The sequence below is a fragment of the Janibacter melonis genome, assembly GCF_020567375.1.
Classification (GTDB): domain Bacteria; phylum Actinomycetota; class Actinomycetes; order Actinomycetales; family Dermatophilaceae; genus Marihabitans; species Marihabitans melonis.
Genome location: NZ_JAJBZM010000001.1, coordinates 671,141 through 727,924, shown reverse-complemented (window position 1 = coordinate 727,924; position 56,784 = coordinate 671,141). Strand labels below are relative to the sequence as shown.

General features: G+C 74.6%; 50 protein-coding genes and 2 riboswitches (1 of these 52 running past the window's edge). Of the genes, 26 read left to right on the top strand and 24 right to left on the bottom strand.

All coding sequences use genetic code 11. The features are described 5' to 3' along the window. Nucleotides 1–374 precede the first annotated feature (374 nt). The 3 genes from LIV55_RS03370 to LIV55_RS03360 form a co-directional block, all read right to left on the bottom strand. Nucleotides 375–1,451, bottom strand: coding sequence for a threonine aldolase family protein (locus LIV55_RS03370; RefSeq protein ID WP_229299177.1), 1,077 nt, complete (start codon nucleotides 1,449–1,451; stop codon nucleotides 375–377). After that, nucleotides 1,448–3,613, bottom strand: a complete 2,166-nt coding sequence (locus LIV55_RS03365) for a DUF6421 family protein (RefSeq protein WP_191563109.1) — start codon at nucleotides 3,611–3,613, stop codon at nucleotides 1,448–1,450. Before LIV55_RS03365 ends, LIV55_RS03370 begins: the two co-directional genes overlap by 4 nt. A 144-nt stretch (nucleotides 3,614–3,757) precedes the next feature. Next, nucleotides 3,758–4,651 carry an SDR family oxidoreductase gene (locus LIV55_RS03360; RefSeq protein WP_123092775.1) on the bottom strand — a complete coding sequence of 298 codons (894 nt, stop codon included), beginning with the start codon at nucleotides 4,649–4,651 and terminating at the stop codon, nucleotides 3,758–3,760. A 132-nt stretch (nucleotides 4,652–4,783) separates the two neighbouring features. Between LIV55_RS03360 and LIV55_RS03355 the strand changes: the two genes are divergently transcribed. The 6 genes from LIV55_RS03355 to LIV55_RS03330 all read left to right on the top strand — a co-directional run bounded on the left by LIV55_RS03355 (nucleotide 4,784) and on the right by LIV55_RS03330 (nucleotide 10,254). Continuing rightward, nucleotides 4,784–6,247, top strand: coding sequence for an NAD-dependent succinate-semialdehyde dehydrogenase (locus tag LIV55_RS03355; RefSeq protein WP_229299176.1), 1,464 nt, complete (start codon nucleotides 4,784–4,786; stop codon nucleotides 6,245–6,247). Nucleotides 6,248–6,307: 60 nt separating this feature from the next. After that, nucleotides 6,308–6,820, top strand: a complete 513-nt coding sequence (locus LIV55_RS03350; RefSeq protein WP_123092777.1) for a guanyl-specific ribonuclease — start codon at nucleotides 6,308–6,310, stop codon at nucleotides 6,818–6,820. Beyond that, nucleotides 6,817–7,158 carry a barstar family protein gene (locus tag LIV55_RS03345; RefSeq protein ID WP_123092778.1) on the top strand — a complete coding sequence of 114 codons (342 nt, stop codon included), beginning with the start codon at nucleotides 6,817–6,819 and terminating at the stop codon, nucleotides 7,156–7,158. Before LIV55_RS03350 ends, LIV55_RS03345 begins: the two co-directional genes overlap by 4 nt. 75 nt (nucleotides 7,159–7,233) lie before the next feature. Further along, nucleotides 7,234–7,731, top strand: a complete 498-nt coding sequence (locus tag LIV55_RS03340; protein WP_229299175.1) for an acyl-CoA thioesterase — start codon at nucleotides 7,234–7,236, stop codon at nucleotides 7,729–7,731. After that, entirely contained in the window at nucleotides 7,728–8,906 is a 1,179-nt protein-coding gene (gene dxr / locus LIV55_RS03335; protein WP_229299174.1) for a 1-deoxy-D-xylulose-5-phosphate reductoisomerase, read from the top strand. The genes LIV55_RS03340 and dxr overlap by 4 nt, the downstream gene beginning before the upstream one ends. Nucleotides 8,907–8,919: 13 nt before the next feature. Then, nucleotides 8,920–10,254, top strand: coding sequence for a M50 family metallopeptidase (locus tag LIV55_RS03330; RefSeq protein WP_229299173.1), 1,335 nt, complete (start codon nucleotides 8,920–8,922; stop codon nucleotides 10,252–10,254). Between the two features lie 104 nt (nucleotides 10,255–10,358). Here LIV55_RS03330 and LIV55_RS03325 read toward each other — a convergent pair whose 3' ends face one another. Continuing rightward, the gene (locus LIV55_RS03325) at nucleotides 10,359–11,324 is read right to left on the bottom strand and encodes a hypothetical protein (RefSeq protein ID WP_229299172.1); all 966 of its coding nucleotides are present in this window, start codon (nucleotides 11,322–11,324) and stop codon (nucleotides 10,359–10,361) included. Nucleotides 11,325–11,547: 223 nt separating this feature from the next. Here LIV55_RS03325 and ispG point away from each other — a divergent pair, with 223 nt between their 5' ends. Beyond that, nucleotides 11,548–12,711: a flavodoxin-dependent (E)-4-hydroxy-3-methylbut-2-enyl-diphosphate synthase gene (gene ispG / locus LIV55_RS03320; protein WP_123092781.1), complete on the top strand. Its 1,164-nt coding sequence runs from the start codon at nucleotides 11,548–11,550 to the stop codon at nucleotides 12,709–12,711. A gap of 14 nt (nucleotides 12,712–12,725) precedes the next feature. Continuing rightward, nucleotides 12,726–13,571 (top strand): GNAT family N-acetyltransferase, encoded by an 846-nt coding sequence (locus LIV55_RS03315; RefSeq protein ID WP_123092782.1) that lies wholly within the window; start codon nucleotides 12,726–12,728, stop codon nucleotides 13,569–13,571. Between the two features lie 18 nt (nucleotides 13,572–13,589). Here LIV55_RS03315 and LIV55_RS03310 read toward each other — a convergent pair whose 3' ends face one another. Beyond that, entirely contained in the window at nucleotides 13,590–14,558 is a 969-nt protein-coding gene (locus LIV55_RS03310) for a zinc-binding dehydrogenase (RefSeq protein ID WP_229299171.1), read from the bottom strand. Between the two features lie 120 nt (nucleotides 14,559–14,678). Here LIV55_RS03310 and poxB point away from each other — a divergent pair, with 120 nt between their 5' ends. Genes poxB through LIV55_RS03290 form a run of 4 tightly spaced genes read left to right on the top strand, consistent with a single transcriptional unit; the run spans nucleotide 14,679 to nucleotide 18,265 of the window. Beyond that, nucleotides 14,679–16,403 carry a ubiquinone-dependent pyruvate dehydrogenase gene (poxB, locus tag LIV55_RS03305; RefSeq protein ID WP_229299170.1) on the top strand — a complete coding sequence of 575 codons (1,725 nt, stop codon included), beginning with the start codon at nucleotides 14,679–14,681 and terminating at the stop codon, nucleotides 16,401–16,403. Nucleotides 16,404–16,411: 8 nt separating this feature from the next. Further along, complete coding sequence (locus LIV55_RS03300; RefSeq protein WP_123092784.1) at nucleotides 16,412–16,813, top strand: DoxX family protein; 402 nt, start codon at nucleotides 16,412–16,414, stop codon at nucleotides 16,811–16,813. Continuing rightward, a complete protein-coding gene (locus LIV55_RS03295; protein ID WP_123092785.1) occupies nucleotides 16,810–17,598 on the top strand; it encodes an SIR2 family NAD-dependent protein deacylase in 789 nt (262 codons plus the stop codon). Before LIV55_RS03300 ends, LIV55_RS03295 begins: the two co-directional genes overlap by 4 nt. Before the next feature lie 16 nt (nucleotides 17,599–17,614). Then, on the top strand, nucleotides 17,615–18,265 hold the full coding sequence (locus LIV55_RS03290; protein WP_229299169.1) for a peptidoglycan DD-metalloendopeptidase family protein: 651 nt from the start codon (nucleotides 17,615–17,617) through the stop codon (nucleotides 18,263–18,265). Here LIV55_RS03290 and LIV55_RS03285 read toward each other — a convergent pair. Together LIV55_RS03285 and LIV55_RS03280 are read right to left on the bottom strand one after the other, a co-directional pair. Further along, nucleotides 18,259–18,879, bottom strand: coding sequence for a pyridoxamine 5'-phosphate oxidase family protein (locus LIV55_RS03285; protein ID WP_123092786.1), 621 nt, complete (start codon nucleotides 18,877–18,879; stop codon nucleotides 18,259–18,261). The genes LIV55_RS03290 and LIV55_RS03285 overlap by 7 nt on opposite strands. 40 nt (nucleotides 18,880–18,919) lie before the next feature. Next, nucleotides 18,920–19,876: a WcbI family polysaccharide biosynthesis putative acetyltransferase gene (locus LIV55_RS03280; RefSeq protein WP_229299168.1), complete on the bottom strand. Its 957-nt coding sequence runs from the start codon at nucleotides 19,874–19,876 to the stop codon at nucleotides 18,920–18,922. 139 nt (nucleotides 19,877–20,015) lie between these two features. Between LIV55_RS03280 and LIV55_RS03275 the strand changes: the two genes are divergently transcribed. Genes LIV55_RS03275 through LIV55_RS03265 form a run of 3 tightly spaced genes read left to right on the top strand, consistent with a single transcriptional unit; the run spans nucleotide 20,016 to nucleotide 23,342 of the window. Beyond that, nucleotides 20,016–21,785, top strand: coding sequence for a proline--tRNA ligase (locus LIV55_RS03275; protein ID WP_229299167.1), 1,770 nt, complete (start codon nucleotides 20,016–20,018; stop codon nucleotides 21,783–21,785). Beyond that, complete coding sequence (locus tag LIV55_RS03270) at nucleotides 21,782–22,582, top strand: HAD family hydrolase (protein ID WP_229299166.1); 801 nt, start codon at nucleotides 21,782–21,784, stop codon at nucleotides 22,580–22,582. Before LIV55_RS03275 ends, LIV55_RS03270 begins: the two co-directional genes overlap by 4 nt. A 7-nt stretch (nucleotides 22,583–22,589) precedes the next feature. Continuing rightward, nucleotides 22,590–23,342 (top strand): cobalt-precorrin-6A reductase, encoded by a 753-nt coding sequence (locus LIV55_RS03265; protein ID WP_229299165.1) that lies wholly within the window; start codon nucleotides 22,590–22,592, stop codon nucleotides 23,340–23,342. On the opposite strand, the gene LIV55_RS03260 is transcribed toward LIV55_RS03265, so the two are convergent. The 7 genes from LIV55_RS03260 to LIV55_RS03230 are packed head-to-tail and all read right to left on the bottom strand — an operon-like array spanning nucleotide 23,326 to nucleotide 31,785. Beyond that, nucleotides 23,326–24,255, bottom strand: a complete 930-nt coding sequence (locus LIV55_RS03260) for a CobD/CbiB family cobalamin biosynthesis protein (protein WP_229299164.1) — start codon at nucleotides 24,253–24,255, stop codon at nucleotides 23,326–23,328. The genes LIV55_RS03265 and LIV55_RS03260 overlap by 17 nt on opposite strands. Continuing rightward, nucleotides 24,252–24,803 carry a bifunctional adenosylcobinamide kinase/adenosylcobinamide-phosphate guanylyltransferase gene (locus LIV55_RS03255; protein ID WP_229299163.1) on the bottom strand — a complete coding sequence of 184 codons (552 nt, stop codon included), beginning with the start codon at nucleotides 24,801–24,803 and terminating at the stop codon, nucleotides 24,252–24,254. Before LIV55_RS03255 ends, LIV55_RS03260 begins: the two co-directional genes overlap by 4 nt. After that, complete coding sequence (locus LIV55_RS03250; RefSeq protein ID WP_229299162.1) at nucleotides 24,800–25,588, bottom strand: adenosylcobinamide-GDP ribazoletransferase; 789 nt, start codon at nucleotides 25,586–25,588, stop codon at nucleotides 24,800–24,802. The genes LIV55_RS03255 and LIV55_RS03250 overlap by 4 nt, the downstream gene beginning before the upstream one ends. Continuing rightward, entirely contained in the window at nucleotides 25,585–26,352 is a 768-nt protein-coding gene (gene cobA / locus LIV55_RS03245; RefSeq protein ID WP_308012866.1) for a uroporphyrinogen-III C-methyltransferase, read from the bottom strand. Before cobA ends, LIV55_RS03250 begins: the two co-directional genes overlap by 4 nt. Next, nucleotides 26,349–29,003: a cobyrinic acid a,c-diamide synthase CobB gene (locus tag LIV55_RS03240; RefSeq protein WP_229299161.1), complete on the bottom strand. Its 2,655-nt coding sequence runs from the start codon at nucleotides 29,001–29,003 to the stop codon at nucleotides 26,349–26,351. Before LIV55_RS03240 ends, cobA begins: the two co-directional genes overlap by 4 nt. A gap of 11 nt (nucleotides 29,004–29,014) precedes the next feature. Then, the gene (cobO, locus tag LIV55_RS03235; RefSeq protein WP_068274825.1) at nucleotides 29,015–29,629 is read right to left on the bottom strand and encodes a cob(I)yrinic acid a,c-diamide adenosyltransferase; all 615 of its coding nucleotides are present in this window, start codon (nucleotides 29,627–29,629) and stop codon (nucleotides 29,015–29,017) included. Next, complete coding sequence (locus tag LIV55_RS03230; protein WP_229299160.1) at nucleotides 29,629–31,785, bottom strand: VWA domain-containing protein; 2,157 nt, start codon at nucleotides 31,783–31,785, stop codon at nucleotides 29,629–29,631. The genes cobO and LIV55_RS03230 overlap by 1 nt, the downstream gene beginning before the upstream one ends. Nucleotides 31,786–31,813: 28 nt before the next feature. Then, nucleotides 31,814–31,944, bottom strand: a riboswitch (cobalamin riboswitch). A gap of 18 nt (nucleotides 31,945–31,962) precedes the next feature. On the opposite strand from LIV55_RS03230, the gene cbiE reads away from it, so the two are divergent. From cbiE to LIV55_RS03215, 3 genes are all read left to right on the top strand, one after another. Beyond that, nucleotides 31,963–33,183 (top strand): precorrin-6y C5,15-methyltransferase (decarboxylating) subunit CbiE, encoded by a 1,221-nt coding sequence (cbiE, locus tag LIV55_RS03225; protein ID WP_229299159.1) that lies wholly within the window; start codon nucleotides 31,963–31,965, stop codon nucleotides 33,181–33,183. Continuing rightward, the gene (locus tag LIV55_RS03220) at nucleotides 33,180–33,965 is read left to right on the top strand and encodes a cobalt-precorrin-4/precorrin-4 C(11)-methyltransferase (RefSeq protein ID WP_229299158.1); all 786 of its coding nucleotides are present in this window, start codon (nucleotides 33,180–33,182) and stop codon (nucleotides 33,963–33,965) included. The genes cbiE and LIV55_RS03220 overlap by 4 nt, the downstream gene beginning before the upstream one ends. A gap of 225 nt (nucleotides 33,966–34,190) precedes the next feature. After that, nucleotides 34,191–34,748 carry a thioesterase family protein gene (locus LIV55_RS03215; RefSeq protein ID WP_123092796.1) on the top strand — a complete coding sequence of 186 codons (558 nt, stop codon included), beginning with the start codon at nucleotides 34,191–34,193 and terminating at the stop codon, nucleotides 34,746–34,748. 4 nt (nucleotides 34,749–34,752) lie between these two features. On the opposite strand, the gene LIV55_RS03210 is transcribed toward LIV55_RS03215, so the two are convergent. From LIV55_RS03210 to LIV55_RS03200, 3 genes are read right to left on the bottom strand one after another with little or no spacing between them, the layout of a single operon-like run. Next, nucleotides 34,753–36,309, bottom strand: a complete 1,557-nt coding sequence (locus tag LIV55_RS03210; protein ID WP_229299157.1) for a precorrin-2 C(20)-methyltransferase — start codon at nucleotides 36,307–36,309, stop codon at nucleotides 34,753–34,755. Then, nucleotides 36,306–36,974 (bottom strand): precorrin-8X methylmutase, encoded by a 669-nt coding sequence (locus LIV55_RS03205; RefSeq protein WP_229299156.1) that lies wholly within the window; start codon nucleotides 36,972–36,974, stop codon nucleotides 36,306–36,308. Before LIV55_RS03205 ends, LIV55_RS03210 begins: the two co-directional genes overlap by 4 nt. Next, the gene (locus LIV55_RS03200) at nucleotides 36,971–38,098 is read right to left on the bottom strand and encodes a ferredoxin-like domain-containing protein (RefSeq protein WP_229299155.1); all 1,128 of its coding nucleotides are present in this window, start codon (nucleotides 38,096–38,098) and stop codon (nucleotides 36,971–36,973) included. Before LIV55_RS03200 ends, LIV55_RS03205 begins: the two co-directional genes overlap by 4 nt. A 127-nt stretch (nucleotides 38,099–38,225) precedes the next feature. Next, a riboswitch (cobalamin riboswitch) is annotated at nucleotides 38,226–38,290 on the top strand. Between the two features lie 83 nt (nucleotides 38,291–38,373). On the opposite strand from LIV55_RS03200, the gene cobN reads away from it, so the two are divergent. Together cobN and bluB are read left to right on the top strand one after the other, a co-directional pair. After that, complete coding sequence (cobN, locus tag LIV55_RS03195; protein WP_229299154.1) at nucleotides 38,374–42,084, top strand: cobaltochelatase subunit CobN; 3,711 nt, start codon at nucleotides 38,374–38,376, stop codon at nucleotides 42,082–42,084. Beyond that, nucleotides 42,081–43,862, top strand: coding sequence for a 5,6-dimethylbenzimidazole synthase (gene bluB, locus LIV55_RS03190; RefSeq protein WP_229299153.1), 1,782 nt, complete (start codon nucleotides 42,081–42,083; stop codon nucleotides 43,860–43,862). Before cobN ends, bluB begins: the two co-directional genes overlap by 4 nt. A 55-nt stretch (nucleotides 43,863–43,917) precedes the next feature. On the opposite strand, the gene cobF is transcribed toward bluB, so the two are convergent. Together cobF and LIV55_RS03180 are read right to left on the bottom strand one after the other, a co-directional pair. Further along, the gene (gene cobF / locus LIV55_RS03185) at nucleotides 43,918–44,715 is read right to left on the bottom strand and encodes a precorrin-6A synthase (deacetylating) (protein ID WP_229299152.1); all 798 of its coding nucleotides are present in this window, start codon (nucleotides 44,713–44,715) and stop codon (nucleotides 43,918–43,920) included. Beyond that, nucleotides 44,712–46,196: a cobyric acid synthase gene (locus tag LIV55_RS03180; RefSeq protein ID WP_229299151.1), complete on the bottom strand. Its 1,485-nt coding sequence runs from the start codon at nucleotides 46,194–46,196 to the stop codon at nucleotides 44,712–44,714. The genes cobF and LIV55_RS03180 overlap by 4 nt, the downstream gene beginning before the upstream one ends. 38 nt (nucleotides 46,197–46,234) lie before the next feature. Here LIV55_RS03180 and LIV55_RS03175 point away from each other — a divergent pair, with 38 nt between their 5' ends. After that, nucleotides 46,235–46,834, top strand: a complete 600-nt coding sequence (locus LIV55_RS03175; protein WP_191565095.1) for a histidine phosphatase family protein — start codon at nucleotides 46,235–46,237, stop codon at nucleotides 46,832–46,834. Nucleotides 46,835–47,009: 175 nt separating this feature from the next. On the opposite strand, the gene LIV55_RS03170 is transcribed toward LIV55_RS03175, so the two are convergent. After that, nucleotides 47,010–47,906 carry an aminoglycoside phosphotransferase family protein gene (locus LIV55_RS03170; RefSeq protein WP_229299150.1) on the bottom strand — a complete coding sequence of 299 codons (897 nt, stop codon included), beginning with the start codon at nucleotides 47,904–47,906 and terminating at the stop codon, nucleotides 47,010–47,012. A gap of 5 nt (nucleotides 47,907–47,911) precedes the next feature. After that, nucleotides 47,912–48,769, bottom strand: coding sequence for a hypothetical protein (locus LIV55_RS03165; protein ID WP_229299149.1), 858 nt, complete (start codon nucleotides 48,767–48,769; stop codon nucleotides 47,912–47,914). 132 nt (nucleotides 48,770–48,901) lie between these two features. On the opposite strand from LIV55_RS03165, the gene rimP reads away from it, so the two are divergent. The 4 genes from rimP to infB all read left to right on the top strand — a co-directional run bounded on the left by rimP (nucleotide 48,902) and on the right by infB (nucleotide 53,911). Then, a complete protein-coding gene (gene rimP, locus LIV55_RS03160) occupies nucleotides 48,902–49,456 on the top strand; it encodes a ribosome maturation factor RimP (RefSeq protein WP_123092805.1) in 555 nt (184 codons plus the stop codon). Between the two features lie 7 nt (nucleotides 49,457–49,463). Then, nucleotides 49,464–50,522, top strand: coding sequence for a transcription termination factor NusA (gene nusA, locus LIV55_RS03155; RefSeq protein ID WP_123092806.1), 1,059 nt, complete (start codon nucleotides 49,464–49,466; stop codon nucleotides 50,520–50,522). Continuing rightward, on the top strand, nucleotides 50,515–50,859 hold the full coding sequence (locus LIV55_RS03150) for a YlxR family protein (protein WP_083968753.1): 345 nt from the start codon (nucleotides 50,515–50,517) through the stop codon (nucleotides 50,857–50,859). The genes nusA and LIV55_RS03150 overlap by 8 nt, the downstream gene beginning before the upstream one ends. Before the next feature lie 133 nt (nucleotides 50,860–50,992). Next, entirely contained in the window at nucleotides 50,993–53,911 is a 2,919-nt protein-coding gene (gene infB / locus LIV55_RS03145; protein WP_229299148.1) for a translation initiation factor IF-2, read from the top strand. Nucleotides 53,912–53,986: 75 nt separating this feature from the next. Here the strand turns inward: infB and LIV55_RS03140 are convergent, their stop codons facing one another. From LIV55_RS03140 to LIV55_RS03130, 3 genes are all read right to left on the bottom strand, one after another. Next, the gene (locus LIV55_RS03140) at nucleotides 53,987–55,234 is read right to left on the bottom strand and encodes a Dyp-type peroxidase (protein ID WP_229299147.1); all 1,248 of its coding nucleotides are present in this window, start codon (nucleotides 55,232–55,234) and stop codon (nucleotides 53,987–53,989) included. Further along, nucleotides 55,231–55,824 carry a copper chaperone PCu(A)C gene (locus tag LIV55_RS03135; RefSeq protein ID WP_229299146.1) on the bottom strand — a complete coding sequence of 198 codons (594 nt, stop codon included), beginning with the start codon at nucleotides 55,822–55,824 and terminating at the stop codon, nucleotides 55,231–55,233. The genes LIV55_RS03140 and LIV55_RS03135 overlap by 4 nt, the downstream gene beginning before the upstream one ends. A gap of 97 nt (nucleotides 55,825–55,921) precedes the next feature. After that, nucleotides 55,922–56,488: a hypothetical protein gene (locus tag LIV55_RS03130; RefSeq protein ID WP_123092809.1), complete on the bottom strand. Its 567-nt coding sequence runs from the start codon at nucleotides 56,486–56,488 to the stop codon at nucleotides 55,922–55,924. Between the two features lie 103 nt (nucleotides 56,489–56,591). Between LIV55_RS03130 and LIV55_RS03125 the strand changes: the two genes are divergently transcribed. Continuing rightward, nucleotides 56,592–56,784, top strand: the start of a protein-coding gene (locus LIV55_RS03125; protein WP_229299145.1) for a DUF4190 domain-containing protein. It continues 377 nt past the right edge of the window; the window shows 193 of its 570 coding nt (coding positions 1–193); its start codon is at nucleotides 56,592–56,594; the stop codon falls past the right edge of the window.

Here is a 56,784-nt window from a genome sequence, read left to right as displayed (position 1 = left end):
GGCTTCGCCGCGAACCCGCGGGGGGGGGGGGTCACGGCCCCCCAGCCGCCGTGGTTTGGCAATGCGCCCGGATCCTGGGGGATCGACGGGCGCATCGCCATACCTCGGCGGGTCAGGGGCGGGCGAGCCTCGAGCAGTGAAGGGGGTCCGGTGGTCTCGAGGCTCGCTGGCGCTCGCACCTCGACCAGCGAAATGCGCTGGCGCTCGCACCTCGACCAGCGAAAGGCGCTGGCGCTCGCACCTCGACCAGCGAAAGGCACTGGCGCTCGCACCTCGACCAGCCAGGGGTCGTGGTATCGGCCCCCCTTCGCCGAGGTATGGCGATGCGCGCGGATCCTGGGGGATCGACGGGCGCATTGCCATACCTCGCGGGGTCAGGGGCGGGCGAGCTCCTCGCGGAGGGCGGCGACGAAAGCGTCGACGTCGGCCTCGGTCGTGTCCCAGCTGCACATCCAGCGGTACTGGTCGCGCGACTCGTCCCAGGGGTAGAAGCGGAAGCGGGCTGCGAGGCGGTCCGCCACCGCGGGGTCGAGCATCGGGAAGACGGCGTTGGCCTCGGCGGGGGTCGCCAGGCGCACCCCGTCGATGTCGCGCACGGCCTCCTGGAGACGGGCGGCCATGGCGTTCGCGTGACCGGCGCCGCGCAGCCACAGGTCGCCCTCGTACAGCGCGAGCAGCTGCGCGGAGACGAAGCGCATCTTGCTCGCGAGCTGCATCGACTGCTTGCGCAGGTACGGCATGCCACGGACCTTGTCGGGCGAGAGGACGACGACGGCCTCGGCGGCGAGCGCCCCGGCCTTCGTCCCGCCCAGGCTCAGCAGGTCGACACCGGTGTCGGCGACGAGCTCGCGCAGCGAGACGCCGAGGGCCGCGGCGGCGTTGGAGATCCGCGAGCCGTCGAGGTGCAGGACCAGACCGCGCTCGTGCGCGTGGTCGGCGAGGGCGCGGATCTCGTCGGGGGTGTAGACCGTGCCGATCTCGGTGGAGTTCGTGATCGAGACGACCCGCACCTGCGGCCAGTGCTCGTCACCGACGCGCGCGGGCACGGTGTCGACCAGCTCGGGTGTCAGCTTGCCGTCGCCGGTGGGCACGGCGTGCAGCTTGATCCCGCCCATCCGCTCGGGGGCGGCGCACTCGTCGACGTGGATGTGCGCGTTGCTCGTGCAGATCACCGACTCCCAGCGGTCGGTCGCCGCCTGGAGCGAGACGACGTTGGCGCCGGTGCCGTTGAAGACCGGGAAGGTCTCGACCTGCTCGCCGAGGTGCCCGCGCATGACCTCGCGCAGCCGCTCGGTGTAGACGTCCTCGCCGTAGGCCACCTGGTGGCCGCCGTTGACGGTCGCGAGGGCCTGGAGCACCTCGGGGTGGATGCCGGCGTAGTTGTCGCTGGCGAAGCCGCGGACCGTGTCGTCGTGCAGGGCGCTGAGCTGCGAAGGGGTCGTCGTCGTCACGCGGCAATCCTCGCACCGGTCGCGGACGTGCCGGTCACGCCCCTGCTCGCCTCGATGACGGGCGCGAGCTTCTTGCGCAGCGCCTCGTAGAAGACGTTGAGCGGGAACTCGTCGGGCTGCACGAGGTCGGTCAGGCCCTTCGGCGGGCCGTCGAGCGGCAGCGCGGACGGGTCGCTCATCCCCTTCGCCCAGGTCGACCCCGGGTGCGGCGCGACGTAGCCGGCGACGAGCTCGTAGGCCGCGCGCCAGTGGCCGACCCGGCTGCGGTCGATGCCGGAGCGGTAGAGCTCCTCGACGGCGTCGGACAGCGCGACGACCGCCTCGGGCACCGCGGCCCAGTCGAAGGACAGCGTGTTGTCGGTCCAGCGCAGGACGCCGCGCTTGTGCAGCCAGGCGAAGAGCAGCTGGCCGCCGAGGCCGTCGTAGTTGCGCACCCGGTCACCGGTGATCGGGAAGCGGAAGAGGCGGTCGAAGAGGATCGCCAGCTGCACCGGGCGGGCGTACGGGTGGCCCTGCTCGTCCATCTGCACCGCGACGCGGAAGGTGTTGAGGTCGCAGCGCAGCTCCTCGAGCGCGTACATCCAGAAGGGCATCCGCTGCTTGATCATGAAGGGGTCGAAGGGGAGGTCGCCGTGGCTGTGCGTGCGATCGTGCACGAGGTCCCACATGGCGAAGGTCGACTGCGCGAGCGACTGGCTCGCGACGAGCTGCTCGCCCTCCGGCGGCAGCTGCAGCCCGAGGGTCTGCGCGGCGGCGGACGTCACGGCGCGGAAGCGTGCGGCCTCGCGGTCGCAGAAGATCGCGCCCCACGTGAAGGTCGGCACCTCGCGCACGGCGACGGTCTCGGGGAAGAGGACCGCGGAGTTCGTGTCGTAGCCGGGGGTGAAGTCGGTGAAGGTCACCGGCAGGAAGGCGGGGTTGGGCTGCTGCGCCTCGACGTCGGCGAGCCACTGCGGCCATACGACGTCGAGCAGCACGGCCTCGAAGACCCGGTCGAGGTTCCCGTTCTGCGTGTACATCGGGAAGAGCACGAGGTGCTCGGTGCCGTCGACCCGGTGCTGCTCGGGGTGGAAGAGCACGAGGCTGTCGAGGAAGTCGGGGACGACGAAGCCCTCCTCGACCCAGCGGGCGAGGTCGGTGTCGAGCGCGGCGAGGTACTCGGCGTCGTGCGGGAAGCGCGGCGCGAGCGCGGCGACGTCGGCCCGGATCGAGGCGACGAGCTCGCCCGCGCGAGCCAGGTCGGTCTCGTCGTGGGTCTCGCGGTCGATGCTGCCGTCCTTGCCCTGCAGCAGGCGCAGCTCCTCGACCGCCGCCTTCAGGCTCGCCCACTCGGCGGTGTCGACGGTGCGCTCGGCCGCGGCGTCCTGCGGCGCGTCCTCGCCGAGGTGGGCCGAGCGGGGGACTGCCGCCCAGGTGACGAGGTTGGTCCACAGCCGGCGGTGGTCGAGGTCGGCGATCGAGTCGTCGCCGACGAGGTCGGAGTCGGCGAGCACGACGACGCGGCCGGCCCCGTGCTCGACGGTGACGGCCAGCGGGGCCTGCGCGGGGTGGGCGCTGGCGCTCGAGCTGGCGATGACGTGGGCGGACGGGGCGGCCGAGACGTCGACCGCGCCGGAGCGGTAGAAGCACACCTCGCCGACACCGGCGAGCACACCCTGCCCGCCGTTGTGCCCGACCGCCAGCTCGGGCAGGACCCACGTCGCGTTGCCGAGGTGGCGCCGGCCCGAGGTCGCGCTCTCGTGGACGAGGGTCGAGGTGATCGCGAGCCCGAAGGGGGAGAGCAGCTCGTCGAGGTTGTTGCCGTGGGCGCGGTGGTCGCATTCCGCGAGGACGACGAGGCCGCCGCCGGTGCGCACGTGCTCGGTGATCGCGGCGATCTCGGCGGGGGAGTAGACCGGGGGCAGGTCGCCCGCGACCCGCTCGGAGGCGGCGTCGGCCGGGTGGGCGACGACGAGGACGTCGACGCCCTCGAGCGCCGCGCCGACGAGCTCGCCGGTGCGGTGCTCGCGCACGCTCAGGCCGCGCTCGGCGAGGGCGTCGACGGCCAGCGCCAGCGAGGCGTCAGCGGGGTTGGCCGGGTTCATCCGGGCGGCCCGGTCGCGGTCGGTGGACCAGGCGCTCGAGTGGGCCTGGTCGAACAGGACGGTGGCGAAGTCGCGCACGGGACACCCCTGACATGGGTCGTGGACGCCGAGCAGCCCCGGCGACGAGAAGATATGACCGTCAAAGGGTCTCAAAGACGGAGATCTTCTCGCAAGCCGGGGCTGCGGCGGGACATCAGGTGTCGCGCGACGGCGGGACGCGGGTCACGGCGAGGGCTGTCCGCCGTTGACGTTGAGGGTCTCGCCGACGACGAAGCTCGACTCGGCCGAGGCGAGGAAGACGTACGCCGGGGCAAGCTCGACCGGCTGACCAGCGCGCCCGAGCGGGGTGTCCTGGCCGAACTCGGGCAGAGCCTCCTTTGGCTGGCCGTCGACGACCTGCAGCGGCGTCCAGACCGGGCCCGGGGCGACCGCGTTGACGCGGATCCCCTTCGGGGCCAGCTGCTGCGACAACCCCTTCGCGAAGGTGTTCATGCCCGCCTTGGTCATCGCGTAGTCCACGAGGTGCGCGCTCGGCTGGTAGGCCTGGATCGAGCTCGACATGATGATCGAGCTGCCCGGCTGCAGGTGGGGGACCGCGGCCCGGCAGATCCACACCATCGCGTAGAGGTTGGTCTTCAGCGTGCCGTCGAGCTGCTCGTCGGTGAGCTCGGTGATGTCCTCGCAGGCGACCTGCTTGCCGGCGTTGACGACGAGGACGTCGAGCCCGCCGAGGCCCTCGACGGCCTTCGCGACGAGGTCGTCGCAGTACGCGCGGTCCCGGACGTCGCCGGGGATTCGCACGAGGGTGCCGCCCTCCTCCTCGACGACGCGGGCGACGCGGTCGGCGTCCTCCTCCTCGTCGGGCAGGTAGGCCAGGGCGACGTCGGCGCCCTCGCGGGCGAAGGCGACGGCGACCGCCGCGCCGATGCCGGAGTCGGCTCCGGTGACGAGGGCCTTGCGGCCCTGCAGACGACCGGTGCCGCGATAGCTGCTCAGGCCGATGTCGGCGCCGGGCTCGAGACCGACGTCGGAGCCAGGGAAGTCCTGGTCCTGCTCCGGCGGCGAGATCGTCGGGTGGCGCTCGACGGGGTTGTCCAGGTCCAGCTGGTCGGACATGACGTCTCTCCTGGGATGTCGGGGGTGGGGACGTCTCCACGGTCGCACCCGCTGGAGCGCCTCGACGGGGGAGCCGCCCCCTCCCTTCGGGTGCACGCCGCAGACCCCCGCGGCGGTTGTAGCGTGACGCTCATGGCCGACGTGACCCAGCAGTCCGCTCTCGAGCTCGCCCCCACCCAGCTCTTCATCGGGGGTGAGTGGCGCGACGCGACCGGCGGCGCGACCTTCGCCGTCGACGACCCGGCGACGGGTCAGACCCTCACCCAGGTGGCCGACGGCACCGCCGCCGACGGGGCCGCCGCGCTCGACGCCGCCGTCGCCGCGCAGGCCGAGTGGGCGGCGACCGAGCCGCGCACCCGCTCCGAGATCCTGCGCAGCGCCTTCGAGCTCGTGCGCGAGCGCTCGGAGAGCTTCGCGATGCTCATGACGCTCGAGATGGGCAAGCCGCTCGCCGAGGCCCGCGGCGAGGTCACCTACGGCAACGAGTTCTTCCGCTGGTTCGCCGAGGAGGCCGTGCGCATCCACGGCCGCTACGCCGTGGCGCCCAGCGGCGGCACCCGGCTGCTCACGACGAAGCAGCCCGTCGGCCCGACCTTCATGATCACGCCCTGGAACTTCCCCCTCGCCATGGGCACGCGCAAGATCGGCCCCGCCATCGCCGCCGGCTGCACGATGGTCGTCAAGCCGGCGCACGAGACCCCGCTGACGATGCTCGCGCTCGCGAAGACCCTCGAGGAGGTCGGCCTGCCCGCCGGCGTGCTCAACGTCGTGACGACGAGCAGCTCGGGCGAGGTGAGCGAGCCGATCATCCGCGACCCGCGCCTGCGCAAGCTGACCTTCACCGGCTCGACCGGGGTCGGGCAGAAGCTCGTCGAGCAGTCCTCCGAGCAGCTGCTGCGCCTGTCGATGGAGCTCGGCGGCAACGCCCCCTTCGTCGTCTTCGAGGACGCGGACGTCGACGCCGCCGTCGAGGGCGCGATGCAGGCCAAGATGCGCAACATCGGTGAGGCGTGCACCGCCGCCAACCGCTTCCTCGTCCACGAGGACGTCGCGCAGGAGTTCTCGACGAAGTTCGCCGAGCGGATGGGCGGGCTCACCGTCGGCCAGGGCACGAAGGACGGCGTCCAGGTCGGCCCGCTCATCACGAGCAAGGCCCGTGACGGCGTCGCCGCGCTCGTCGACGAGGCCGTCGAGGGCGGCGCCACCGTGCTCACCGGCGGCGAGGTGCCGCAGGGCGAGGGCTGGTTCTACCCGCCGACCGTGCTCACCGACGTCGCCGCGGGCTCGCGCGTCATGCGCGAGGAGATCTTCGGCCCGGTCGCGCCGATCACGACCTTCCGCAGCGAGGACGAGGCCGTGCGCATCGCCAACGGCACCGAGTACGGGCTCGTCGGCTACGTCTACACCCGGGACGCCTCGCGGATGATCCGCGTCGCAGAGGCCCTCGACTTCGGCATGGTCGGGGTCAACCAGGGCGTCGTCTCCAACCCCTCCGCCCCCTTCGGCGGGGTCAAGCACTCGGGCTACGGGCGCGAAGGGGGATTCGAGGGCATCGAGGAGTACCTCGAGACGAAGTACATCGGCATCGCCCTGTAGGCCCGCCGCGGGTGCCACGGGGCTGCACAATCTCCCCATGGCACCCTCGACGGCACGCGCGTGAGCACGACCTGGCGGCAGCGGCTGCAGGTGGTCGCCGGGGTGCTCCTGCTCCTCCTCGCCGCCTGGCTGACGATCGGCGGCGGCGACGACGGGGAGCCGGCCGGCGCCCCGTCGTCCTCGTCGACGTCGTCCACCTCCGCGCAGCCGTCGCCGCCCGCCTCGCGGTCGTCGACCCCTTCGCGCTCGTCCTCCGCGCGGCCCGCCGCGGCGGCGACGCCGGACTCGGGGCTGTCGACGGTCCCCGCCTCCTCGCTGCCGCCCGAGGGGCGCCGCACTCTCGCGCTGGTCGCGGCCGGCGGGCCCTTCCCGTACGACCGCGACGGGGTGACCTTCGGCAACCGCGAGCGGATCCTGCCGATCCGCGAGCGCGGGTACTACGCCGAGTACACCGTGCCGACGCCCGGCGAGGACGACCGCGGGGCGCGCCGCCTCGTCGTCGGCGACGAGGGCGACACGTACTACACGGCCGACCACTACGCGAGCTTCCGACAGGTCGAGGTGGGGTCGTGATCCGGCTGCGGCCCGAGGCCGTCGACGCCCTGCTCGTCGAGGCGATGCACCACCACGTGCACGTCCACGTCGTCGACGGCGGGTCCGACCGCGAGACCGCGTACGACGCCTTCGCCGCGTCCTTCGACCTGCCCGAGCACTTCGGGCGCAACCTCGACGCGCTCTACGACAGCCTCATGGAGGTCGCGACGCGGCACCACGGCGCGTGGACCCTGCTGTGGCGGCCGACTGCCGCGTCCGGCGTGCTCGAGGACCAGGCGCTGCTCGGCGTCCTCGGCGACCTCGAGCACGACGCGGAACAGCTGACGGTGGCCGTCGAGATCGCCCGCGCGGGCTGACCTGCGCGGTGGGTCGGAGCGCAGGCTGGCGGGCTGCCCGACGGGCGGGCCGGCGCGGTGGGGGATCATGGGGACGTGACGACCCCCACCTCCACCCAGGTCACCCTCAGCCACGTGATGAACGCGACGGAGGCCAACCTCCTCGGCACGATCCACGGCGGCAACATCATGAAGATGGTCGACGACTGCGCCGGCGTCGTCGCCAACCGCTTCGCGCAGGGGCCAGCGGTGACCGCCGGGATGGACGAGATGACCTTCCTCACCCCGGTGCGGGTCGGGGACGTCCTGCACGTGAGCGCCCAGATCAACTGGGCCGGACGCAGCTCGATGGAGGTCGGCGTGCGCGCCGAGGCCGACCGCTGGGACAGCGTCGCGCCGCGCGTGCACGTCGCCTCGGCCTACCTCGTCATGGTCGCCGTCGACGCCGACGGGCAGACCCGTCCGGTGCCCGAGCTGAGCGTCGAGACCGAGGAGGAGCACCGCCGCTTCCGCGAGGCGGAGATCAGACGACGCCACCGGCTGGCCCGGCGTGACGAGATACGCACCTCGCGTGGCGAAGGGGGTGCGGCATGACCCGCACCCGCGTCACCCTCCTGGGGTCGACGGGCTCCATCGGCACCCAGGGGCTCGACGTCATCTCCGCGAACGCCGAGCGCTTCGAGGTCGGGGCGCTGGCGGGCGGGTCCAACGTCGGTCTGCTCGCCGAGCAGGCCGTCGCGCACCGCGCGCCGCTCGTCGCGGCAGCGACGGGGTCGACGGAGGACCTGCGGGACGCCGTGCGGTCCGCCGCGGACGCCGCGGGCGTCACCGGGTACGACCCGGAGGTGCTCGTCGGCGAGGACGCCGCGACCGAGGTCGCCGGGCGCGAGGCCGACGTCGTGCTCAACGGCATCACCGGCGCGATCGGGCTGCGGCCGACGCTCGCCGCCCTGCGGGCGGGCACGACGCTCGCGCTGGCGAACAAGGAGTCGCTCATCATCGGCGGCCCGCTCGTGCGCGACCTCGCCGGGCCCGACCAGGTCGTCCCTGTCGACTCCGAGCACTCGGCCATCGCGCAGTGCCTGCGCGGCGGGCGGTCGTCGGAGGTGCGGCGCCTCGTCGTCACCGCGAGCGGCGGTCCCTTCCGCGGTCGCACCCGCGAGCAGCTCGCCGAGGTGACGCCGCAGGAGGCACTGGCCCACCCCAACTTCGCCATGGGCCGCGTCATCACGACGAACTCGGCGACCCTGGTCAACAAGGGGCTCGAGGTCATCGAGGCCCACCTGCTCTTCGACATCCCCTTCGAGCGGATCGCCACCGTCGTGCACCCGCAGCAGCAGATCCACTCGATGGTCGAGTTCCACGACGGGTCGACGATCGCGCAGATGGGCCCGCCGCGGATGCTCGTGCCGATCGCGCTCGGTCTGTCGTGGCCGGAGCGCCTGCCCGACGTCGACGAGCCGTGCGACTGGACCCAGGTGCAGAGCTGGGACTTCGCGCCGATCGACGACGTCGCCTTCCCCGCGGTGGAGCTCGCCCGCCAGGTCGGGACCGCCGGCGGCACCTACCCGGCCGTCTACAACGCAGCCAACGAGGTGGCGGTCGACGCCTTCCACGACGGGGCGCTGCCCTTCGTCGGGATCGTCGACACCGTCGCCGAGGTCGTCGGGCGTCACGACGGGGACGACTTCGACGCCCACAGCCTCGACGGGGTGCTCGCCGCGGACCGCTGGGCGCGCGGGGTCGCTGCGGCTGTCGTGAGGGGATGAGACGATTACGACCATGCTCTTCCTCGCAGGGGTCGTGCTCGTCTTCGTGGGCATCGCGCTGTCGATCGCGCTGCACGAGATCGGGCACCTCGTGCCCGCCAAGCGCTTCGGCGTCCGTGTCCCGCAGTACATGGTCGGCTTCGGCCCGACGGTCTTCTCGCGACGGCGCGGAGAGACCGAGTACGGCGTCAAGGCGATCCCGCTGGGCGGCTACATCCGGATGATCGGCATGTTCCCGCCGCGCGCGGGTGACGAGCCGGGCACGATCCGCACGTCGAGCACGGGCCGCTTCAGCCAGCTCGCCGACGAGGCGCGCGCGCAGTCCTTCGAGGAGGTGCGACCCGGCGACGAGGACCGGCTCTTCTACAAGCTGTCCGTGCCGAAGAAGATCACCGTCATGCTCGGCGGGCCGATGATGAACCTCCTCATCGCCTTCGTCATCTTCGGCGGCATCTTCACCCTCTACGGCACGGTGCAGACCTCGCCGAGGCTCTCCTCCGTCAGCGAGTGCGTCGACCTCACCAAGGCCGGGCAGAGCACCGCGCAGGAGTGCACGCCCGACATGCCCACGGCCCCGGCCAACGAGGCGGGCCTGCGCCCCGGCGACACGATCACGGCGATCAACGGCCAGGCCGTGACGACGTGGGACGAGGTGCGCGCGCAGATCCGCGCCAACGGCGACCGCGAGATGCGCATCGCCGTCGACCGCGGGGGGCGCGACGAGACCGTCACCGCGACCCCGATCGTCCTCGACCAGCCGAAGATCGGCGACGACGGCCGGGTCGTCGAGGACGCGAAGGGGGAGCCCGTCCTCGAGCAGGCCGGCTTCCTCGGCGCGAGCGGCACCCCCGTGCGCGTCAAGCAGCCCGTGACCGAGGTGCCCGCGCTCTTCGGCGACATGCTCGTGACGACCTTCTCCGCCGTCGCGAAGATCCCGCAGAAGCTCGTCGGGGTCTACCAGGCGGCCTTCGGCAGCGAGGAGCGCGACCCCGAGAGCCCGATGTCGGTCGTCGGCGTCGGCCGGGTCGCCGGCGAGGTGGCGAGCTCGGACGAGTTCGGCACCCCGGTCGAGAAGCTCATGATGATCATCAGCCTCATCGGCTCGCTCAACCTCATGCTCTTCGCCTTCAACCTCATCCCGCTCCTCCCGCTCGACGGCGGCCACGTCGCCGGCGCGCTGTGGGAGGGCGTGAAGAAGGGCTGGGCCCGCGTCCGCGGCCTGCCCGACCCCGGCCCGGTCGACGTCGCGAAGGCCCTGCCCCTGGCCTATGGCGTCGCCCTGACCTTCATCGCCATGACGGTCCTGCTCGTCTACGCCGACATCGTGAAGCCGATCAAGCTTCTCTGACCCCTCCACTTGTGCGAGCTACGGCGCAGTAGTGGTCGTGATCACAACCACTACTGCGTCGTAGCGGGGTCGTCAGGTCGCCCGGGACGGTGAGGCGACGGGCGTCAGGAGAGCTTCGGGATCGCGACGACGTCAGGCCGGGAGCGTCCCTGTGCGGCGACGTAGGTGTCCTCGAGCCGTCGCAGGGTCCCGCTCGGGTCCTGACGCAGACCGGTCGGCGTCACCCCGGCGACGACCACGCCGACACGCGTGAGGTCACCGTCGCGCTCCACGGTCTCGACCCAGTCCTGCCCTTGCGAGTGATGCAGGTGCGAGTGGACCATCACCGCCAGTCCGACGTCGTCGAACCACACGTCGGGCGTGAGCAGGGCACGATGGTCCGCGGTGGTGAGCGCCGGGTTGGCCATCGGCAGCGGCAGGATCTCGGAGGTCGCGACGAGGTCCAGAAGCTCAGCCTCGGGGAGCGACCAGGCGCCCGACGCCGCGTGCTGCAGGGGCACCAAGAGCTGTTTCGCATCTCGCGTGCGTAGTCGGCATAGCCACTCGTGGAGCTCGGCGACGTCGGTCGTGCCCTTCTGGACCGCCTCGATGAGGAGGGCCGAGCGGTCGTCGGCGAAGGGGCGGAGGGAGGCGGTGTCGATGACAGCCCGGGCTGCGGAGGCGTACCTCAGAGGTCCTCGCTCGACGACTGCGTGGTCGGCCACTGTCGTCCGTCGCACCGTGGCGAACCCGTGCTCGCGGGACCGGCACGGTTCTGGGGTCAGCATGAGCACGCGTGCCGGCTCGGTGACGGACAGCCCGTGAAGCCGAGCCGCCGACGGGCCGGTGAGGTAGGCGCGGGGACCTGCCCAGAGCAGGGCCGCGATGCATCTCTGACGCTCCGTCGCAGGTGCGCGGTCGACGAGGAAGACGTTCGGCAGGATCGCCGTCCAGTGTCGGCCGGATCGCCAGCGCGTGCGTGCTCGCGGCACCTGGTGGAGCGTGAGCTGTGCCCGGGTGACCAGGCCGTCCTGCCGCGCCAGGATCTTGTGGACCTCGTCGGGCAGGTCCTCCACGGGGTCGTAGGTCATGACAGCACCGTGGTGCTGCCGAGAGAGCTCCGCGACGACATCAGTGCAGCTGTGGACGAGGGCGGGCCCACCTCGCGGTCTGTGGATCCCTCTCTCGCGGCCGGGGTCGGGGCCGCCCAGGAGGCCCGACGGTGCCCCCTTCGCCGCCTGCTACGGCGCCGTAGCTCGCACCGGGGTGGGGGAGTGCCCAGACCACTCACAGCCGAAGGGGGATAATGAGGGCATGACTGTCTCCCTCGGCATGCCGAAGGCCCCCGCGCCCGTGATCGCCCCCCGTCGCCCCACCCGGCAGATCAAGGTCGGGTCGGTCGGGGTCGGCAGCGAGTCGCCGATCTCGGTGCAGTCGATGACGACGACGCTCACCTCCGACGTCAACTCCACCCTCCAGCAGATCGCCGAGCTCACCGCGGCCGGTTGCGACATCGTGCGCGTCGCGTGCCCGAGCCAGGACGACGCCGACGCGCTCGCCGAGATCGCCCAGCACAGCCAGATCCCGGTCATCGCCGACATCCACTTCCAGCCGAAGTACGTCTTCCAGGCGATCGAGGCGGGGTGCGCGGCGGTGCGGGTCAACCCCGGCAACATCCGCCAGTTCGACGACCAGGTCGGCGAGATCGCCAAGGCCGCGAAGGACCACGGCACCTCGATCCGGATCGGCGTCAACGCCGGCAGCCTCGACAAGCGCCTGCTCGAGCGCTACGGCAAGGCCACCCCCGAGGCGCTCGTCGAGTCCGCCGTGTGGGAGGCGGGCCTGTTCGAGGAGCACGACTTCCACGACTTCAAGATCTCGGTCAAGCACAACGACCCCGTGACGATGGTGCGCGCCTACGAGCTGCTCGCCGAGCGCGGCGATTGGCCGTTGCACCTCGGTGTCACCGAGGCCGGTCCCGCCTTCCAGGGCACGATCAAGTCGGCCACCGCCTTCGGCGCGCTGCTCTCGCGCGGCATCGGTGACACGATCCGCGTCTCCCTCTCGGCCCCGCCGGTCGAGGAGGTCAAGGTCGGCATCCAGATCCTCCAGTCCCTCGGCCTGCGCCCGCGCAAGCTCGAGATCGTCTCCTGCCCCAGCTGCGGCCGTGCCCAGGTCGACGTCTACAAGCTCGCCGACGAGGTGACCGCCGGGCTCGAGGGGATGACCGTCCCCCTGCGCGTCGCCGTCATGGGCTGCGTCGTCAACGGCCCGGGCGAGGCCCGCGAGGCCGACCTCGGCGTCGCGTCCGGCAACGGGAAGGGCCAGATCTTCGTCAAGGGCGAGGTCATCAAGACCGTCCCCGAGAGCAAGATCGTCGAGACCCTCATCGAGGAGGCCATGCGCATCGCCGAGGAGATCGGCGAGCCCGTCGACGAGGAGGACGGCGCGGGCAGCCCCACCGTCACCGTCGGCTGACCTACGCTGAGCGCGTGCTGCGCACCCGCTCGCCCGTGAGGCTCCTGACGACAGATGATCGTGAGGCCGCCCTCGAGCTGTGCGCCCAGGACCCCGCGGCCAACGTCTACGTCGCCAGCCGGATCCTCGACGGCGCGCTCGGGCTCGGCAGCACGGCCGTCTCGGGGTACTTCGAGGACGAGGCCCTCACCTCGATGGTGTGGACCATCGCCAACGTCGTGCCCGTGTCCACCCACGCCGACAGCCGCGCCGCCTTCGCCGACCGCGTGCGCAAGGTGCGCCGACGCTGCGCGTCCTTCCTCGGCCCCCACGACGAGGTCATGGCCATGTGGGACGAGGTCGGCGAGAGCTTCGGGCGGCCCCGCTCGGTGCGCGGGCAGCAGCCGCTCATGGGCATGCGCGACACCCCCTCGAGCCGGGGCGTCGAGCTCGACCCCCGCGTGCGCCCCGGCCTCGTCGAGGAGACCGACCTCGTCCTCCCGGCGGCCGAGCACATGTTCACGGAGGAGATCGGCTACCCGCCCTACCAGGGCTCCTCGACGTACTACGCGGACACGCTGCGCACGCTGCTGCGCAAGAACCGCACCTACGTCGTCGTCGAGGACGGCGCGGTGATCTTCAAGGCCGACGTCGGGTCGGTGGCGCTCGGCTGCGCGCAGATCCAGGGCGTCTGGCTCGCCCCGCACCTGCGCGGCCAGGGCCTCGCGGCCCCGATGATGGCCAGCGTCGTCGAGATGACGCTGGCCCACCACGCCCCGTGGGTGACGCTCTACGTCAACGACTACAACGCGCCGGCGATCGCCACCTACGAGCGCATCGGCATGGAGCGGATCGGGGCCTTCGCGACGATCCTCTTCTGAGGGACCAGCCGACGGCCCTCAGAAGGTGAGCACGAGCTTGCCGACCATGTCGCCGCGCTCCATCTCGGCGAAGGCGTCGCGCGCCCGCTCCACCGGCACGACGTCGTGGATGACCGGCCGTGCCCCGCTCACGGCGAGCAGGGCGGTGAGGTCGCGCAGCTCCTGCAGGGTGCCCATCGTCGAGCCGACGACCCGCAGCTGGAGGAAGAAGATCCGGGTGAGCTCCGCGTCGTCGAGCTGCGGCCCGCTCGTCGTCCCGGAGACGACGAGCGTCCCGCCGGGGCGAAGGGAGCGGATCGAGTGGCTCCACGTCGCGCGGCCCACCGTCTCCATGACCGCGTCGACCTTCTCCGGCAGACGCTCGCCGCTCTCGAAGACCGCGTCGGCGCCGAGCTCGAGGGCGCGGGCCCGCTTCGCCTCGTCGCGCGAGGTGGCGAGCACCCGCAGCCCCGCCGCGTGGCCGAGGACGACGAGCGCCGTGGCGACACCGCCCCCGACGCCCTGGACGAGCACGCTCTGGCCCGGGCGCAGCTCGCCGCGGGTGAAGAGCATCCGGTAGGCCGTGAGCCACGCGGTCGGCAGGCAGGCCGCCTCCTCGAAGGTGAGGTCGGCCGGCTTGGGCAGGAGGTTGCGCCGGGGCACGACGACGGTGTCGGCGAAGGTGCCCTGGTGGCGCTCGCTGAGCAACGAGCGGCGCGGGTCCATCGTCTCGTCCCCGGTCCACGACGGGTCGGAGATCACCGCGTGGACGACCACCTCGCGGCCGTCCTCGTCGACGCCCGAGGCGTCGCACCCGAGGACCATCGGCAGCCTGTCCTGCCCGAGACCGACCCCGCGCAGCGACCACAGGTCGTGGTGGTTGAGCGCCGCCGCCCGGACGCTGACCCGGGCCCAGCCGTCGGGCACCTCGGGCTCGGGGCGCTCGCCGACGACGAGGCCAGCCAGGGGGTCGTCGGGGGTGATGCTCTCGGCGTACACGGCGCGCACGGGGTCTCCTCGTCCTCGGTGGTGTCGCGCTCACCCTACGAGGGGCCCCGCCCGCCGGGTCGGGTCGGGCAGGGGTCTAGCGTGGCGAGGACAGCACGTCCGACCGAAGGGAGAGCCCGCATGGCCACCATCGCGGACACCATCATCGCCACCCTGAGGGCCAACGGGGTGACCCGTGCGTACGGGGTCCCCGGCGACTCGCTCAACGGCTTCACCGAGGCGATGCGCCGGGACGGCAGCATCGCCTGGCAGCTCGTGCGGCACGAGGAGTCGGCGGCCTTCGCCGCCGCGGCCGACGCCGAGCTCACCGGTGAGCTCTCCGTCTGCTTCGGCAGCTGCGGCCCCGGCAACCTCCACCTCATCAACGGACTCTTCGACGCCCAGCGCTCGCGGGTGCCCGTGCTGGCCATCGCGGCGCAGATCCCGAGCTCGGAGATCGGCAGCGGTTACTTCCAGGAGACGCACCCGCAGAACCTCTTCCAGGAGTGCAGCGTCTACTGCGAGATGGTCTCCGACGCCTCGCAGATGCCGCGGATGCTCGAGACCGCGATGCGCGCGGCGATCCAGCAGCGCGGGGTCGCCGTGCTCGTCATCCCCGGCGACGTCGCCCAGCTCGAGGCCCAGGACACCCGGGTCACCGTCGTCGAGCGCGCCCGCGCCCGCGTCGTCCCCGACGCCGAGCAGCTGCAGCGGGCGGCCGACCTGCTGAGCCGCTCCCGCCGCACGACCCTGCTCGTGGGCGTCGGTGCGGAGGGAGCGAAGGCCGAGGTCCTCCAGCTCGCCGACACCCTCGGCGCCCCGGTCGTGCACTCCCTGCGCGGGAAGCAGCACGTCGAGGGGGACAACCCCTTCGACGTCGGTCTCACCGGTCTGCTCGGCTTCGCCTCCGGCTACCGCGCGATGGAGCGGGCCGACACGATCCTCATGCTCGGCACCGACTTCCCCTACCGCCAGTTCTTCCCCGAGCACGCGAAGGTCATCCAGGTCGACGTCCGCGGCGAGCAGCTCGGCAAGCGCGTGCCCCTCGAGGTCGGGCTCGTCGGCGACGTCCGCGACACCGTGCGCGAGCTGCTCCCGCTCCTCACGCGGGCGAAGGACCGCGACCACCTCGAGGACTCGGTGAAGCACTACCGCCGCACCCGCGAGCGGCTCGACGACCTCGCCGTGCCCTCGAAGCGGCGCCAGGCGATCCACCCGCAGTACCTCGCCCGGCTCGTCGACGAGATCGCCGCCGACGACGCCGTCTTCATCCCCGACGTCGGCTCGCCGGTCGTCTACGCCGCCCGCTACCTCAGCTGCCGCGGCGACCGACGCGTCATCGGCTCCTTCGTCCACGGGTCGATGGCCAACGCCGTGCCGCACGCGATCGGCGCGCAGAGCGCCTACCCGGACCGCCAGGTCGTCACCCTCAGCGGGGACGGCGGGCTGGCCATGCTCATGGGCGAGCTGCTCACCGTGCGCCAGCACGACCTGCCGATCAAGGTCGTCGTCCTCAACAACAGCTCGCTGAACTTCGTCGAGCTCGAGATGAAGGCCGCCGGGCTGCCCGACTTCGGCACCGGTCTGGACAACCCCGACTTCTCGAAGGTCGCCGAGGCGGTCGGCATCCGCGGCTGGCGGGTCGAGCGCTCCGAGGACCTCGAGGGCGCGCTGCGCGAGGCCTTCGCCCACGACGGACCCGCCCTCGTCGACGTCGTCACCGAGCGCCAGGAGCTGACGATCCCCCCGGCCATCTCCGCCGAGCAGGTCAAGGGCTTCACCCTCTACGCCCTGCGCACCGTGATGTCCGGCCGCGGCGACGAGCTGCTCGACCTCTCGCGCGCCAACCTGCGCCAGATCCTCTAGGAGAGCCCGTGCCCCGTCGCGACCTGTCGACCACCGGCCTGGCCGGTCTGCTCATCACCTCCGGAGTCGTGCACCTCGTGCGCCCCCAGGTCTTCGAGTCGATCGTCCCGGCCCCGCTGCGGGGCCACCGGCGCGAGCTCGTCTACGTCTCCGGCGTCCTCGAGATCCTCTGCGGCGCAGGCCTGCTCGTGCCGCGCACCCGTCGGGTCGCCGGTCTGGCCAGCGCCGCGCTGCTCGTCGCGGTCCTGCCCGCCAACGTCCAGATGAGCCTCGACCACGGCCGGCGCGCCCGTCGCCGCCGCACGACCGGCTCCCGGGCCGCCTTCGCCGGCACCCTGGCCCGGCTGCCCCTCCAGCTCCCGCTCGTGCGCGCCGCGCTACGGGCCGCCCGCAGCGCACCACGGCGATGAGCGCCGACGTGGGGGAGCCCACCTCGTCCGCCGACCCCGCCGTCGTCGACGCCCTCCGCGCTGCCCGTCGGGTCCTCGTCCTCTCCGGCGCCGGCATGAGCGCCGAGTCCGGCGTGCCGACCTTCCGCGACGCGCAGAGCGGGCTCTGGGAGCGCTTCGACCCCTCCTCCCTGGCGACCCAGGAGGCCTGGGACGACGACCCTCCCTTCGTGTGGGCCTGGTACGCGTGGCGGGCCGCCCTGCTGCGCCGGGTCGAGCCCCATGCGGGTCACCGGGCGGTCGCCGACCTCGCCCGCCTGCGCGACGTCGAGGTCGTCACGCAGAACGTCGACGACCTCCACGAGCGCGCCGGCTCTCGCGTCCTCTCGCACGTCCACGGGTCCCTCCTGTCTTTCCGCTGCCGCGACTGCGCGACCCCGTGGCAGGGCGAGCTCGCCGTGCCCGACGAGCCGGTCGAGAGGCTCGACCCGCCGACGTGCCCCGCGTGCGGCGGTGACGTCCGACCCGGGGTCGTGTGGTTCGGCGAGGAGATGCCGCGCGACGCGTGGGACGCAGCGGTCGGCGCCGTCGAGCGGCTCGACGGGGGAGACGTCGTCCTCGTCGTCGGCACGAGCGGCCTGGTCTACCCGGCCGCGGGTCTGCCCGCGATGGCCCTCGGCCAGGGCGCCGTCGTCGTCGAGGTCAACCCGCAGCCCAGCGACGTCTCCGACCTGTGCCACCACCACGTGCGCGCCGGTGCCGCGACCGCCCTGCCCGCCCTCGTCGCCGCGCTCGACGAGGGCTGACGTGGACGGGGACGGCGTGACCGGCCCCGTCGTCCTCGACCTGCCCTTCCGCGGGCGCTGGCGCACCGAGATGAGCCCGGCCCGCCGCGTGCCCAGCCACGGCACGACCCTCTACGGCACGAGCCACGCCATCGACTTCGTCGCCGTCGACGAGCACGGCCGCAGCGCCCCGCGCTCGTGGCGCAGCGCGCTCGCCACCGAGGCCCCGCAACGCTTCGTCGGCTTCGGCGCCGAGATCCTCGCCCCCGTCGCCGGCACGGTCCTGCTCGTCCACGACGGCGAGCCCGACCACGAGGCGAGGCGGTCCCCCTTCGCCCTGCTCGGCTACGCCCTCACCCAGGCGAGGCGCGCCCGCCGGGGTCACGCCGCGCTCGCCGGCAACCACGTCGTCCTCGAGATCGCCCCGGGTGGCCCGGTCGTCGTCCTCGCCCACCTGCGGCACGGCTCGCCACGGGTCGCCGTCGGCGACCGCGTGCGCCCCGGGGACGTCCTCGGCGAGTGCGGGAGCTCGGGCAACAGCACCGAGCCGCACGTCCACCTGCAGGTCAGCGACACCACCGACTGGGAGCGCGCGCGGGGCGTGCCGCTGGCCTTCCGGCTCCCGGGAGGTCCCCGCGTGCCCGAGGAGGGCGAGGTCGTCACGGGCCGGCCGGCGCCCGGTCAGTAGAGCTGCTGCGCGTACCTCTCGCCGTAGTACTCGCGCAGCTCCTCGACGCTGTCCTCCGGGCGCTCGAGCGCGTGCGCGATCTCGGCGCGCGACTCCACCACGTCCGGCTGCCAGGTCTGCGGCTCCCACAGCCCGCTGCGCAGGAAGGCCTTCGCGCAGTGGTGGAAGACCTCCTCGACCTCGACGACGAGCGCGAGCACCGGACGGTGACCGCGCACGACGAGGTCGTCGAACCACGGCGCGTCCGCGACGAGACGTGCCCGGCCGCCGACCCGCAACGTGTCGCCGCGACCGGGGATGACGCACAGCAGGCCGACGTGCGGGTTGGTCAGGACGTTGCGGTAGCCGTCGACCCGACGGTTGCCCGGTCGCTCGGCGATCGCGACGGTCCGCTCGTCGAGGACGTGGACGAGGGAGCCGGCGGGGTCCCCCTTCGGCGAGGCGTCGACGCTCCCGTCGGCGGCCGAGGTCGCGACGACGACGAAGGGGGTGGCGGCCAGCCACCGGCGGTCGACGTCGGTGAGGTGGGTGCGGACCTTGTCGCGGACCCGGGGGAGGGGCTCGCCGACCAGATCGGTGAGCTGCTCGAGGGTGGTGACCGGTCGCTCGTCCATGCGCCGATCGTGGCACGGCCGCCCGCGAGCGGGCGCGACCTCAGCGCCAGCCGAGCAGGCGCAGGCGCTCGCCGTGCCGCTCGACGCCGGCGCTCACCATCTCGGGGTGCTCGGCGTACCAGCGCGCCTGGGTCTCGCGGACCTCGTCGTCGGCGACGACCTCGCCACCGACGAGCCAGTCCGCCCGCGGCTCGTGGGGCAGGTCGAGGGCCTCGACGACGTCCTCGCGAAGGGGGGTGCGCACCGAGCGCAGGAGGACCCGGCCGGGGTCCGCGCCCGGGGCGGGCAGCCCGATCGCCTCGCGCAGGCGCTCGCCGAGCGCGACGAGCACGGTGTTGCCCGGGTGGTTGATCGTCCACCCCTCGCCGAGCGTCTCGGCGACGACGTCGTCGGCGCGCAGCGTGCCCGAGACGGACTGCCGGCGCGCGAGCTCGGCGAGGCCCTCGCGGGCGATCGTGCGGTAGGCCTCGGCGAGCTCGTCAGCCGCGAGGGTCCGCGGGCCCCCGGCGAGGCCCGCGGCCTGCGCCAGGGTCCGCAGGTCGTGGTACGGCACGACCGGCGGGTCTCCGGCCGCGCCGCGCACGAGCGCCTGGAAGGGGTAGGCGCTGGGGTCGCGCAGCACCGGCAGCGCGACGAGCCGGGCGTCGTCGCGCAGGTGGGCCCGGACCTGGCTCGTGCCGAGCGGCAGCCCTCGGTAGTCGTCGCGGACCGGCTGCGCGGCGAGGACGTCGAGGTGGGGGAGCAGACGGTGCAGGTGGGGGATGTCCGACGCCTCGAGCTCGTGCACCGGCGGCACCCGCACGGAGTCGACGGGGCTCGTGCCGTCCGCGGTGGTCGTCGTCGTGATGCGCAGGGACTCGGCCTGGCAGTTGCCAAGGACGGCGAGCAGAGGGCGCGCGCCCGGCTCGTCCGCCCCGGGCAGGGGGTCGATCCCGTAGAAGACGCCGTAGTGGCGTCGGCGTCCCTCGTCGGTGCCTGTCGACTGCTGGGTGCTCATCGGCCCAGCCTCGCAGCCCGAGGGCGGGCTCACCCCCTTCGCCACCGGCCCGCCTCGACGGGCGGTCCGCCGACCACCGATATCCTGCCCGGGCACGTCTGCCCCACCCCCCAGCTGCCAGGAGCCAACCACCGTGGTCATGCGCATGTCCTCCCTCTTCCTCCGCACCCTCCGCGAGGACCCGGCGGACGCCGAGCTGCCGGGGCACAAGCTGCTCGTGCGGGCTGGCTACGTCCGTCGCGCCGCGCCCGGCGTCTACAGCTGGCTGCCGCTCGGGCTGCGGGTCCTGCGCAAGGTCGAGGGCATCGTGCGCGAGGAGATGGACGCGATGGGCGGCCAGGAGCTGAGCTTCCCGGCGCTGCTGCCCAAGGAGCCCTACGAGGCGACGAACCGGTGGACCGAGTACGGGCCCAACCTCTTCCGCCTCCAGGACCGCAAGGGCGTCGACATGCTCCTCGGCCCGACCCACGAGGAGATGTTCACCCTCGCAGTCAAGGACCTCTACACGTCCTACAAGGACCTGCCCGTCTCGCTCTACCAGATCCAGACGAAGTACCGCGACGAGGCCCGGCCGCGCGCCGGCGTGCTGCGCGGGCGCGAGTTCGTCATGAAGGACAGCTACTCCTTCGACGTCGACGAGGCGGGTCTGAGCAAGTCCTACGATGCCCACCGCGACGCGTACGTGAAGATCTTCGACCGCCTCGGCTTCGAGTACGTCGTCGTGCACGCCGACTCCGGCGCGATGGGGGGCTCGGCGAGCGAGGAGTTCCTCGCGGTCAACGAGGGCGGCGAGGACACCTTCGTGCGCGACGGCGAGGGCTACGCCGCCAACGTCGAGGCCGTCACCGTGCCGCAGGCCGAGCCGGTCGAGGTGACCGCCGGCCCCGCCCACGTCGAGGACACCCCCGACACCCCGACGATCGACACGCTAGTCGCCGCGCTCAACCGGGACCACCCGCGCACCGACGGGCGCGCGTGGACCGCGGCGGACACGCTGAAGAACGTCATCGTCATGCTCGTGCACCCCGCCGACGAGGAGCACCCCGACGGCCGCCGCGAGCCGCTCGCCATCGGCGTCCCCGGCGACCGCGAGGTCGACCCGAAGCGTCTCGAGGCCAAGGTCGCCCCGGCCGCCGTCGAGGCCTTCGAGGAGCGGGACTTCGCGGCGCACCCGCACCTGGCGAAGGGGTACATCGGCCCCGCCGCCCTCGGCGAGGAGCGCGGCATCCGCTACCTCCTCGACCCCTCGATCGCGGTGGGCTCGGCCTGGGTGACCGGCGCCGACGAGCACGGCAAGCACGTGATCGACCTCGTGCACGGGCGCGACTTCACCGCCGACGGGACGATCCAGGCCGCGGCGATCCGCGAGGGCGACCTCGGCCCCAACGGCCGCCCGCTGACGCTGGCCCGCGGCATCGAGATGGGCCACATCTTCCAGCTCGGCCAGAAGTACGCCGAGGCGCTCGGCCTGAAGGTCCTCGACGAGAACGGCAAGCTCGTCACGGTCCACATGGGTTCCTACGGCATCGGGGTCACCCGCGCCGTCGGCGTCATCGCCGAGGACAACCACGACGAGCGGGGCCTGGTCTGGCCGCGATCCGTCGCCCCCTTCGACGTCCACGTCGTCGCCGCCGGCAAGAGCGACGAGATCTTCGTCAAGGCCGCCGAGCTGTCCGAGGAGCTCGAGCGCCACGGTCTGCAGGTCGTCTACGACGACCGCGCCGGGCGCGTCAGCCCCGGGGTGAAGTTCAAGGACGCCGAGCTCATCGGCGTGCCGACGATCCTCGTCGTCGGCAAGGGCCTGGCCGACGGCGTCGTCGAGATCAAGGACCGGCGCACCGGCGACCGGCGCGAGGTCCCCGTCGACGAGGCCGTGAGCGCGCTCCTCGCGGAGGTGCGGTCGTCGTGAGCCGTGAGGAGACGCCGCTGCGGGTCGCGCCGAGCCGCCCCGCGCCGGGCCCGGTCCGGGCGGTCGTCTTCGACTGGGGCGGCACCCTCACGCCCTGGCACGCCATCGACCTCGGCGAGCAGTGGCGGGTCTTCGCCCGCGAGGTCCACGGCATCCCCGTGGACTCCGCGCAGGTGCCCGAGGCCGATCTCGCCCGGGCCCACGAGCTCGCCGAGCGCATCCTCGCCGTCGAGCACGAGGCCTGGCTGAGCACCCGCGGCGACCAGCGCAGCGCGAGCCTCGACGAGGTGCTGCGCCGGGCCGGGGTCGACCCGCGCCACGACCGCCACCACCTGGCGCTCGCGGCCTACCGCCGCTTCTGGGAGCCGCACACCATCACCGACCCGCAGGTCCGTCCGCTGTGGGAGGGCCTGCGCGCCCGCGGGCTCAAGGTCGGCGTGCTGTCGAACACCATCTGGAGCCGCGACTACCACCGCGACGTCTTCGCCCGCGACGGCGTGCTCGACCTGCTCGACGCCGACGTCTACTCCAGCGAGATCGGCGTGACCAAGCCCCACGAGGGGGCCTTCGCCGCGGTGTGCCAGGCGCTCGGCGTCGAGGCGACGAGCACCGTCTACGTCGGCGACCGGCTCTTCGAGGACGTCCTCGGGCCGCAGGAGCTCGGCATGCGCGCCATCTGGGTGCCGCACAGCGACATCCCGCTCGACCAGCAGGTGGCGGTCGACGTCGTGCCCGACGCGACCGTCCACGAGCTCGTCGAGATCCTCGCCGTCGTCGACGGATGGCTGGAGGGCTGAGACCGTCATGACGCACGTGCTCGTCCTCGGCGGCACCGCCGAGGCGAGGGACCTCGCGGCCCGTCTCGACGCGAAGGGGGTGCCCCTCACCTCCTCGCTCGCCGGCCGGGTCTCGCAGCCCCGCCTGCCCGTCGGGCCCGTGCGGATCGGCGGCTTCGGCGGGGCCGACGGCCTCGCCCGGTGGCTGCGGGAGCACGACGTGAGCGCGGTCGTCGACGCCACCCACCCCTTCGCCGCGACGATGGGTGCGCACGCGGCGGCGGCCTGCGACGCCGTGGGGCTGCCGCTGCTGCGGCTGGCCCGCCCCGGCTGGGCGGACCACTCGGACGCGGCGACGTGGACCTGGGTCGAGAGCCACGAGGCCGCGCGCGAGGCGGCGGACCGGGCCGGGGGGACCCCCTTCGTCACGACCGGGCGGCAGACCCTGCACCACCACGTCGGCCCGTGGGCCCGCCGCGAGGTGCTCGTGCGGCTCGTCGAGCCGCCGGAGGAGCCGCTGCCGCAGACCTGGACCGTGCTGCGCTCGCGGGGACCCTTCGAGGTCACCGCCGAGGAGGCGCTCCTGCGCGACCACGAGGTGGGCGTGCTGCTGACGAAGGACTCAGGCGGTCGCTACACGCAGGCCAAGCTCGAGGCCGCCCGCCGGGTGGGGGTCCCGGTCGTCGTCGTCGCCCGCCCGCGGCGGGCGGACGGGGTGACCGAGGCGGTCGACGCGGAGCAGGCGACCCGCTGGGTCGAGCAGGTCACCTCCGGGCGCTGAGCACCTGGCGCGCGCCGGCGGCGAGGACGAGCGCGACGACCCCGACCCGCCGGGCGAGCGTCACCGCGCGGGGCAGGTCGGCCGCGGTGGGGCGGGGCCCCGACCCGAGGACGCCCCGGTCCTCGACGGCGCCGCCGTAGATGTTGCGCCCGCCGAGGCGCACGCCGAGCGCGGCCGCGAAGCCCGCCTCGACCGGACCGGCGTTCGGGCTGGGGTGGGCGCGGCCGTCGCGCCGCGCGACGGCGAGGACCCGCCCCGCCCGCGCGGGTGCCGCCAGCGCCGTCGCGAGGACGGTCACCCGCGCGGGGAGCCAGCCCAGGACGTCGTCGGCGCGGGCCGCTGCCCAGCCGAAGCGGTGGTAGCGCGGGCTGCGGTGGCCGTGCATCGCGTCGAGGGTGTTCGCGCCGCGGTGCAGGACGACGCCGACCGGGCCGAGGAGCGCGCCCCAGACGAGCGTGCCGACGACGGCGTCGGAGGAGTTCTCGGCGACGGACTCCAGCGCCGCCCGGGCGACCTCGTCGGCGGTGAGGTCCTGGGTCGCGCGCCCGACGAGGTTGCGCACCCGGGTGCGGGCCCCGGGCAGGTCGTCGCCGACGAGCAGGTCGTGCACGGCGGTGCCCTCTCGCCCGAGGCTCGTGCCGCCGAGGGCGGTCCAGACGAGGGCCGCCGTCGCGGCGCACCGTGCCGGGGCGGGCAGACGGCCGGCGGCCGCCCCGAGGGCGAGCACGGGGGCGAGAACGACGACCTCGGTGAGGACCCCGGCGGGCCGTGCGTCGCGGTAGGTGCGGCGCTCGACGGCACCGGCCCAGGACCCGAAGATCGCGACGGGGTGCCCGCGCCGCGGGTCGCCGAGCACCTGGTCCGCGGCCCAGCCGAGGACGAGACCGAGGGCGACCGGGTCGACCCGCGTCACGGCTCGTCCTTGATCGTCAGGACCTGCCCGAGGACGACGAGGTCGACGCGGGTGGCGCTGCGGGCGAGCCGTTGGCCGAGCATGCCGAGCCGGTCGGCGAAGACGCGTCCGGAGCGGTAGGCCGGGACGACGCCCCAGCCGACCTCGTTGGTCACCGCGACGACGTGCGGGGCCGAGCGCCAGGCCGCGTCGAGGACGTCGACGCGCGCGTCGAGCTCGGCCTCCCACTGCTCCTGCGGGCTCTCCCACGCGTCGATCTCGTCGAGCTGGGCCGTGAGCCACGTGCCGAGGCAGTCGAGGAGCACCGGTCCGGTCGCCGTGGTGAGCGCGGCGGCAGCGTCGGTGCTCTCGAGCGTCGTCCACGTGGCCGGCCGGCGATCTCGGTGCGCCTGCACCCGCGCGGCCCAGTCGGGGTCGTCGCGCTGCGGGCCGCACGCGAGATAGGTGACCGGGGCCCGGTCGTCGAGGTGCGGGGGCCGGAGGAGGGACTCGGCGTGACGGGACTTGCCGGAGCGCACGCCACCGGTGACGAGCACGCGGGCGCTCATGACGCCACCGTCATGACGACGAGCGAGGCGGTGAGGGCGACCTCGACCCCGGCGCCGAGCACGTCGCCGCCGACCCCGCCGAAGGTGCGTGCGGCACGCTCGCGCAGGACGACGGCGAGCTGGCTCGCGACGAGCACGGCGAGGGCGGCGCCTGCGAGGACCGCGGGGAGCTCGCCGGTCGACGCTGCCAGGGGGAGCGCGGCGAGGACGACGACGCCGGCGACGGCGACGAGGAGCAGCCAGGACGCGGCCGGGGTGACCGTGCCGACGAAGACCCGGCCCAGGCTCGAGCCGGGTGCCGCGGTCGTGCCGGTCGTGCACATCCGGGCGCAGGTCGCGCGCGAGGCGACGACGAGCGCGGCGACGACGAGCGCGCCGCGCCAGCCGTGCGCGAGCAGGTGGGCGACCGACGCGGCCTGGACGAGGAGGACGACGACGAGCGCGACGACGCCCATCGGCCCGACGTCGCCGCTGCGCATCACGGCGAGCGCGCGCTCGCGGTCCCACCCCGCGCCGAGCCCGTCGACGGTGTCGGCGAGCCCGTCGAGGTGCATGCCGCGCGACCCGTGGGCGAGCAGGCCGAGGACCAGCCCGGCCGCGACGAGCGGGGGCAGCCCGATCTCGACGGCGGCGCCGACGAGCCCGGCGAGCGCCGCGAGCGGGACGACGGCCAGGGGGGCGAGGAGCAGGGCGGAGCGGGCCGCAGCGGGGGAGGTCGAGACCTCGCCGCTGGGGATCCGCGTGAAGGTCCCGACGGCCAGCCGCAGCCCGGCGTCGAGGCTCACGGGCCCGCCGGTGCGACCGGGTCGAGGGCGGCGACGACGTCGCCGATGACGGTGATCGCCGGAGGGGCGAAGTCTCCTTCGTCGGCCGCGGCGGCGATGCCCGAGAGCGGGGCGCGCACGCTGCGCTGCTCCGGGCTCGCGCCGTCGGCGACGCACGCCGCGGGGGTGTCGGCCGGCATGCCGGCCGCCACGAGCGCCCGGGCGATCGACCCGAGCGTCGCGACGCCCATGAGGACGACGATCGTCAGCCGCGAGGTCGCGAGCGCCGCCCAGTCGACCTCGCTGCGCGGGTCCTCGGGGGCGACGTGCCCCGAGACGACGACGACCCCCTGCGAGAGCCCGCGGTGCGTCACCGGGATCCCGGCGAGGGCCGGGACGGCGAAGGCGGAGGACACGCCCGGCACGACCTCGACCGGCACCCCGGCGGCGGCGCAGGCCTGCCACTCCTCGCCGCCGCGGCCGAAGAGGTAGCCGTCGCCGCCCTTGAGCCGCACGACCGTCCGCCCCGCCAGGGCGTGCTCGACGAGCAGCTCGTTGATCCGCTCCTGCGGGGTGAAGTCGCCGCGCGGGATCTTGCCGACGTGGATCACCTCGGCCTGCGGGGCGTGCCCGACGATCGCCGCGAGCGGGGCGAGCCGGTCGGTGACGACGACGTCGGCGACCGCGAGGGCGTCACGACCGGCGATCGTCAGCAGGCCGGGGTCGCCGGGCCCGCCGCCGACGAGCAGCACCCGTCCGGTCGTCGTCGTGGGGGTCGTCGTCATGCGGTCCTCCGGTGCAGCAGGTGGCCCAGCTCGCGCAGCAGGCCGTCGACGGTCAGCGGGTCGCGCACGGCGACCCGCACCCAGGTGGGGTCCAGCCCGGGGAAGGTGTCACCGCGACGCACGGCCCAGCCGGCGTCGCGCAGGGCGGCGTGCACGCCGGTGCCCACCTGGGCCAGGACGAAGGGGGCGTCGGCCCCCGCCGTCGGCACGCCCAGGGCGTGCAGCCCGTCGAGGAGGTGACGACGCCAGACCGCCGTCTCCTGCGCGGCACGGCCGGCCTCGGCGAGCGCCCGCGGCGTCGCGGTCTCGGTCATCACCCGCAGGGCGAGCGAGCCGACCGACCAGTGCGGCTGGTGCGCGGCGAGCGCGGCGACGAGCTCGGGGTCGCCCGCGACGTACCCGGCGCGCACCCCGGCCACGGCCCAGGTCTTCGTCAGCGAGCGCACGACGAGCACCCCGTCGAGGTCGCCGGTGAGCAGCGTCTCGGCCTCGTGCGGGACCGCGTCGACGAAGGCCTCGTCGACGAGCAGCACCCGCCCGGGCCGCGCCAGCGAGCGCAGCACGTCGGCGGGATGGAGCACGCCCGTCGGGTTCGTGGGGTTGCCGACGACGACGAGGTCCGCGTCGCCGATCTCGGCGAGCGCGTCCGGTGTCAGCGCGAAGCCCTCATCAGCCCGCAGCAGGACCCGCCGTACCTCGTGCCCGGCAGCGCGCAGCGCCGCCTCGGGCTCGGTGAACTGCGGGTGCACGACGACCGCGTCGAGCGGGCGCAGCGCCCGGGCGAGCAGCGTGAAGGCCTCGGCACCGCCGCTCGTCGGCAGCACCTGCTCGCGTCGCAGCCCGTGCCGGGCCGCCAGGGCGTCCCGCGCAGCGGTCGGGTCCGGGTAGGCGGCGACGCCCTCGAGCTCCTCGACAAGTGCGCTCATGAGCCATGCCGGTGGCCGCTCGAGCCGCACGTTGACCGCGAGGTCGACGAGCTCCTCGGCGACCTCGGCATCTCCGTGATGCCGCAAGGGGTCGGCCAGGACGGGCCGGGCCGCAGTGGAGCTGGGGGGGATGCCCCGACTCAGGGGCTGACCCGCGCTCTCGGCAACCGGCGCTCTCCCGCCCGAGCCGACCGACCACTGCGAAGCCCCAAGGGGCGCCCCCCCTGCGCCACGGAGGTCCGGCCCTTGAGTCGCTGGTCCCTGAGCCAAAGGCCCCTGAGTCGGGGCGACCCCTCCCGCCCCGCGCCTCGTGCTGGTCCGGTCGTGCTCGCGGACGGCGTCGACGAAGCTCGAGGCGACGGCGGGGGACCCGGCCCAGTGGGTGTGGAGGTAGGAGGCGATCAGGGTCGCGCGGCCGGTGCCGGCCGGGTCGAGCGCGAAGCCCTCGTCGCGATCGCCGAGCCGCCACGCGGCGGAGGTGCCCGCGGGCGGGTCGGTCGTCGTGCGGTGGAACTCGTGACCCGTGACCGTCGTGCCGGCGGGGCCGATGACGGAGTCGGTGAGGGACACCCCTTCGCGGTAGCCGAGGGTGAGCCGGCGCCCCATCGCGGCTCGCGCGGGCAGCGAGCCGATCATCGGGTGGTCGTCGAGGCTCTGGGCGAGGTAGAGCATGCCGGCGCACTCGGCGACGGTGGGCATGCCGGCGGCGACGGCCGCGCCGATCTGGCCGACGAGCTCGCGATTCGTCGCGAGGGCGCGGGCGTGGACCTCGGGGAAGCCGCCGCCGAGGTAGAGGCCGCACGTCCGCTCGGGCAGCACGGTGTCGCGGGCGGGGTCGACCTCGACGACGCGCGCGCCGGCGGCCTCGACCAGCTCGACGGTCTCGGGGTAGCGGAAGGTGAAGGCGCGCCCGCCGGCCACGGCGACGACCGGGGCGTCGTCGGGCAGGGACGCGGGCTCGCGGCCGAGGGCCTGGGCGGGCGACCACGGGGCCGTCTCCAGCGGCGGTGCGCTCGCGGCCGCCGCGAGCAGGGCGTCGAGGTCGAGGTGCTCCTCGGTGACGCCGGAGATGTGGTCGAGGGTGGCGGCGGCCCGGCCGCGCTCGGCGGCGGGGACGAGCCCGAGGTGGCGCGAGGGCACGTGCATCGCCGCGTCGCGAGGCAGGACGCCCCAGACGGGGACGCCGACGCCCTCGACGGCGCGGCGGGCCTCGGCCCCGTGGCGCGGGGTGCCGGCCTTGTTGAGGACGACGCCGACGACCTCGAGGGCGGGATCGATCCGGGCCAGGCCGTGCACGGTGGCGGCGACGGTGCGCGAGGTCGAGCTGATGTCGACGACGAGGACGACGGGGGTGCGGGTGAGGGCCGCGACGTGCGCGCTGGAGGCGAAGCCGTCGGTGCCCAGGCGCCCGTCGAGCAGACCCATGACGCCCTCGAGGACGGCGACGTCCGCGGCGACCGGGTGGGTCGCGCCGCGGGCGAGCAGTGGTGCGACGCGCTCCTCGCCGACGAGCCACGGGTCGAGCGTGCGGCTGGGGCGGCCGGTCGCCAGGGCGTGGTAGCCCGGGTCGATGTAGTCGGGGCCGACCTTCGCCGGGGAGACGACGAGCCCGCGGCGGGAGAGCGCGGCCATGATGCCGACGGCGATGGTCGTCTTGCCGTGGCCGGACGCGGGGGCGGCCACGAGCACCCGCGGCAGGGCCACCTCTCGTGCCGCGCTCAGCACCCGCGCTGACCTCACCACTCGATGCCCCGCTGACCCTTCTGACCGCGGTCGAAGGGGTGGGCGATCTTCGTCATCTCGGTCGCGACGTCGGCGATCTCGAGCAGGCGCGGGTGCGGGTCACGACCGGTGATGACGACGTGCTGGTAGCCCGGGCGGCTCGTCAGGGTCTCGACGACGTCGTCGACGTCGACCCAGCCCCACTTCATGACGTAGGTGAACTCGTCGAGGACGTAGACGGTGTGCGTCTCCTCGGACAGCCGGCGCTTGATCTCGGCCCAGCCCTCGCGGGCGTCGGCGGCGTGGTCCTCCTCGGATCCCGCCTTGCGCGACCACGACCACCCCGAGCCCATCTTGTGCCACTCGACCGGGCCCCCTTCGCCGGTCTGCTCGTGGAGCCGGCCGAGCGCCGCGAAGGCCTCCTCCTCGCCGATCCGCCACTTCGCGGACTTGACGAACTGAAAGACGCCGATCGACCAGCCCTGGTTCCACCCGCGCAGGGCGAGCCCGAAGGCGGCGGTCGACTTGCCCTTGCCGGACCCGCCGTGGACGACGACGAGGGGCGAGGTGCGGCGCTGACGGGTGGTCAGGCCGTCGGCGGGGGTGACGGGGGTGCGTCCCTGCGCCATCAGGCGGCGCTCCGGCCGTTGCGAGCAGTGCCCGTGCGGTCGGTGACGATCTCGACGAGGCCGCTCGCGGCGACCTGCTCGAGCGCGATGTGCTCGGCGCCCATGCGCCGGGCGAGGTCGGCGGCCAGACCCATCCGGAAGCGGCCGGACTCGCAGTCGACGACGACGGTCTGCGCGGTCGGCACGGCGCGCGACCAGCCGTCGGCGACGACCCGGGCGCGGGCGAGGGCGTCCGCCCCGGCGGTGGCCCGGCCGTCGGTGACGACGACGACGAGCGCGCGCTGATGGCGGTCGCGGACCTGCTCGCGGGCGACGACCCGGGCGACCTGGGTCAGGCCCTCGGCGAGCGGGGTGCGCCCGCCGTGGGGCAGCTGCGCGAGCCGCGCGGCGGCGGCGTCGACGGACGAGGTGGGCGGCAGGGCGACCTCGGCCTGGGCGCCCCGGAAGGTCACCAGACCCACCCGGTCGCGGCGCTGGTAGGCGTCGAGGAGCAGCGAGAGCACGGCCGTCTTGACCTCGCCCATCCGGCGTCGGGCGGCCATCGAGCCGGAGGCGTCGACGGCGAGGAGCACGAGGTTGGCCTCGCGCCCGCGGGTCACGGCGTGGCGCAGGTCGTCGCCGGTGACGCGGGCCGGACCGGTGCGGGCGGCCCGTCGTGCGGCGGAGGCGCGCAACGTGGCGGTGACGTGCACCGGCGCGCCCGCCGGCTCCTGGCCGGCCGGGTGCGTGCCGACGACCCGGCCGCGCGGGGTGAGCGCGGGGGAGCGGCGGCCCGAGGGACCGGACCCGACACCGGCGAGCTCGAGGCGGCGGGCGCGGTAGGGCGCCTGGGCGCTCGCGGTCCCGACCGGTGCAGCGGCACCGCCCGCCGGGGGAGCGGCCTGCGCGTCGGAGGGGTCGTCCGAGTCCTGCGCTCCGTGGTCCTCGGCGCTCGGGTCCGGAGGGCTGTCAGCGCGCCCGCTCGGCGGGGTGTCGTCGGACCCGTCGGGGGTGGGGGGCGGCCCGCCGGTGGTCCGGCCGTCGCCGCCGCGCTGCTCGTCGTCGGGCCGGCCGCCGTCGGGCTGCTCGTCGGGGCCGTCCTCGGGCTCGTCGCCGCCGGGCGGGTCGTCCTCCGGCTCCTCGTCGAGGAGCCGGTCGAGGAGGTCCTCGTCGAGACCGGGCGCGTCGAAGGGGGAGCGCCGGCGGCGGTGCGGCAGGGCGAGCAGGGCCGCGGCACGGATGTCCTCGCGGGTCACGTGCGTGCGTCCTTGCCAGGCCGCGTGGGCGACCGCCGTGCGAGCGGTGACGATGTCGGCGCGCAGGCCGTCGACGTCGAAGCCGGCGCACACCCGTGCGACGGTGCGCAGCGTCCGCTCGTCGAGGACCACCTCGCGCACGCCGGCGCGGGCGGCGGCGATGCGCTCGGTGAGCTCGACCTCGGAGCGCTCGTAGCCGGCGGCGAAGCCGACCGGGTCGGCGTCGGCGGCGAGCCGGCGACGCACGACCTCGGCCCGCTCACGGGGGTCGCGGCTCGCGGCGACGTGCACGGTGAGCCCGAAGCGGTCGAGCAGCTGCGGGCGCAGCTCGCCCTCCTCGGGGTTCATCGTGCCGACGAGGGTGATCCGGGCGGGGTGGGAGATCGAGACCCCGTCGCGCTCGACGGTGTTGCGGCCCATCGCGGCGGCGTCGAGCAGGACGTCGACGAGGTGGTCGTGCAGGAGGTTGACCTCGTCGACGTAGAGGATCCCGCGGTGCGCCTCGGCGAGCAGACCGGGCTGGTAGGCGGCCTCGCCCTCTCCGAGCGCGCGACGCAGGTCCAGCGAGCCGACGACGCGGTCCTCGGTGGCGCCGACGGGGAGCTCGACGAGACGGGCGGGCCGGGTCGTGCCGGGTCCGTCGTGGGGGCCGTCCGGGCAGTCCTCGGCGCGGTCGGGGTCGCACCCGAAGCGGCAGCCGAGCGCGACGTGCTGCTCGGGCAGGACGGCCGCGAGGGCGCGGACGGCGGTCGACTTCGCGGTGCCCTTCTCGCCGCGCACGAGCACCCCTCCGATCTCCGGGGAGATCGCGCTGAGGAGCAGGGCGGTCGTCAGCTCGTCGGCGCCGACGAGGGCGGTGAAGGGGTAGGTCGGGGTGCGCTGGCCAAGAGCCGTCACGGCTGCCTCCTGGCGAGTGTCCACGCTCGCCGGTCGATGACGTCGCCGCGGGTGACGGTGACGGGTGCAGACCGAGTGTCTGGCTCGGGCCCAGGGGGCCGTGACAGTGGCGGGACCGCTCCGGATTCGCACCGGATTCCTCGGTTGGCTGCGCCGGGCGCGATCCTCTCACAACCGCGAAGGGGCCTAGGGTGGGCGACCGTGATCGAGGTCGTGGGTGTCGGTGACGACGGGTGGGACGGCCTGGACGGGGCGCGTCGCCGCCTCGTCGCGGGTGCGTCGACCCTCATCGGCGGGCGCCGCCACCTCGACCTCCTGGGTCCCCACGCACCCGGCGCCGAGCTCGTGCCCTGGCCGAGCCCCCTTCGCGCCGGTCTGCCCGAGCTGCTGCGGGCGACGGGCGACGCCGTCGCCCTCGCGAGCGGCGACCCGCTGCGCTCCGGCATCGCGACGACGCTGGTCGACCTGCTCGGGGCCGACGCCGTGCGGGTCCACCCGGCGGTGGGCAGCGACGCCCTCGCGCGGGCGCGCCAGGGCTGGTCCGCGGAGAGCGCGACGGTCGTCACGGCGGTCGGGCGCGACCTGCGCGCGGTCCTGCCCCATCTCGCCCCCGCCGCCCGGCTCGTCGTCCTCTGCTCCGACGGCGCCGACCCCGCGCGCCTCGGCGCCCTGCTCGCGGAGCGCGGCTGGGGCGCGAGCACGCTCACCGCGCGCTGGCACCTCGGCGGGCCGGACGAGGGAGCCCGCAGCGAGCGGGCCGACGCCTTCGCCGGACGGACCGACGACCTCGTGCTGTGCTGCGTCGAGGTGCGCGCCGACGACCCCGCCGCGGTCTCGCCGACCGCGGGACCCGTGCCCGGTCGCCCCGAGGACTTCATCGCCCACGACGGCCAGCTGACCAAGCGTGACGTGCGGGCCTCGGCCCTGGCCCGGCTGCGCCCCACCGCCGGTGCCCACCTGTGGGACCTCGGTGCCGGCAACGGCTCGGTCGCCCTCGAGTGGTGCCTCGCCGCGGAGCGGACGAGTGCGACCTGCGTCGAGCGCGACCCCACCCGAGCCCAGCGCATCCGCGACAACGCCGCCGCCCTCGGGTTGGCCGGGCGCGTCGAGGTCGTCGTCGGCGACACGACGACTACCGATCTCACCCCCTTCGCCGCTCCCGACGCCGTCTTCGTCGGCGGCGGGCTCGACGAGGACGTCCTCGAGCGGTCGTGGCAGGCGCTGCCCGTCGGCGGGCGGCTCGTCGCGCACGCCGTGACCCTCGAGGGCGAGGGCGCGCTCGTCGCCACCCACGGCCGTACCGGCGGCGAGCTCACCCGGGTGAGCGTCGAGCGGGCGGTCCCGCTCGGTCGCTACCTGTCGTGGACCCCCGCCCGCGCCGTCGTCCAGCTCGCCGTCACCCGACCCCACGGAGCGTCATGACCGTCCACTTCATCGGCGCCGGCCCCGGTGCCGCCGACCTGCTCACGCTGCGGGCGACCCGGCTCCTCGCGCAGAGCCGGCTGTGCCTCTACGCGGGCAGCTATCTCGACGCCGCCGTGCTCGAGCACTGCCCCGACGACGCGCGTCTCGTCGACACCCAGGACCTCGACCTCGACTCGATCGTCGCCGAGGTCGTCGCGGCGCACGGGCGCGGCGAGGACGTCGCCCGGCTGTGCTCCGGCGACCCGTCCGTCTACTCGGCGCTCGCCGAGCAGACCCGCCGCCTCGACGCCGCGGGCGTGCCGTGGGACGTCACGCCCGGGGTCGCGGCCTACGCGGCGACCGCCGCCCGGATCGGGCGCGAGCTCACGGTGCCCGAGGTCGCGCAGTCGGTCGTGCTCACCCGCGCCCAGCGCGACTCGACGGCGATGCCGACGGGCGAGAGCCTCGAGGCCTTCGCCGCGACCGGCGCGACCCTCGCGCTCCACCTCGCCGTGCGGCGGGTGCGCGAGCTCGCGCAGCGCTGCGCCGTGCACTACGGCGAGGACTGCCCCGTCGTCGTCGCCTACCGCGTCGAGCAGCCCGAGGAGCTCGTGCTGCACGGGACCCTCGCCGACATCGCCGACCAGGTCGAGGCGCACGACATCCGCCAGGCCGCGGTCGTCCTCGTCGGGTGGGCCCTGCGGGCCGAGGGCTTCGTCGAGTCGCACCTCTACTCGCGGCTGCGCGCGGCCGGCCCCTCCGCCGCGGCCCGGGCGGCCGAGGACGGCGGCCTCCGCTGACCCCTTCGCCCCCGAGTCCCACCCGCCCCACCCGCCCCAGAGTCCCACCCACCCCAGAGTCCCACCCGCCCCAGGTTTCTCGGGTGACCCGATAAACCCCCGCTGAGCATGAGTACGAGACTCCTGCTCACCAGGGGTAACTCTTGCTGAGCGCCCCGCGCGCGGGTCGGCACGGGGCTCGGGGGAGGATGGCTCCCGCCCCGCCACCCACCCGAGGACCGTGAGTTGAACCGCCTGCTGCGCACCGCCTGGACCGTCACGACCGCCCGGCGTCGCGGACCCGTCGGCCCGGGGGAGCACGCCGTCCTGCCGCTGCGGGTGCTGCTCAACGACATCGACCTCGCCGGGCACATGAACAACGGCGTCTACCTCTCGATCGCCGACCTCGGCCGGCTCGACCTCGCCGTGCGCTCGGGGTGGGCGCGCGCGCAGCTGCGGCACCGCCTCTCGCCGGTCGTCATGCAGGAGACGATCACCTTCCGCACGTCGCTGCGGCCGCTCCAGGCCTTCGAGCTGCACAGCGCGGTGGCGGGGTGGGACCGCGTGAGCGTGACCTTCGAGCAGCGCTTCGTCGTCGACGGCCAGGTGTGCGCGCAGGCGCTCGTGCGGATGCGATTCCTCCAGCGCGGTCGCGGGGTCGACACCGACCGGCTGTGGTCCCTCCTGCGGGTCGAGCCGCCGCCCTCGGCGCTGCCGACCTGGGCGAAGGGGTGGGGAGACGGCGCGCGGCTGCCCTCGCCGCGTGCGGACGCACCGGCAGGACCTCCGCCCTTCTGGGCCTGAGGGCTCAGCCGATCGAGCGCGGGGTCCAGACCCGCCCGTCGTCGTCGACCCGGGTCGTCGAGGCCCCGACGACGACGAGGCAGCCCATGTCGACGGCGTCGACGTCGAGACCGCCCAGGGTCGTCACCGTCACCGACTCCTCCTCGCGACCCACGTGGCGGGCGACGACGACGACCCGGTCCGGGCCGACGGCGTCGACGAGCAGGTCGCGCGCGGCGCCGAGGGTGTCGGGGCGCGAGCGCGAGCGCGGGTTGTAGAGCGCGACGCTGATGTCGCGCGTGACGAGCGCGGTGAGCCGGTCGGCGAGGATCTCCCACGGCTTGAGGTTGTCGCTGAGGTTGACCAGGGCGTGGTCGCCGCCGAGCACCGCGCCGACGAGCGCGCTCGCGGCGTGCGCGGCGGTGACCCCGGGCACGACGTGCACCGGCACGTGCCCGAAGCCCTCGTCCTCGAGCAGCGCCGCCTCCCGCGCCTCGAAGAGCGCCGTCGCCATGCCGAAGACCCCGGCGTCGCCGCCGGATACGAGCGCCACGTGCTCCCCGCGCCGGGCCAGGTCGAGGCACAGCCGGCCGCGGTCGACCTCGACGGAGTTGCCCGACGGGTGACGGGTCAGGCCCTCGCGCTGCGGCACCCGGGCGACGTAGGGCGCGTAGCCGACGACGTGGTCGACCTCGGCGAGCACCTGCGAGGCCTGCGGGGTGAGCCAGTGGTCCGGGCCGGGGCCGAGCCCGACGACGTGGACCGTGCCCGGCGACGAAGGGGTGTCCGCCAACTCGGGCGACCCGGCTGTCAGCCGGGCGAAGTCCGCGGCCCGACCGGCCGCGTCGTCGCGCAGCCCCTCGCCGGGCACGACGACGAGCGACATGTACGGCACCCGGCCCTCGTCGACCTCCGCCGCGGGCAGGACGACCTGGCCCGGGCCGGACGCGCGCTCGACGTAGACCGCGCGCTCGAGCACCCCCGCCTGGCGCAGCGCCTCGCGCACCCCGGCGAAGGTCCGCCCGAGCTTCATGATGATCGCCGCGTCGGTGTCCGCGAGCCGACGGGCGAGCTCGGGCACGGCGAGCGTGCCGGGCAGCACCGTGAGGGTGTCCTCGTGCCGGCACAGGCCGGTGGCGACCGCGGCGGTGGCCGCCGACAGCGCGGTGATCCCGGGCACGACCTCGGTCCGGTAGCGCGGGCTGAGCCGGTCGTGGACGTACATGAAGGACCCGAAGAAGAGGGGGTCGCCGACGGCGAGGACGACGACCGAGCGCCCGGCGGCCAGGTGCGCCTCGAGGCGGTCGGCGCACTCGTCGTAGAAGTCCGAGAGCGCGCCGTAGTAGCCCCGCGGGTGGTCGGTGAAGCCCGTCGTCACGGGGTAGCGCAGCTCTTCCTCGAGCACCCCCTCGGGGATGAGGTCGGCGGCGATGGAGCGCGCCATCGACTGCTTGCCGGTGCCCGCGTGGTACGCCACGACGTCGGCCTCGGCGATGACCCGGGCGGCCTTGAGGGTGACGAGCTCGGGGTCGCCGGGCCCGATCCCCACGCCGTAGAAGCGCCCCCGCGCCTCCTCGCTCATGCGAGCTCGTCCGGGTTGGCGAGCGCGTTGAGGGCCGCGGCCGCCATGGCCGAGCCGCCGCGACGCCCGTGGACGACGAGCCACGGCACCGGCCCGCCGGGCAGGTCGTGCTCGGCGAGCGCGACCTTCGACTCGGTGGAGCCGACGAAGCCCACGGGCATCCCGATGATCGCCGCCGGCCGGGGCGCGCCGTCGGCGAGCATCTCGAGCAGGTGGAAGAGCGCGGTCGGGGCGTTGCCGATCGCGACGACAGCGCCCTTGAGCCGGTCCTCCCACAACGAGACGGCGGCGGCGGCGCGGGTGGTCTCCCAGGCCGCGGCGAGCCCCGGCACGCGCTCGTCGCGCAGTGTGCACACGACGTCGTTGTCGGCGGGCAGCCGCCGGCGGGTGACGCCCGAGGCGAGCATGTTGCTGTCGGTGAGCACGGGTGCCCCGGCGACGAGCGCGGCGAGCGTCGCCGTCGCGACCTCGGGGTGCGCGGCGATGTCACGGGTGATCTCGACGTCCCCGGCGGCGTGGACGATGCGCACCGCGGCACCGTGCAGGCTTGCGGGCAGCCCGGAGACGTCGGTCTCCTCGCGGATCATCGCGAAGGAGCGCCGGTAGATCTCCTGGCCGTCGGTCACGTAGTCGTGACGCCGGGTCGGTCGGCGAAGGGTGGTCACGTGGGCTCCTCAGGGGTGCGGCGCTGCGCACGGACGACGTCGCCGGCGCAGGTCGGGTCGAGCGCGGTCGTGTGGGGGCGAGCGGGGTGGCCGCACGCCCGGTCGCAGCCGATGACGTGGACAGGCGGGCCGAGGGGGTCGACGAGGGTCCCCGCCGCGCGGGCCAGCTCGCGGGTCGGCGTCGTCGTGCGGGCGCAGGCGGGAGCCCCGGCGCAGGCGGTGAGCACCGCCCACGGCGAGCCGGCGGAGACGACGAGGCCGGCGGCGGCGAGCTCACCGGCGCGCGCAGCGCCTCCCGGGACGAAGACCGAGCGCCACGGGGTGATCCGCAGGGGAGGTGCGAGGCCGTCCGCGGCCGAGCCTCGAGACCTCGCCAGCGCGGCGGCCACGGCGGGGGTGAGCAGGCCCAGCGGCACGAGCGCGACGAGGTCCTCGCCGAGCGGGCCGGCGGCCGGGGGCGGCGCGACGTCGACGGCGAAGGGGGAGCCCCCCGGCAGCAGGGTCGCCCGGTCCTCGGCGGGCAGGTCGCGGACGTTCCAGACCCGCTCGCCCCCGCGGACGGAGAGGAAGCGGCGCGCGACGTCGAGGACGGTCGTCGCGGCGTCCGCGCGGGGCACGACGAGGGCGCGACCGTCGACGAGCACGCGCGCGCTCGCCCCCTCGTCGACGACCGCGACGTCCCACGGCTCGCCGAGCACGGCCCCGCCGGGCGCGGCGGCGGCGAGCAAGAAGCGCCCGGGCAGGGTGGCGAGCGCGTCGTCGGCGAGCAGCGCCTCGTCGAGCTCGTGGACGAGGTCGTCGAGGGCGGGGGCAGGGTCGGCGACGACGTTGCGTGCCTTGTCGTGCGCCGCCGACGGGACGAGTCCGAGCGCGCCGATCGCGGTGACGAGCTCGCGGGGGAGCGGGCTCGGCAGGCCGCGCAGCTGGAGGCTGCCGCGCGAGGTGAGCGTGACCTCCGGGTCACCGAATCTGCCTGCGAGAGAGGAGATCTCGACGAGATCGGCAGCGCTCATGCGTCCGCCGGGCACCCGCAGCCGCACCATCGCGCCGTCCGCCGAGACGAAGGGCGAGAGCAGCCCCGGGCACCGGTCGGCGCCGTCGCGAGCAGGCGATCGGGTGGTCACGGCGGTGCAGCCTACGCGTCGCCCCGACCTCCCGCCGATGCCCCGGGGGCCGCCCGACGGCCCTCACGGACGCGCCTCGCGAGGTCATCGGACGACCCCGGTAGGGTGCGTCTCGGTCGATCTGCGCGGAACCCGGTGCGACTCCGGGACGGTCCCGCCACTGTGAGCGAATCCCCTTCGCGAGTCAGACACGCCTGGTCGGCCGGCCCGGACGACACGTCTGGGTCCCTCCCTTCGACTGCGGGGCGCGGATCCCTGCCAGAGGAGTCACCGACGTGACCACGCTCGCCCTGCTGTCCACCTCCGACACCGACCTGCTGAGCGCCCGAGAGGCCGCTCGCACGCACGGGATCGACGTGGTGCTGGCCAACCCCGCCCGTCCCGGGCACACCGACATGGGCGAGCTCATCGCCTCCGCGGACGTCGTCGTCGCCCGCATCCTCGGCACCCCGGACGACCTGTGCAGCGGCTTCCGCCGGCTCGCCGAGCAGGGTGCGCGGCTCGTCGTCGTCGGCGGCACCCAGGAGCCGGACGCGGCCCTCATGGAGATGTCGACCGTGCCGGCCGGCGTCGTCGCCGAGGCCCACCGCTACCTCGCCGAGGGCGGCCCCGACAACGTCGCGCAGCTGCACGCCTTCCTCGGCGACACCCTGCTCCTCACCGGCGAGGGCTTCGAGGCCCCGAAGGCCCTGCCCCAGTGGGGCGTCCTCGAGCGCCCAGAGCCCGAGCCGCTGCCCGACGGCGCGGTCCGCCCGCGCGTCGGCGTGCTCATCTACCGGGCCCAGTACGCGGCGGGCAACACCGCCTACGCGCACGCGCTCGCCGACGCGATCGACGCGGCCGGCGGGCACGGCGTCGTCGTGCACTCCGCGTCGCTGCGCGACGCCCCCGACGGGCTGCTCGAGCACCTCGGCACCCTCGACGCGCTCGTGACGACGGTCCTCGCCGCGGGCGGCACGAAGCCGGCGACCGCCTCCGCCGGCGAGGACGACGAGGCGTGGGACGTCGAGCGCCTCGCCGCGCTCGACATCCCGATCCTCCAGGGCCTGTGCCTCACGTGGAGCCGGGCCGACTGGCAGGCCTCCGACGACGGCATGAGCCCGCTCGACGTCGCGACCCAGGTCGCCGTCCCCGAGTTCGACGGACGGCTCATCACGGTCGCCTTCTCCTTCAAGGAGATCGACGACGAGGGCCTGCCGCACTACGTCGCCGACCCCGAGCGGGCCGCCCGCGTCGCCGGCATCGCGGTCAACCACGCCCGGCTGCGCTCGACCCCCGTCGCCGAGCGCAAGATCGCCGTCGTCCTGTCCGCCTACCCGACGAAGCACTCGCGCCTGGGCAACGCCGTCGGCCTCGACACCCCGGTGTCGACGATCCGCCTGCTGCGTCTCATGCGCGAGGCCGGGTACGACCTCGGCGAGGGCTTCGTCGGCATGGACCCGCTGCCCGAGGTCGAGGGCGAGGCCCCCGACACGACGTGCGGCAACGCGCTCATCCACGAGCTCATCGCCGCCGGCGGCCAGGACGAGGAGTGGCTCACCCAGGAGCAGGTCGAGGGCGCCCAGGTGCGCATCCCGGCCGAGCGCTACCGCGGCTGGTTCGACGCGCTCCCCGCCGACCTGCGCGAGGCGATGACCCAGCACTGGGGCGACGCGCCCGGCGAGGTCTTCGTCGACACGACCCGCGACGCGACGGGCGAGATCGTCACCGCCGCCATCGTGCGGGGCAACGTCGCGCTCCTCGTGCAGCCGCCGCGCGGCTTCGGCGAGAACCCCATCGCGATCTACCACGACCCCGACCTGCCGCCGACGCACCACTACCTCGCGACCTACCGCTGGGTCGAGGAGGAGTTCGGCGCCCATGCCGTCGTCCACGTCGGCAAGCACGGCAACCTCGAGTGGCTCTCGGGCAAGAACCTCGCGATGTCCGCGTCGTGCGGCACCGACGCCGCGCTCGGCAGCCTGCCGCTCGTCTACCCCTTCCTCGTCAACGACCCCGGCGAGGGCACCCAGGCCAAGCGCCGGGCGCACGCGACGATCGTCGACCACCTCGTGCCGCCGATGGCGCGCGCCGAGTCCTACGGCGACATCGCCCGCCTCGAGCAGCTCCTCGACGAGTACGGCAACGTCTCGGTCATGGACCCGGCGAAGGCGCCGGCCCTGCGCGGCGAGATCTGGCAGCTCATCCACGCGGCGCAGATGCACGTCGACCTCGGGCTCGAGGACGTCGACCTCGACGACGCCGACGGCTTCGACGAGCTCGTCATGCACGTCGACGGCTGGCTGTGCGAGATCAAGGACGTCCAGATCCGCGACGGCCTCCACGTCCTCGGCCAGGCGCCCCAGGGCGACGAGCTCGTCAACCTCGTCCTCGCCGTCCTGCGCGCCGCCCAGGTCTTCTCCGGCCAGGTCGGATCGGTCCCCGGCCTTCGGGCCGCGCTCGGCCTCTCCGAGGACGCGGGCACCGTCGAGACCGACGCGGTCGAAGGGCGAGCCCGTCGCCTCGTCGAGGGCCTGGCGGCCGCCGACTGGCGGGCCGACGCCGCGGCTGGCGTCGTCACGCGGTGCGAGCCCGACCTCGGCGACGACGCCGCGGCCGGCGTCGTCGCCGTCCTCGAGTTCGCCGCGACCCAGGTCGTGCCGCGCCTCGCAGGCACCGAGCGCGAGCTCGCCATGGTCCTGCACGCCCTCGACGGCGGCTACGTCCCCGCCGGGCCGAGCGGGTCCCCCCTTCGCGGGCTGATCAACGTCCTCCCGACCGGGCGCAACTTCTACTCGGTCGACCCCAAGGCCATCCCCTCGCGCCTGGCCTACCAGACCGGCACCGCGATGGCCGACTCGCTCCTCGCGCGCTACCTCGAGGACACCGGCGAGCTGCCGCGCAGCGTCGGCCTGTCGATGTGGGGCACCTCTGCGATGCGCACCTCCGGCGACGACATCGGCGAGGTCCTCGCCCTGCTCGGCGTCACGCCGGTGTGGGACGAGCAGTCGCGCCGGGTCACCGGGCTCGCGCCCATCCCGCTCGAGGAGCTCGGCCGACCGCGCGTCGACGTCACCGTGCGCATCTCCGGATTCTTCCGCGACGCCTTCCCCCACGTCATCGCGCTCATCGACGACGCCGTCGCGCTCGTCGCCGGGCTCGACGAGAGCGACGAGGACAACCACGTGCGGGCCCACGCCGCCGCCGACCTCGCCGACCACGGCGACGAGCGGCGCGCGCGCACCCGGATCTTCGGCTCGAAGCCCGGGTCGTACGGCGCGGGGATCCTCCAGGTCGTCGAGTCGGGCACATGGCGCAGCGACGACGACCTCGCGCAGGTCTACACGGCGTGGGGCGGCTACGCGTACGGCCGCGACCTCGACGGCGCGCCGGCCGCGGAGGACATGGAGCGCACCTACCGGCGCATCCAGGTCGCGGCGAAGAACGTCGACAACCGCGAGTCCGACATCCTCGACAGCGATGACTACTTCCAGTACCACGGCGGCATGGTCGCGACCGTCCGTGCGCTCACCGGCGCCGAGCCGAAGGCCTACGTCGGCGACTCCACCTCGCCGGACGCCGTGCGCACCCGCACGCTGCAGGAGGAGACCAACCGCGTCTTCCGCTCCCGCGTCGTCAACCCGCGGTGGATCTCGGCGATGCAGCGCCACGGGTACAAGGGCGCCTTCGAGCTCGCGGCGACGGTCGACTACCTCTTCGGCTTCGACGCCACCGCCGGGGTCGTGCACGACTGGATGTACGACCGGATCGCCAAGGACTACGTCCTCGACGAGACGACGCAGGACTTCATGCGCCGGGCCAACCCGTGGGCGCTGCGCGGCATCGTCGAGAAGCTCACCGAGGCCGTCGAGCGCGGTCTGTGGCAGGAGCCCGACCCCGAGGTCATCACCCAGATGCAGCAGGTCTACCTCGACGTCGAGGGCGACCTCGAGGACGACGCGGACGACGTCGTGGGCGTCGGCGGCGCGGTGGACGCCCGGGCGTGACCGAGGGCGAAGGGGTGTCCGAGCGCGACGCGGTGACGGGTCGCGAAGGGGGGACCGGGCGCTACGCCCGACCGGTCCCGACGATCGGCGACACCAGCAGCGCGGCGCAGCGGCGCGAGGACCCCGCCGGCTGGGCGATGGGCGAGGACGTCACCGAGGCGCTCGCCGCGGTCGTCGCCGGGCGCCGTGACATCCGTCGCTTCCGACCCGACCTGGTGCCCGAGGAGCTGCTCACCGCGGTCCTCGAGGCCGGCCACCGGGCGCCGAGCGTCGGGCACTCGCAGCCCTGGCGCTTCGTCGTCGTCACCGACCCCGCCACCCGGGACCGGGCCGCGGCGATGGCCGACCGGTGCCGGGCGCAGCAGGCCGCCCACCTGTCCTCGGAGCGGGCGGCGCGCATGCTCGACCTCAAGCTCGAGGGCCTGCGCGAGGCGCCGGTCGGCGTCGTCGTCGCGTGTGACCGGCGCGTCCCGGCCGGGGGAGTCCTCGGCCGGGCGACCTACCCCGACGCCGACCTGTGGTCGTGCGCGACCGCGGTGGAGAACATGTGGCTCACCGCCCGCGCGCACGGGCTCGGGATGGGCTGGGTGACCCTCTTCGAGCCCGACGAGCTCGCCGACCTGCTCGCCCTGCCCGACGGCGTTGTCACCCTCGGCTGGCTGTGCCTCGGCTGGCCCGACGAGCGGCCCCCGTCACCGGGGCTGGAGCGCGCGGCGTGGTCGCGTCGGGCGCCGCTGGAGGAGGTGGTCGTGCGCGAGCGCTGGCCCGCCGACGAGGGCGAGCCCGCCCGACCCGTCTCGCACCTGCGCGGCCCGCAGCCCGACCGTCTCGTCGGCGCGACCGACGCCGCCGACGAGCTGCTCTCGCCGCCGGAGTCGCTCGGCGTGCTCGACCGCGCCCTGAGCCGGGTGCTCGCGGTCGGGGCGGGCGACGTCGTCGGCGGCACTCTCGTGCTCGCAGGGGCCGACCACGCGGTGACCTCGCTCGGCGTGAGCGCCTACCCGTCCGAGACGACGCACGACGTCCTCTCGGCGACGGTGGCCGGCAGCTCGCTCGGCGCCGCGACCGCTGCGGGTGCCGGGCTCGCCGTGGTCGCCGTCGACGCCGGGGTCGCCGCGCCGGTGCGCGGCGCCCACGACGCCCGCCCGGCCGGGGTGCGCGGTGACCTCGCGACGGCCGACGCGATGAGCGACACCGACGTCGCGGACCTGCTCGCCGCCGGCCGTGAGATCGGGCGGTCCGCGGGCTCGAGGGGTCTGGTGTGCCTCGGCGAGGTCGGCGTCGGCAACACGACGGTGGCCGCCGCCCTCGCCTGCGCCCTGCTCGACCTCGAGCCGCAGGACGCCGTCGGCCTGGGCTCCGGCTCGGACGCCGCGATGGTCGCGCGCAAGCGCGAGGTCGTCGCGTCCGCTCTCGCCCGCACCGCAGGGGAGCGCGACCCCCTTCGCCTCCTCGCCGCCCTCGGCGGACCGGAGATCGCGCTGCTCACCGGGGTCACCCTCGGTGCGGCCGCGGCAGGCGCGCCCGTCGTGCTCGACGGCCTCGCCGGGTCGCTGCCGGGGCTGGTCGCGTCACGCCTCGAGCCGGCGGCGCAGGCCTACCTGCTCGCGGGGCACGTGAGCCGCGAGCGCGCCCACGCGCTCGTCCTGCGCGAGCTCGGTCTCGAGCCGTTGCTCGCGCTGCGGCTGCGCTCGGGCGAAGGGGTCGGTGCCTGCCTCGCCGCGTCGTTGGTCCTCCAGGGACTCGCCGTGCGCCGCGTCGCCGCCCGCACCCGCTGAGCCTGCACCGCTTCGCTGGTCGAGGTGCGACGAGCGCAGCGAGGAGCCTCGAGACCTAGGGCCGAGCCGGCGTGAGCGCGTACACGTCCATCACCCAGCCGTGCTCCGCGCGCAGCCGGGCCCGCAGCTCGACGACCTCGTCGATCACCTCGTCGAGGCGGCCGGAGCGCAGCTCCTGCTGAGGCATGCCGACGTAGGCGCCCCAGTGGATCGTCGTCGCGGGGGCGGTGGCGACGAGCTCGCGGCAGCGCAGGTGCCCGTCGAGCATGACGACGACGGTGCCGAGGTCGAGCCCGGCCTCGCCCGCGCGGGTCCAGTCGTCGACGAGCCGACGCCCCGTAGTGATGTGCACGGGCTCGCCGACCCTGTGCAGGACGACGCCGTGCGCGGCGGCCAGCGCCTGGAAGGCCGAGATCCCCGGGATGACCCGCACCGTCGTCGCGAGCCGCTCGCCGATCGCGTCGACCACCCGGATCGTGCTGTCGTAGAAGGCCGGGTCGCCCCACACGAGGAAGCCGACGACCGCCTCGGGCGGCAGCCCCTCGACGACACGCACGTACGCCTCGGTGCGGGCGGCGTGCCAGTCGGCCACCCCCTTCGCGTACTGCGCGCCGTCGCGAGCGGCGTCGGGACCGCGCTGCGGGTCGGGCACCGCGACGACCTCGTAGGGGTGGTCGGCGGGCACGAAGCGCTCGCAGATCGAGCGGCGCAGCGCGACGAGCTCGTCCTTGGTCTCGCCCTTGTCGGCGACGAGGAAGACGTCGACCTCGGCGAGCGCGCTCGCGGCCTCGGCGGTGACGTGCTCGGGGGAGCCGGCCCCGATGCCGATGACGTGGATGCGGCGGGTGCTCATCGGGTCTCCTGGGCCAGGGCGAGGACGGCGTCGACGTCGACGTGGGTCTCGATCGCGTCGGCGAGCACGCCGATCATCTGCTCGCGTCGGGCGGCGAAGGGGGAGGCCCCCGCCTGCGGGGCCCACCGGGACCCCGTCGTCGTGGCGACCTCGCGCAGCAGCTCGCGACGGAAGTCGTCGCACTCGAGGGTGCCGTGCCAGATCGTGCCGATGACCGGCCCGACGGCGTGACCGCCTGGGAAGTCCTCGCCGCCCTCGGGGGTGACGACGCCGTGGTGGATCTCGTAGCCCTCGACGTCGTGGCCGCGCCAGCGGCCGGTGGGGCGGTCGAGCACCTTGTCCTCGAAGAAGACGACGCGACCGGGCAGCAGGCCCAGGCCTGCCACGGACACGGTGGGGGCACCCCCTTCGCCCCCCGTCCCGTCGCCCTCAACCCCGTCGTCGACGATCTCGTCGAGGAGCATCTGGTAGCCGCCGCAGATGCCGAGCACCGGGGCGCCGCGGGCGGCTCGGTCGCGCACGACGTCCGCCAGACCGGTGCGGCGCAGCCAGGCGAGGTCGGAGGTCGTGGCTCGCGAGCCCGGCAGGACGAGCAGGTCGGCCTCGCGGGCGAGGTCGGCGTCGACCGTGACGCGCACGTCGACGCCGGGCTCCGCGGCGAGGGAGTCGACGTCGGTGCCGTTGGAGGTGCGCGGCAGGCGCACGACCGCGACCGACAGGCGGGCGTCGTCGGGCACGCCGTCGTCGACATCGCCCCACGCGCCCATCGACAGCGAGTCCTCGGAGTCGAGCCACACGTCGTGCAGCCACGGGAGCACCCCGAGCGAGGGCATGCCGGTCCGGCGGGTGATCTCCTCGAGGCCGGGCTGCAGGACGGAGGCGTCGCCGCGGAACTTGTTGATGAGGTAGGCGGCGAGCAGGGGCCGGTCGTCGTCGGAGACGAGCGCCCACGTGCCGTAGAGGGCGGCGAGGACGCCGCCGCGGTCGATGTCGCCGACGAGGACCGTCGGCAGCCCGAAGCGCTGGGCCAGGCCGAGGTTGACGTAGTCGCCGGCGCGCAGGTTGATCTCGGCGGGCGAGCCCGCGCCCTCGCACACCACGACGTCGTAGGTCTGCGCGAGCTCCTCGAAGGCGGCGAAGGCCGCCTGTGCGAGATGGGCCCGACCGGTCGCGTACTCGCCGGCGCGCAGCTCGCCCGCGGGGCGGCCCCGGACGACGACGTGGGCGCGGCGGTCGCTGCCCGGCTTGAGCAGCACGGGGTTCATCGCGGAGGTGGCCTCGACCCCGGCCGCCTGGGCCTGGAGGTGCTGGGCCCGTCCGATCTCCGAGCCGTCGCGGCACACCATCGAGTGGTTCGACATGTTCTGCGCCTTGTAGGGCGCGACCGACAGGCCACGGCGCGCGAGCACGCGGCACAGCCCCGTCACGACGAGCGACTTGCCCGCGTCCGACGAGGTCCCGGTGACCAGCAGCCCGCTCACGAGGCGCCACCCTACGGTCCGCGGCTAGCGTGACCCGCGTGAGCCCGACGCACGTGCACCTCGTCCGCCACGGGGAGTCGACGTGGAACCGCGACGGGCGGGTCCAGGGGGCCTACTGCGGCGCCGACCAGGCCGAGCTCACCGCGACCGGTCGGGCCGACGCCGCGCGAGCCGGGCTCACCCTCGGCTCCCGGATCGGGGTGCCGCGCGGGGAGCGCTCGCTGTGGCTGTGGTCGAGCGACCTGCGCCGCGCGCTCGAGACCGCGCAGGTCCTCGCCGTCGCCCTCCGCCCCTCCGGCTGGACGGCCTCGGTGCGCCACGAGCCGGGGCTGCGCGAGCAGTCGCTCGGCGACCTCGAGGGGCGCGAGGCGCGCACGCTGCGCGCCGAGCCGGTGCCCGAGGGAGAGCACGTCAGCGAGGTGCGCTGGGGCGGGGGCGAGTCGATGCACGACGTCTTCGAGCGGGTGGGGGCCTGGCTGGCGCCGGCACTGCTCGAGCAGCCCGAGCATCTCGTCGTCGTCAGCCACGAGCACACGATCCGCGCGGCCCTGGCGTGGCTGCGCTCGACGTCGCACCGCGACGTCGACTGGGACGAGCCCGTACCGCCGGGATCGGTGACGACGCACGAGGTCAGGTGATCGGTCCAGACCGATGACCAAGGGTGCGGGCCGCTCCGCGGGCGCCCCACCAGCCACAGGTTTCTCGGGTCACCCGATAAACCCCCGGTGAGCATGAGTCCGAGACTCGTGCCGAGCCGGGGGAAGTCTTGCTCAGCGGGCGAAGGGGGACCGCCACGGGTCCGTGAGGCGCGGGTCAGTCCTCGAGCGCCTTGACGAGCGACATCGCGAGCGAGACGCGGTCGCGGTCGCCCGCCTGCGCGGCCCACATCGCGGTGACGCACTCGCGCACGACGGTGTGGTCGCGGGCCTGCTCCCACGCGATCCCGGAGCGCTCGCAGAGCACCTCGGCGCGGCGCCGCACGAGGTAGCGAAGGGAGGACCCGGTGCCCATCTCGTCGGTGCGGTTGCCCAGCATCGGCGCGATCTCGAAGGCCGGGTGCCCGGCCATCGGCTTGGGGTCGATCGCCACCCAGTCGGTGCCGTCGGACAGCACGTTCTCGAAGTGGAGGTCCGTGTGCACGAGGGTCGCGTCGCAGGCGGGGTCCTGCGCGATCTGCGTCATGAGCGAGCGGGCCCGGGCGACGAGCCGCCGGGGGAGCGCGTCGCCGGACGCGGCGAGCGCCTCGGACTGGTGCGCGAGCCACGTCGACAGCCGCGGGGCCTGCGGGTAGGGCGCGACGTGCAGCCGGCCGTAGAGCTCGGCGACGACCTCGCAGGCCTGCTCGTCCCACATCTGGGTGAGGTCCTCGTCGCGCAGCCGCTCGAGGAGCAGCGCGCCGCGCGAGGGGTCGGCTCGCAGGAGCCCCACGGCGCCGTCGCCGTCCCAGCGGCGCAACGCGAGGTGCTCGGTCGCCGCCTCGGCGTGGGGCCACACGAGCTTGAGCGCGGCGCCGCGCGGGAGGTCCGCGCCCGCGACGGGCACGACGAGCGCCGTCCGTCCGTGACGCGCGGGGCCGTCGGGCGCGAGGCCCCAGTCCTCGAGCACCGCGGTGAGGAGGGCAGGCAGGGCGTCCACCCAGTCGGCGCCGCTCGGGCCGCCGTCGGGCTCGAGCCCGCGCACACCCTCGACGAGGGCCGGGGGCAGCTCCACCCGGCTCAGGACCCGAAGCCCGGCAGCTCGTCGACCGTGACCCCCCAGGGCCGGCCGAGGCGGTAGACCCGGGCGGCCCACGTGACGACCTCGTGCGCGGCATCCCGGTCTTGCGCGAGGTCGGGCAGGAGGGCGACGAGCTGTCCGGCCATCCGGTCGAGGACCGTCGCCGCGAGCTCCCGCCGGGCCTGCGGGGTGCGCGTGCTCGCGTCGAGGTCGTAGCCGAGCGGGGCGCGGCTGCCGTCGTCCTCGCCGGCGCTCACCTGGCGGGCGAGGAGGTCCTCGAGGTCGTCGACGAGGTCGGTGATCCGGGTCTGCTCCGCGCCGGAGGCCTTCGCCGCTGCGACGGTGAGCACCCACGTCGCGGCCCGGGTGTCGGCAGCTGCCGAGACGGCCACGTCGGTGCTCGACCACGCCGCCGCGCCGTCGCGGCCCCAGAGCCGGGCGGGACCGCGCAAGACCCGGCCGACGGCCATGCTGCCGACCTGCTGGACGAGCCCGGGCGGGCACTCGCGCAGCGCGCTCTCGTAGACGGCGACGTCCTCGCCCTCGCCCCACGTCGGGACGCGCGCCTCGGCGTCGTCGAGCTCGCGAGTCGGCACCTCGAGCTCGACGAGCGAGGCGCGCAGCACCTGCGCCCTCGCGGGGGCCGAGCCCTGCGGCACGCTGTCGTCGGCGCTCTCGTGCGACAACGAGCTGAGCAGGGCGAGCAGGGGGACCTCGCCGGGCACCGGGGTGCGCCGGGGCAGGAGCGGGATGTCGGGGGCGTCGTCCTCGAGCCGGACACCGCAGCCGCCGAGCGAGACCGCCGCGACCGTCCCGAGCAGGAGGGCTCGGCGGGAGGGCGAAGGGGTCGCGGGCACCGGGCCATGCTGCCACGGCCGGTGGGTCGCTCCCGGACCGCCAGCGCGCCGTCGCGGCGTGCGCGGCGCCCTGCTCCCGGGCTAGAGTGACCAGCCAGCCCGGCCCCTCAACTTCACACGGAAGGCCCACCCATGAGCCTTGAGCACGATCTGCGCGAGCTGGTCGCGCCCGCCCTGGGGGCGGACGTCGTCGTCGACGACGTCACCGTGACGCCGGCCGGGCGTCGTCGTGTCGTCCGGGTGACCGTCGACCGCGCCCTCGACGGGCTCGGCGGGACCGACCCGGTGGAGCCGCTCTCGCTCGACGAGGTGGCCGACGCCACCCGCGCGGTGAGCGACGTCCTCGACGCGAGCGACGCGCTCGGATCACAGCCCTACACCCTCGAGGTGAGCACCCCCGGGGTGAGCCGCCCGCTGACGACCCCCGAGCACCTGCGCCGCAACCTCGGCCGGCTCGTCGAGGTCGAGCGCACCGACGGGGGACCGGTCACCGGCCGCGTCCTCGAGGTGACGCCGAGCACCCTTCGCCTGCAGATCCCCGCCGAGCGCAAGACGCCGGCGAGTGAGGTCGAGATCCCCCTCCCAGACATCACCCGCGGACGGGTCCAGGTCGAGTTCAGCCGTCCGGACGCGGACGAGACCGAGTCGCCCAGCGACCAGCCCGAGCAGCCCGACGAGAGCAGGTAGGACACCCATGGACATCGACATCCACGCCCTGAGGGCGGTCGAGCGCGAGCGCGACATCCCCTTCGACGTGCTCGTCGAGGCGATCGAGGCCGCGCTCCTCGGCGCCTACCACCACACCCCGGGCGCCTACAAGCACGCCCGGGTCGAGCTCGACCGCAAGCACGGCCACGTCGTCGTGTGGGCGCGCGAGGAGACCGTCGTCGAGGAGCCCGCCCCCGAGGGCGAGGTCGGCGAGGACGGCGAGCCCGTCCGTCCGCGGCTGCGCCGCGAGGTCGGTCCCGAGTTCGAGCACACCCCCTCCGACTTCGGCCGGGTGGCCGCCGCGACGGCCCGCCAGGTCATCGTCCAGCGCATGCGCGACGTCGAGGACGAGGCGGTCCTCGGCGACTTCCGCGGCCGCGAGGGCGACATCGTCGCCGGCGTCATCCAGCAGAGCCCCAACCCGCGCCACGTCACCGTCGACTTCGGCACCGTCGAGGGCATCCTCCCGCTCGCCGAGCAGGTGCCGGGGGAGCGCTACGTCCACGGCGAGCGGATCCGGACCTACGTCGTCTCCGTGCGTCGCGGCATGCGCGGCCCGGAGATCGGCCTGTCGCGCACCCATCCCAACCTCGTGCGCAAGCTCTTCGCCCTCGAGGTCCCCGAGATCGCCGACGGCAGCGTCGAGATCGCGGCCCTGGCCCGCGAGGCCGGCCACCGCACGAAGATCGCCGTGCGCTCCAAGGTGCCCGGTCTCAACGCGAAGGGGGCGTGCATCGGTCCGATGGGGCAGCGCGTCCGGGCGGTCATGGACCACCTCCAGGGCGAGAAGATCGACATCGTCGACTACTCCGAGCGTCCCCAGGACTTCATCGCCGCCGCGCTGTCGCCGGCGAAGGTCCAGTCCGTCGAGGTCGTCGACCCCACGCTGCGCTCGGCGCGCGTCATCGTGCCCGACTACCAGCTGAGCCTGGCGATCGGCAAGGAGGGGCAGAACGCCCGTCTGGCCGCCAAGCTCACCGGCTGGCGCATCGACATCCGTCCCGACACCGCCCCCTCCGGGGCGCCCGAGGCGGGGCGTGCCTGACGCCGCGGGCGGACGCGCTAGACTTGAGGAGACCGACCGGACTGGACTCCGGGCTCCGGCTGCCCCTTCGGGTCCCTTGCGGACCTGCATCGGGTGCCGCGGCACGGATAGCCGGTCGATCTTGCTGCGAGTTGTCGCGGAGACGCACCCGGACGGTCTGACCGTCCTCGTGCCGGACCCGCGCCGCCGGGCGCCGGGACGTGGGGCATGGCTCCACCCCGACCTCCGGTGCTTCGACCTCGCCGTACGTCGCCGGGCCTTCGCCCGGGCGCTGCGCTGCAGCCCCGGAGGGATCGACGACCTGCGGTCCTGGGTCGCAGACCACGCGCAGCGATGAACCGTCCGAACAGACACCGAGAGCGGGTTTGACGCTGATGAGCACCCGATGAGTACTCAGCGATGAGCATCCCCCTGCACTGACGACGGTCCGCGCCTTCTTCTAATCGACGCGGACCAGGAGAAGGAGAAACGTGGCTAAGGTCCGTGTCCACGAGCTCGCCAAGGAGCTCGGCGTGTCCAGCAAAGATCTGCTGGCGCATCTGAAGGAGATGGGCGAGTTCGTGAAGTCCGCGAGCTCGACCATCGAGGCCCCGGTCGTGCGCCGGGTCCAGGAGAACCCCCCGGCCGCCCCGGCCGGCAAGAAGTCCGCCGCCAAGGAGTCCGCACCCGCCGCGAAGCCCGCGTCCGGTGCTGCCCCCTCGCCCGGCCCCCGTCCGGGTCCGAAGGCCCCGGCGGCCCCTGCCCCCGCAGCTCCCGCCCCGGCGGCCCCGGCCGAGGCCCCTGCTGCCCCGAAGCCCGCCGAGGCGGCACCCGCCGCCCCGGCTCCGGCCCCTGCCCCGAGCCCGGCCCCCGCGCCGAGCCCGGCGCCCCAGGCCGCCCCTGCGGAGAAGCCGAGCGCCACGCCCGGCCCGCGCCCGGCCCCCAGCCAGCCCGAGGCCCCGGCCCGTCCCGCCGCCGGCGGTCCGACCCCGGGTCCGCGCCCCAGCCGTCCCGAGGCGCCCGCCGCCCGTGACCGTGGCGGTCGACCCGGCGCCGCTCCGCGCTCGGGCAGCACCCGTGGTGGCGGTGCGCCGCGCCCCGGCAACAACCCCTTCGCCTCCTCGCAGGGCATGGGGACCCGTCGTGACGGCGGTGGCGGCTCCGGCGGCCCCCGTCCCGGCAACAACCCCTTCGCCCCCGCCCAGGGCATGCCTCGTCCGGGTCAGCGTCCCCCGCGCCCCGGTGGCGCGGCGGGTGCCGGCGCCGGTGCGGCCGGCCCGCGTCCGGGCGGTCCCCGTCCGGGTGCCCCGACGCCCGGCATGATGCCGGCGAGCAGCTCGGTCGCGCGTCCCGGTGAGCGCCCCCGCGGCGGTCCCGGTGCCCGTGGTGGCGCCGCCGGTCGTGGCCCGGGTGGCCCCGGTCGTCCCGGTGGCGGTGGTCCCGGCGGCTACCGCGGTGGTCCCGGCGGTCGTGGCGGCACCCAGGGTGCCTTCGGTCGCGGTGGCGGTCGCAACAAGCAGCGCAAGAGCCGTCGTGCGAAGCGCCAGGAGTTCGAGCAGATGCAGGCGCCGTCGATCGGCGGCGTCATCGTCCCCCGGGGCGACGGCACGACGGTCGTCCGCGTGCGTCAGGGTGCGTCCCTGACCGACTTCGCCGACAAGATCAACGCCAACCCGGCGTCGCTCGTCACGGTGCTCTTCAACCTCGGCGAGATGGCCACGGCCACGCAGTCGCTGGACCAGGAGACCTTCGAGCTGGTCGGCGCCGAGCTCGGCTACGACATCCAGATCGTCTCGCCGGAGGAGGAGGAGCGCGAGCTCTTCGACTCCTTCAACATCGACCTGGAGACGGGCATCGCCGACGAGGAGGACGAGGACCTCTCGCCGCGTCCGCCGGTCGTCACCGTCATGGGTCACGTCGACCACGGCAAGACGCGCCTCCTGGACGCGATCCGCAACGCGGACGTCCAGGGCGGCGAGGCCGGTGGCATCACGCAGCACATCGGTGCGTACCAGATCCACCGCGAGCACGAGGGCGTCGACCGTGCGCTGACCTTCATCGACACCCCCGGTCACGAGGCCTTCACGGCCATGCGTGCCCGTGGTGCGAAGGTCACCGACATCGCGATCCTCGTCGTGGCCGCCGACGACGGCGTCATGCCGCAGACCATCGAGGCGCTCAACCACGCCCAGGCCGCGGACGTGCCGATCGTCGTCGCCGTCAACAAGATCGACGTCGAGGGCGCCGACCCGATGAAGGTGCGCGGTCAGCTGACCGAGTACAACCTCATCGCCGAGGAGTACGGCGGCGACACGATGTTCGTCGACGTCTCCGCCCGTCAGGGGCAGAACATCGACAGCCTCCTCGAGGCCGTCCTGCTCACCGCCGACGCGGCGCTCGACATGCGGGCCAACTCCGACCGTGACGCCCGTGGTGTCGCGATCGAGGCCAACCTCGACAAGGGCCGCGGCGCCACCGCCACCGTCCTCGTCCAGGCCGGCACCCTGCACGTCGGTGACGCGATCGTCGCCGGCAGCGCCTACGGACGCGTCCGTGCGCTGCTCGACGAGCACGGCAACACCCTCGACGAGGCGGGCCCGTCCCGTCCGGTCCAGGTGCTCGGCCTGTCGAGCGTCCCCCGCGCCGGCGACACCTTCGTCGTCGCGCCGGACGACCGCACCGCGCGCCAGATCGCCGAGAAGCGCGAGGCCGCGGACCGTCAGGCCTCGCTGGCCAAGGCGCGCAAGCGGATCAGCCTCGAGGACCTCGACAAGGTCATCGCCGCCGGCAAGATCGACACGCTCAACCTCATCCTCAAGGGCGACGTGTCCGGCTCGGTCGAGGCGCTCGAGGACGCGCTGCTGCAGATCGACGTCGGCGACGACGTGGACCTGCGGATCATCGACCGCGGCGTCGGCGCGATCACGCTGAACAACATCAACCTCGCGATGGCGTCCGACGCGATCATCATCGGCTTCAACGTGCGGGCCGAGGGTCAGAACGCCGAGGTCGCCGAGCGCGAGGGCGTCGAGATTCGGTACTACTCGGTCATCTACAACGCGATCGAGGAGATCGAGCAGGCTCTCAAGGGCATGCTCAAGCCGGAGTACGAGGAGGTCGAGCTCGGCACCGCCGAGATCCGCGAGATCTTCCGCTCGAGCAAGTTCGGCAACATCGCCGGCTCCATCGTGCGCAGCGGCGAGATCAAGCGCGGCACGAAGGCGCGCATCACGCGCCAGGGTGTCGTCGTGGCGGAGAACGTCGAGATCGCCGGTCTGCGGCGCTTCAAGGACGATGTCACCGAGGTCCGCGAGGGCTTCGAGTGCGGCATCAACCTCGGGTCCTACAACGACCTGCAGCTCGATGACCTCATCGCCACCTACGAGATGCGCGAGAAGCCGCGCGCCTGACGCGTCCGGCTCACCACGACGAAGGGGTGACCCTCCCACGCGGGAGGGTCACCCCTTCGTCGTGCCCGGGCGGCCTCAGCCGTCGAGGACCCGTTCGCCGAGGGCCTCACCCGGGTGCACCCCCGGCAGGACCGCGACGAGCGTCGAGCCGGTGGTGACCGTCCAGATGTTCAGCAGGTCGGCCTCGGCGAGGCGGCGCTGGACGGGCACGTACTGGCGGTGGGCGTCGGCGCAGTAGGCCGCGAAGAGCAGGCCGTGGGCCGAGCGCGCGGTCTGCGCGCGGGTGAGCGTGCCGACGTCGTCGGCCCCGGGCAGCTCGAAGGAGTACGGCCGGCGCAGGAAGCGCTCCCACGGCTCGCGCGGCATCGCTCGGGCCATGTGCGACGACGGGTCGATGACGGTGAGACCGTCGGCGTCCGTCGCGTGCAGGTCCGGGGGAGTGCGCTCCCCGCCGCCGGTGAGCGGGGCGCCGTCGCCGAGGCGGCGGCCGATCGCCGCCTCCTTCGCCACCGGGTCCAGCTGCTCCCAGGTGTCGAGGTTCATCGCGACCCGGCGCAGGACGAGCGTGCTCGCGTGCTCCCACGCCCCGCTGCTCGCGTCGCGCCACAGCAGGTCGTCGTCGAGCCCGTCGACGGCCGGCTGCACGGTGCCGTCGACCTGGCCGAAGGCGTTGCGCTGCGTGGCCCACGACGGCTCGGGCGACGGGCCGCGGTGCCCGGCCTGGGTCCACCGCGAGGTCGTCGTCGAGCCGGCCGCCCGCACGAGAGCCCGCTGGACGCGGGCCGTGGCCTCGAGCGAGCTCGACCCGATCTGGAGCACCACGTCGCCCCCGCTCCAGCGGTCGTGCAGCGCGTCGGTCGCGAAGGAGGGCAGGTCGCGCAGCCACGGCGGCGCGAGGTCGAGCCGTCCGAGCCGGGCGAAGGCGCTGCGCCCGAGGCCCACGGTCACGCTGAGGTGAGCGGGATCGAGGGTCAGCTCCGGGGTGTGGTCGGCCAGCGGCGGCACGCCCTGCGTGATCCGGGCGAGGTCCTGCGTCCACATCCGCAGCACGCGGCGCAGGTCGGCGAGGTCGCTGCCACGGGCCAGGTCGAGGGCGACCCACCGGGTGTGGGTCTGCGGGGGCGTCGTCACCCCGGCCTGGCGGTCGCCGTAGAAGGCGACGGTGCGCGGTCCGGGTGACGTCTGCTCGGCCGCGGCTGCGACCGGCCCCGCCGGGCCGGCGGCCGTGAGCACGGCCGCCGAGCCGGCGAGAGCGGCGCCGACGCCGGACCCGAGCAGGGTCCGACGACGCAGCCCGTGGCCCCCGGAGGAGCCGGGGGTCATCGGCTCGAGCTCGACGTCGTCGAGGTCTCGCCGTGCCCGTCGTGCGACATGCCGGGCATGTCGGGCGCGTACTCCTCCTCGGCGCCGGAGAACTCCCGGCCGGCGAAGGCGAGGTCGACCTCCTGGCCGTCCGCCGTCGTCACGGTGACGACGTAGTCCTCGCCGGCGACGACGTCGCTCGAGAGGTCCATGAGCATGAGGTGGGCGCCCCCGGGGGTGAGCTCGAGCTCGCCCCCGGCGGGGACGGTGTGCCCGTCCTTCGCCTCCTCCATGACCATGGCGCCGTTCTCGTCCTTGCTCATGACGTGGGCCTCGACCATCCCGGCGAGGTCGGAGCGACCGCCGGTGATGACGACGTCCTCGTCACCGGTGTTCGTCAGCGTGCCGAAGGCGGCGGTCATGTCCTGCGAGGCGTCGACGGCCTTGACCCAGCCGTCGGTGACGGTGAGGGACGGGGTGGACGTCGAGGCGGCCGAGGAGGACGAGGCCGTCGTGGTCGAGGTCGTCTTGCCCGACCCGCAGGCGGCGAGGGTGGTGACGGCGGCGAGGCCGACGAGCGCGCGCAGGGCGCGGCGGTGGGTGGTGCGCATGGGTGTCTTCTCCTGTGAGCGATGGGGCCCGCGGCGTGCGGGCAGGGCCGGGCGCACGGGGTGCGTCCGGTGGTGCGCCGGGAGGCGCGAAGGGGGATCAGCTCACAGGGAGAGGTGGGGCCCGGCTCGGGTGCCACCGGGTCAGGCTGCGCGCTCGCGGCGCGACGACCGCGACGAGCACCGCCGGTGCTCCTGGCACCGACCAGCGGGGGAGCGCCGGCGGGCGCAGCCGGCGCACGACGGCGAAGAGGGCCTGCTCGCCGCGCGACCACAGGGCAGCGAGGGCGAGCGTGACGACGAGGTGCAGCCCGAGCATGGTCAGCCCGCCGCCGTCGGTCGAGCCGGCGGGCAGCGGCCCGAGGTGCACGACCTCGTGGCCGCCGTGCGACGACGCGTGCGAGGAGGTGGTGCCCCCCAGGGCGCCGAGCAGGTGGATCGCACCCTGGCCCGCGCCGAGCACCACGGTCGCGACGGCCGGGGAGACCCGCCGTGCGCTGAGCCGCGCCACCGGCACGGTGAGCACGAGGAGCAGGACGAGCAGCGCGACCGGGTGGGGCGTGGTCCCGCCAGCGTGCCAGTGGGCGAGGAGCCCGGCACCCACAGCGCTCGTCGTGAGGGCCAGGCTGCGGACGGCCCTCACGACGGGGAGCCGTCCGGTGGTCATGGCCCCCAGGCTAGGTGGTCCGGCTGCGGGGGGGACGCGCCGCCCGCGCTCTTCGCCGATCCGGGCCAGGTGGGCCCCTAGACTCCGGGCAGCACGACCGACCGTGTCCGTCAACACCTCTCAGGGGATCCTCGTGACCACGCCTCCTCCTCCGCCCGGCAGCGGCGGCAATCAGCCCTACGACCCGACCGGCTCGTCGCCGTACCCCTCGGGCTCGGGCTCGACGCCCGGCTCGGGCTCGACGCCCGGCTCCGGCTCCACCCCGCCCCCGTCCGGCCCCTCCGGCTCGTCCTACC

Coding starts and splice junctions, on each gene's coding strand:
- LIV55_RS03360 (WP_123092775.1), bottom strand. CDS start 4,651: ATGTCCGACCAGCTGGACCTGGACAACCCCGTCGAGCGCCACCCGACG.
- LIV55_RS03355 (WP_229299176.1), top strand. CDS start 4,784: ATGGCCGACGTGACCCAGCAGTCCGCTCTCGAGCTCGCCCCCACCCAG.
- dxr (WP_229299174.1), top strand. CDS start 7,728: ATGACCCGCACCCGCGTCACCCTCCTGGGGTCGACGGGCTCCATCGGC.
- LIV55_RS03330 (WP_229299173.1), top strand. CDS start 8,920: ATGCTCTTCCTCGCAGGGGTCGTGCTCGTCTTCGTGGGCATCGCGCTG.
- LIV55_RS03325 (WP_229299172.1), bottom strand. CDS start 11,324: ATGACCTACGACCCCGTGGAGGACCTGCCCGACGAGGTCCACAAGATC.
- ispG (WP_123092781.1), top strand. CDS start 11,548: ATGACTGTCTCCCTCGGCATGCCGAAGGCCCCCGCGCCCGTGATCGCC.
- poxB (WP_229299170.1), top strand. CDS start 14,679: ATGGCCACCATCGCGGACACCATCATCGCCACCCTGAGGGCCAACGGG.
- LIV55_RS03295 (WP_123092785.1), top strand. CDS start 16,810: ATGAGCGCCGACGTGGGGGAGCCCACCTCGTCCGCCGACCCCGCCGTC.
- LIV55_RS03285 (WP_123092786.1), bottom strand. CDS start 18,879: ATGGACGAGCGACCGGTCACCACCCTCGAGCAGCTCACCGATCTGGTC.
- LIV55_RS03280 (WP_229299168.1), bottom strand. CDS start 19,876: ATGAGCACCCAGCAGTCGACAGGCACCGACGAGGGACGCCGACGCCAC.
- LIV55_RS03275 (WP_229299167.1), top strand. CDS start 20,016: ATGCGCATGTCCTCCCTCTTCCTCCGCACCCTCCGCGAGGACCCGGCG.
- LIV55_RS03265 (WP_229299165.1), top strand. CDS start 22,590: ATGACGCACGTGCTCGTCCTCGGCGGCACCGCCGAGGCGAGGGACCTC.
- LIV55_RS03255 (WP_229299163.1), bottom strand. CDS start 24,803: ATGAGCGCCCGCGTGCTCGTCACCGGTGGCGTGCGCTCCGGCAAGTCC.
- cobA (WP_308012866.1), bottom strand. CDS start 26,352: ATGACGACGACCCCCACGACGACGACCGGACGGGTGCTGCTCGTCGGC.
- cobO (WP_068274825.1), bottom strand. CDS start 29,629: ATGGCGCAGGGACGCACCCCCGTCACCCCCGCCGACGGCCTGACCACC.
- LIV55_RS03220 (WP_229299158.1), top strand. CDS start 33,180: ATGACCGTCCACTTCATCGGCGCCGGCCCCGGTGCCGCCGACCTGCTC.
- LIV55_RS03210 (WP_229299157.1), bottom strand. CDS start 36,309: ATGAGCGAGGAGGCGCGGGGGCGCTTCTACGGCGTGGGGATCGGGCCC.
- cobF (WP_229299152.1), bottom strand. CDS start 44,715: ATGAGCACCCGCCGCATCCACGTCATCGGCATCGGGGCCGGCTCCCCC.
- rimP (WP_123092805.1), top strand. CDS start 48,902: ATGAGCCTTGAGCACGATCTGCGCGAGCTGGTCGCGCCCGCCCTGGGG.
- nusA (WP_123092806.1), top strand. CDS start 49,464: ATGGACATCGACATCCACGCCCTGAGGGCGGTCGAGCGCGAGCGCGAC.
- LIV55_RS03140 (WP_229299147.1), bottom strand. CDS start 55,234: ATGACCCCCGGCTCCTCCGGGGGCCACGGGCTGCGTCGTCGGACCCTG.
- LIV55_RS03135 (WP_229299146.1), bottom strand. CDS start 55,824: ATGCGCACCACCCACCGCCGCGCCCTGCGCGCGCTCGTCGGCCTCGCC.
- LIV55_RS03130 (WP_123092809.1), bottom strand. CDS start 56,488: ATGACCACCGGACGGCTCCCCGTCGTGAGGGCCGTCCGCAGCCTGGCC.